This window comes from Haliea atlantica, assembly GCF_054779855.1.
Genome location: NZ_BAAGXL010000003.1, coordinates 227,731 through 284,753 on the forward strand (window position 1 = coordinate 227,731; position 57,023 = coordinate 284,753).

Here is a 57,023-nt window from a genome sequence, read left to right on the forward strand (position 1 = left end):
GCCACAGGGCCAGTTGCAGGTTCGCCACCAGCGTCTCCCGCTCCGCCTTGATGCCATCGAAATCACTCTCCCGCAAGGGCAGCTCACCCGACACCAGGAAGGCCGCCAGCGGCGCAAAATCACTGAGGACCTCCATGCGTTTCTGGGCGTGGGGCAGCACGGCGTTCAACGTATCGGCGTTGTAGGCCCAGGCCACCAGACGCTGGGCCAGCTGCGCCTGGCTCAGATCCTCGCGAATCCACAGGCCGTTCAACCAGCGCAGTTTCTCCACATCGAAGATGGGACCGCCGAGGGAGACCCGCTGGATATCGAAATGTTCCAGCATCTCGGACAGGGAGAACTTCTCGCGCTCATCGGGCATCGACCAGCCCATGCGCCCCAGGTAGTTGAGCAGGGCCTCGGGCAGGAAGCCCATGCGCTGGTAGTAGAGAATGCTGGTGGGGTTCTTGCGCTTGCTCAGCTTGGACTTGTCGGGATTGCGCAGCAGCGGCAGGTGGCAGAGCACCGGCATGTCCCAGCCGAAATACTCGTAGAGCAACTTGTGCTTGGGCGCGGAATTGATCCACTCCTCCCCGCGCAGGACATGGGTGATGCCCATGAGGTGATCGTCGACGACATTGGCCAGGTGGTAGGTCGGCATGCCGTCGGACTTGAGCAGGATCTGGGCATCCACCATGCTCCAGTCCAGCTCGATGGTACCGCGCAGGAGATCGTCGACGGCACAGGCACCGGGCTCATCCGGTACCACCATGCGAATCACATAGGGCATGCCCTCGGCGTCGCGGCGCGCCACCTCGTCCTCAGGCAGCATCAGGTCAGCCGGCTTCAGCGCCGTGCTGTTGCCTGCGGCCCGGCGTTCCTCGCGCAGGGTCTCGAGCTCCTCCGGGGTGCGGTAACAGCGGAAGGCCTTGCCTGCCTTCACCAGCTGCATGGCGTACTCACCGTAGAGCTCCATCCGTTCGCTCTGGCGATAGGGCCCGCAGTCGCCGCCGATATCGGGACCTTCGTCCCATTCCAGACCGAGCCAGCGGAGGGAGTCCAGGATCGCCTGCTCCGAGGCCGGGGTGCTCCGGGCGCGGTCGGTATCCTCGATGCGCAGGATGAACTGACCACCGTGGGCGCGGGCGAAGCAGAGGTTGAACAAGGCGATATAGGCCGTGCCGACGTGGGGGTCCCCGGTCGGCGAGGGTGCGATTCTTGTGCGTACGGTCATGCGACAATCATCCCTGAAGAAAAACCGCGATTATACGGGTCCCGCCCGCGCCTGCACACAGACGGGCGCCCCTCCCCGGCTCCTCCCGCCAGACAGAGCGCTTGCGGGCCGGATGACGAGGCCGCAAACTACACCCTTGCCAAAGGTGGCGTTAATGCGAATAATTAGCGTTACCATCAAACAGGACGGGAGAGCACGTCATGGGATATCGCACACTGCTGCGCGGCCTGCTGGGCGCCACGCTGGGCCTGCAGCTGGCCTTCACGGCACCCTCGCAGGCCCAGAACACGGAAGTGAACATCTATTCCGCCCGCCAGGAAGCCTTGATCAAGCCCCTGCTGGATCGCTTCACCGCCGACACTGGTATCGACGTGAACCTGGTGACCGGCGATGGTGACGCCCTGCTTACCCGGCTGCGCAATGAAGGTCGCAACTCCCCCGCCGACCTCCTGCTGACCACCGATGCCGGCCGCCTCTACCGCGCCCAGGAAGCCGGTGTGCTGCAGCCCCTCGGCGCGCCCGAGCTGGACGCCCTGGTGCCGGCTCACCTGCGCAGCTCTGAAGACTACTGGATCGGGCTCTCCCTGCGCGCCCGGGTGATCGTCTATGCCCCCGACCGCGTGGATCCCGAAGAACTCAGCACCTACCAGGCACTGGCGGAGCCCCGGTGGAAGGGCCGCGTCTGTATCCGCTCCTCCAGCAACATCTACAACCAGTCCCTGGTGGCGAGCTTCCTGGCCAACCACGGTGAAGAGGAAACCATGGCCTGGCTGGAGGGCCTGGTCGGCAATTTCGCGCGCCCGCCCCAGGGGGGTGACCGCGACCAGATCAAGGCCGTCGCCGTGGGCCAGTGCGACGTTGCCGTGGTGAACAGCTACTACCTGGGCGGCATGCTGCGCTCGAGCGAACCCGAAGAGCGGGCCGCGGCGGACGCGGTGGCCCTGTTCTGGCCCAACCAGGCTGAAGGCGAGAGTGGTACCCATATCAATATCAGTGGCGCCGGCCTGACCCGCGCCGCGAAGAATCCCGACGCGGCGCGGGCCCTGATCCGCTTCCTGCTGACCGCCGAGAGCCAGCAGTGGTACGCGGAAACCAACAACGAGTACCCGGTGCGCGATGGCATTCCGGTCAGCGCCGTTCTCTCGGCCTGGGGTGAATTCCGCGGCGACACCCTGGATGTCACCGAACTGGGTCAACGCAATGCCGACGCCGTGATGGCCATGGATCGCGCCGGTTGGAAGTAAGCACCACAGCGACCCCGGCAGCAGCCCTGCCCCTGCGACGCCCCCGCCTCTGGCGGGGGTGTCTGCTTCTGTGTGCCGCCATACTGAGCCTGCCGGTGCTGGTCATCGTGGGCAGCCTGGCTGGTGGCTACAGCCCCGCCTGGGGCCACCTGGTGGACACGGTACTGGCGGACTATGTGGTCAACTCCCTGTTGCTGATGCTCGGCGTGGGCGTCGGCACCTTCGTGCTGGGGGTCAGCGCCGCGTGGCTGACCGCCATGTGTGAGTTCCCCGGGCGACGGCTGTTCAGCTGGGCCCTGCTGCTGCCCATGGCCATGCCCGCCTATATCATCGCCTACACCTACACCGGTATGCTGGACTATGCCGGCCCGGTGCAGAGCCTGCTCCGGGAAAGCTTCGACTGGGGCTACGGGGATTACTGGTTTCCCAGCATCCGTTCCCTCGGCGGCGCCATCTGCATGCTGTCCCTGGTCCTCTACCCCTACGTCTACCTGCTGGTCCGCGTCGCCTTCAGCGAGCAGTCCACCGCGGTACTCGAGGCCAGCCGCAGCCTCGGCAAGACCCCCTGGCAGACCCTTTTCCTGGTGGCTCTGCCGATGGCCCGGCCGGCCATTGCCGCGGGCATCAGCCTGGCCCTGATGGAAACCCTGGCCGACTACGGCACCGTGGCCTATTTCGGCGTCAGCGCCTTCACCACCGGGATTTTCCGTACCTGGTACGGCCTGGGTGAGCTGCAGACAGCGGCGCAGCTGGCCGCCTTCCTGCTGCTGTTTGTGTTCGCGCTGTTTGCCCTGGAGCGCTACTCGCGCCTGCGACTGCGCTTCCATCCCGCGTCGGCGCGCCAGGAGTCCCGGCGCATCCAGCTGCGCGGTGCGCGCGCGGCACTCTGCACATTGCTGGCACTGGCCATTGTCAGCGCCGGCTTTCTCCTGCCCGCCCTCCAGCTGGCCAGCTGGGCCTTCGACGATCCCGCGCGTGCCCTCGAGGCTCCCTTCCTCGACCTGGTAGGCAACAGCTTCATGCTCGCGGCGATGGCGGCGCTGTGCTGCCTGGTCCTGGCCCTGCTGCTGGGCTACGGTCGGCGCCTGCATCCCGGCAGGCTGGAAACCCTCGCCGTGCGGGTGTCCAGCATGGGCTACGCCGTACCCGGCACCGTGATCGCCGTGGGTGTCCTGATCCCCTTCGCCTGGCTGGACAATGGCATCGACAGCCTGGCCCGGGAGTGGCTGGGCGTCTCCACTGGCCTACTGCTCAGCGGCAGCCTCGCCGCGCTGGTATTTGCCTACGTGGTGCGCTTCCTGTCCGTCGCCCTGCAATCGGTGGAGTCCGGCCTCGGGCGGATCCGCCCGGCCCTGGACGAGTCGGCCCGCAGCCTGGGGCACAGCCCCGCCCAAGTACTGCGCCGGGTACACCTACCGATGCTCCGGGGCAGCCTGTTGACCGCGCTGCTGCTGGTTTTCGTGGATGTCCTCAAGGAGCTGCCCACCACCCTGATCCTGCGCCCCTTCAACTTCAGCACACTCGCAGTGCGCGCCCATGAGCTGGCCTCGGACGAGCGCCTGGCGGACGCCGCGCTGCCGGCTCTGGCCATCGTGCTGATCGGTCTGCTGCCTGTTATCCTCATGACCCGCAATCTGTCCCGAGGCGACAACAACGCGTGAACAGTCAACTCGAAGTCCACAAGGTTACCGTGCGCTACGGTGCATTCACGGCGGTAGAGGATGTGTCACTGACCCTGGAAAAGGGACAGATCGGCTGCCTGCTGGGCCCCTCCGGCTGCGGCAAGACCACACTGCTGCGCGCCATCGCCGGCTTTGAACGGGTCGCGGAGGGCTCCATCGCCCTCCACGGCAGCGTGCTGTCGACGCCGCGCGAGCAGGTCGCGGCCGAGCAGCGCAAGGTGGGCATGGTATTCCAGGATTTCGCCCTCTTCCCCCACCTGAATGTGCGCCGCAATATCGCCTTCGGCCTCTCGCACCTGGACCGGCGCACCCGCCGCGCTCGGGTGGAGGAAATGCTGGCACTGGTCTCCCTGGACGACTACGCGAGTGCCTACCCCCACGAACTCTCGGGCGGGCAGCAGCAGCGTGTGGCACTGGCCCGGGCGCTGGCGCCCAATCCGGAGATTCTGCTGCTCGACGAGCCCTTCTCCAGCCTCGACAGCGAACTGCGCGAGCAGCTGGCGGGGGAAGTGCGCGAGCTGCTGAAACAGAACGGTGTCACCGCCATCCTGGTGACCCACGACCAGCACGAGGCTTTTGCCATGGCCGACCGGGTCAGCCTGCTGCACCGGGGCCGGATCGCGCAGTCGGATACGCCCTACAATCTCTACCACAACCCGGCCAACGAGTTCGTGGCGGAGTTCATTGGCCACGGCAGCATGGTCAGCGCCACGGTGGATGCGGCGGGCGAGCTGAACCAGGGCCTGGGCAGCCTGGATCGCAGCCACGGCCACTGGGAGCCCGGGGAACACCTGCGGCTGCTAGTGCGCCCCGACGACGTCGAGTATGAGGAAAACAGCCGCACCCGCTTGCGCGTCGTGGGCAAGGCCTTCCGCGGGGCGAGTTATTTCTACGACCTGCTGCTGCCGGACGGCCAGCGCGTTCCCTGCCTTACCCCGAGCCACATCGACGTCCCTCTGGGCGGCGAGCTGCCGATCCGCTTCAACCTGCAACACGTGGTGGTCTTCGCGCCGCCGCGTGAGCCCACAGCCGACTGAAAGATCACAACTAGGCGTCGGCTTTCAGCGCCGGTGGTATCACCTCCCACTCCGGCGCCTCGAACTCGCCGATCAGGGTAATGTCCACATGGGGCGACTGCTCCGCGATGATGTCGGCAACCTGCTGCGGCAGGTTGCCCTCCATGGCGTCCCGGGCCGCCTTGCTTTCCCAGGTGGCGATGGCGAGCAGGCGCGAGGGGTCGCCGATCTTGCGGTGCAGGCGCGTTCCCCGGGCACCGGGTGCGCGCTGAATGATCTCGCTGGCGCGTATCCAGGCCTCGGCATACTGCTCTGCGCTGTAGCCCGGATGCAGATAAACCTCAAAGATATAATGCATGTCCCGATTATGCCTCCGCCTGCGGCCGAATACCAAACTGCGGCCAGGACCCTGGGCCGCAGCGGTCAACACTGCTAGTGTAGTGCACTACACTGGAACCTGAGGACAGACCTCACTGACGCAGAAGGAACTCGACATGACTCCGGTGACACTCAAAGAATTGCTGACGTGGACACAGAAGGCCCACAGCCACCTGGCCGCCGACCTGGAGCGGGCCCGCCAGGGCACCGGTGACGAACCGGTGAGCTATCTGCTGGACTATCTCGCCGAGCACGAGGAGCACCTGGCGCTGGCACTGGAGCGCTTCGTTGCCGACTGCCACGACGATGTTCTGGCCACGCGCGTGCAGCATTACCTGGAAACCCGCTTGCCCGGCGATGGCGAACTCCGCCTGGGTGCTGTCGAATCGGGCAACGGGGATGCCTTCACCGCGCGCATTCTCGACTGCCACAACCGGCTGATCCAGCTCTATCGCTTCCTGGGCGAACGCGTGGAGCCACCCCATGCAGCGGAAATCCTGCAGGAGGTGCTCGAGCTGGAGGAGAAGGAAACCCAATTGCTCTCCCACCAGGCCAATCGCATGCACGACCTGTAGTCGGTGCCGAATCGCGATAGAATACGGGTTTGGATCATTCCGCAAGCGAAACCGATGTCGTCAACAGCCCACAGCCACCGTTTCTGCACCGCTCCCCTGATGGACTGGTCGGACCGCCACTGTCGCTATTTCTGGCGCCTGCTGACCCGGCGCGCGCGGCTGTACACGGAGATGGTGACCACCGGGGCCCTGATCCATGGCGACCGCGAGCGCTTCCTGCGCTACGCTGCGGCCGAGCAGCCGGTGGCACTGCAGATCGGCGGCAGCGAGCCGGCGGATCTGGCGCGCTGCGCCCGCTGGGCCGAGGACTGGGGCTACCGGGAGATCAACCTCAACTGCGGCTGTCCCTCGGACCGGGTGCAGTCGGGCCAGTTCGGCGCCTGCCTGATGGCAGAGCCGCAGCGGGTCGCCGCGGGCGTGCGCGCCATGCGCGACGCCTGCGACATACCCGTGACCGTGAAGCACCGGCTGGGCATTGACGACATGGAGTCCTACCAGCAGCTGCTGGACTTTGTCGCCCCCTCCGCGGAGGCCGGCTGTGACACCTTCATCGTGCACGCCCGCAAGGCCTGGCTCCAGGGCCTATCCCCGAAGGAGAACCGGGAAATCCCGCCCCTGAACTACGACTGGGTGTACCGGCTCAAGCGCGAGCTGCCGGGGCTGGGGATCGTTCTCAACGGCGGCATCGACAGCCTCGCTGCCTGTGACCAGCACCTGCAGCAGCTGGATGGCGTGATGCTGGGGCGGGCCGCCTATCAGAACCCCTGGCTGCTGGCGACGGTCGACAGCACACTGTTCGGCGAGCCCGACCCGGTCAGCAGCCGCGACCAGGTGATCGACCGGCTGCTGCCCTACCTGGAGGCGGAACTCGCCCGCGGTGTTCCCCTCAAACACATGACCCGCCATGTGCTGGGCCTCTACCAGGGCCAGCCCGGCGCCCGCCAATTCCGCCGTCACATCAGCGAGTACGCGCACCGCCCGGGTGCCGGCATTGACGTGCTGCTGGCGGCCCGAGAATACACCCGCCGTGCCGCCGAGCGGCGCGCCGCCTGACACAGGACCTCAGCAGATGCCCAACAAGTTGTCCCGGCTCAAGGACATGACACAGGTCGTTGCCGACACCGGCGATATCGAAGCCATCCGGCGCTTTCAGCCCACCGACGCGACCACCAACCCCTCCCTGTTGCTGAAGGCCGCGGGGCTACCCCACTACGCGGAACTGTTGCGGGAGGCCCGGCGCGCCGCAGAAAAACAGGGCGGCAGCGATGCCGAACAACTTGCGGACTGCTGCGACCGCTTTGCGGTTGCCGTGGGCCGGGAGATCAACCGCATCATTCCCGGGCGCGTGTCCACGGAAGTGGATGCCCGCCTCTCCTTCGACACCCAGGGCACCATCGCGCGCGCGCGCCGACTGGTGGCACTCTACGAATCGCTGGGGATCGGCCGCGACCGTCTGCTGATCAAGATTGCCTCGACCTGGGAGGGTATCCGCGCCGGTGAAGTCCTGGAGAAAGAGGGCATCCACTGCAACCTCACGCTGCTCTTCAGTTTTACCCAGGCCGCCGCCTGTGCCGATGCCGGCGTCTACCTGATATCCCCCTTCGTGGGCCGCATCCTCGACTGGCACCTGGCCAACACGGACCTGCAGGTGCACAGCCCCACCGACGACCCCGGGGTACAGTCAGTGGATCGCATCTATCGCTATTACAAGGCCCATGGCTACGACACGGTGGTGATGGGTGCCAGTTTCCGCAACACCGGCGAAATCGAAGCCCTGGCCGGCTGTGACCGCCTGACCATCAGTCCCGCTCTCCTGGAAGAGCTGGAACAGGACAGCGGCGAGCTGCCCCGGCGTCTCTCCCCCGCCCTGGAGAGCTCCGATACACCACAGTCGCTGGTGGAAGCGAACTTTCGCCTGCAACTGAATGCGGACGCCATGGCCACGGAGAAGCTGGCCGAGGGAATTCGCAATTTCATCGCCGACCAGGTGCGCCTGGAACAGCAGGTTGCGGCGCTGTGATCCGTTCCCTGGTCAAGCTGTTTGCCGTGGATGAACAGGAGAGTCCGGCGCAGCGCGAGCACCGCCTGAAACTGGCTGCCGCGGCACTGCTGGTGGAAACGGCGCGGTCGGATTTCGAGGAGGACGCAGCGCTGGAAAAGGCCCTGCGGCAAGCCCTGGATCTGCCGGATACGGAAGTCCGGTCCCTGCTGGCCGAAGCCGGAACCCGCGCCGATCACGCCACCTCCCTGTATGAATTCACGCGGGTGATCAATGATCATTTCAGCCCGGAGCGCAAGCGCGAGCTGGTGGCATTGATGTGGCAGGTGGCCTGGGCCGATGGCAGCTTGCACCACTACGAAGAACACCTCATCCGCAAGGTCGCCGAGCTGATCTACGTGCCCCACGAGGACTTCATCCGCGCCAAACTGGAGACCCGTCCCGACTGAGGGCAGAAGCACAGACCCGGGCTGCGTGGCGGCGCCTCAGCCGTGTTCCAGCGCGGCCATCAGATCCTTGAAACGCACGCGGTTTTCCTCGTTGAGCCCCATCAGTACCCGGTGGGCCTCGATCACCTTCTCGCGCACGGCATCCTCACTGCCCTGAACCACCGGGATGCGGTGCACGTTGTCGGGGTTGGCACAGACATCCTCGTGCAGCTCGAACAGGCGCTGGAAGCCCATACTCTTGATCAGGCGGGTAATGCCGGGGTTGCTGGAATAGATGGCGGGCATGAAACCAAAGCGGTGCCGCACTTCCAGCGCCAGCTTGGCGAGCAGGCCGAGGGTCGTGCTGTCCACCCCCTCGGCGTCGCAGAGATCGACCCAGACGCTGGCAAACTCGGGGTTTTCCAGCATGCGATGAAAGTAATCGTCGATGGTGGTGCACAGGGTCAGACGCACGTCCCCTGTCATGCGAATGACATAGGCACCGTCCTTGCTTGCAGCGAGAATGCGGCCTTCGTCCATCTCAATCCCGTCGGCTGATATACAGCGCAGCAATGTCGTCGGGGGCCGTTTCCAGTTGGTCCAGCTGAAGGCGGGCCTCCAGCGCCTTCGGCGACCCCAATGTCTCCTCGACCACCTGCAGCAGGGCCTTTTCCCGCGCGATCAGGTCCCCCGGCGGCAGGATTTCCAGGACGCCATCGGAAAACAGCACCAGGGTAAACCGCTCGGGCAACTCCAGGAACTGTTCCGAGAACTCGGCGTCCTCCAGCATGCCCACGGCACTGCCTTCGCCGTCCAGGTATCGGGCCCTGCCCTCGCTCACCAGTACCGGCAGGGGCAAGTGCCCCGCCACGCTGTAGCGCAGGCTGTTGGCCGTGGTGTCCAGCACACCCACCACAATGGTAGCAAACTTCCCGACCGAGAGCCCGAGCAGCTCCTTGTTCACCCGCTGCAGCATGTCCACGGGGTCGAGAATGGTGGCGTCCGCGCGGCGGAAGAAATCCGAGCGCTTGCGCGCAAAGAGGTTTTTCAGCAGCACCGTGGTGAAGGCCGAAGAGCTGCCGTGTCCGGACACATCCGCCATGAAGAACACCACATGGTGGGCGCCGACGGTGAAGTAATCGGTAAAATCGCCGCTCAGGAACAGCGAAGGGATGACCCGGTGACTGAAGCAGTAATGCCCGACCTCCAGGGGACTCGAGGGCAGCATGCGCAACTGCACCTGGCGCCCCGCCTGCTGGTCCTGCTCCAGCATGTGGACGGTGCCCCTGAGTTCGATATTGGCCTGCTCCAGGCGCTCCCGGGACTCTTTCAGCTCGCGGCGAAGGCGCCGCTGGCGCACGCAGCGGTCGAGGGATTTGGTGAGTGCCTGGAGGTCATCCACCGGCCGCACGAAAAAGTCACTGGCACCCAGGCGCAGCGCCGTCATCATGCGGTCGACCTCCGCCCGGTCGCTGATAATGACCGTCGGCACCTGCATGTCGCGCTCGCGAAGGGCGTGCCGGGTCGGGCGCCAGGCGTCGGCATCGAGGTCCAGCTCACAGAGCATGACGTCGACTTCCTCTTCACCCAGCAGGGTGGCCAGGGCCTCGTCCGGCGTCGTCGCCACCGAGGCGCGGAAGCCCTCCCCCGACAGCGTTTCCGCCAGGGCCTGTGCCCGCGGGGTGTCATCATCTATGACCAGCACGTAGCCGTTATCAGACATCATGGAATACTTGGCTTGATTGCCGCCGACAGTACGCCCCCGGGCACTCGGGAGCAATGCGGGGCAGCGGGTTTGGGCAGGATTTCACAGATTTGCTTCGCCGCCGGGAACCGCACCGCTAGAGATCATCTTCCCAACCGTTCTCGAAGTCGGAGAAGCTGTCCTCCACGACTCCTTCGGTCACCAGCGCCCGACGCTGTTGCAGATAGGCATCGCGGATGAAAATGTAACGATCGCCGGTGATCAACTCTTCGGCCTTCAGCAGGCGCACACGACTGTCGACAATATCGAGCGCGTAGAGCGTATTGCGGGTGCGTACATCGTCTACCTGGGTTTCCAGTGAACCATAGGTATCCACAATGTTGCCAAGACCACTGCGGACCGTGCGCGGCCCGAACAGGGGCACCACCAGGTAGGCACCTTCCGGAGCGCCCCACCGGGCCAGGGTGTGGCCAAAGTCGGTACGGTAGCGATCCACGCCCATCGGCGTAGCCACATCAAACAAACCCAGCACGCCGAAGGAGGTATTCAAGAGAAAGCGGCCGCCATTGCGGGCGGCCTCCGGCAGGCGCCACTGCAGCAGTGCGTTCAGGGTACCGTTGAAGTCCTGGAGGTTATCGAAAAAATTGCTGACACCGCGCTCCGCGGGGTCCGGCAGGACAAAGCGGTAACCCTCCGCCACCGGTTTCAGGAGATAGCGGTCGAGCTGGTCATTGAATACGAAAATGGGACGGTTGATGGACTCCAGAGGGTCCGACTCGGCAGCGGGGGCGAGCCCGGGAACCAGGAGTGAGCAGACCAGCAACAGGGCGCGCAGACTAGACATCATCGATCCGTACACGAAAAAATTCGCGGAATGGTACGCCTGCACTGATCGCCCCGCAACCACGCGCATGCGCCTCACGGCTCGACCAGCAGGATGTCGCGCTGGACGAATTCCGCCAGCTGTCGCGCCCCCGCCTCCGCCAGCGACGCTGCCGGCTGCTGCAGCTCACCGGCCAGCGCGTCGATCAGTTCACCGGCGCGGCACCCGGGCTGGTCGCGACACAGTTCCAGCAGGCGCGCGGTCGCGGCGTTCAGCACCATGAACTCCACCCGCTGCGCGCGGTTCCGCCACACCAGCAGGTAGACCGGCTCCCCCGGCTCCTGCGGCTGAAAATCGGGTCCGATCCGGTGTACCGGAAAACGGTAGGCCAGCAGCCAGGCCAGCGGGGACAGCTGCAAGCTCGTCTCCAGAAGTGGCTGCGGCGGGCTGACCGGGGGCGGCAGGGAGTCCTCGGCAACGTCCAGGGCCAGCTCCACCCACTCGTAATGGGCCAGTTCCCGGAGAAAAGGCGGATCCGCCGGGAGCGGCTGGTAGTGCTGCATCAGGAAAGCCAGAAACTCCTGGCTGATCTCCAGAAAGTACGGACTGCTGCAGGGATGATCCCGAATAAAGGCGCGGACCAGCTCGCGCCAGCTCTCGCGCGCGTACAGGCTGTGGAGCACCGGGAAACCATTGCGCAGAAAACCCTCGATATTGTTGAACACCAGATCGCGATAGACCTGCAATCGGCGCGGCTCGACGTCGGGGGGTGGTGCCGCATGCGTCGGGTTGCGCAGGTAGGCAGCCCAATGCTGCTGGGCGCTGTGCAGGTCAGGCACGCAGAGCCTCCCCCGCGGATTGAGCGGCAACCTGCAGCTGGCGAATCCTGTCCACCTGGGCCAGCAACTGCTCCAGGGGCGGAAAATTGAAATCCCGTTCCAGCAGGGTCGGCAGCGGACCGGTCAAGGCGTAGGTGTCCGCCAGCAGGGACCAGACCGGGTCGATGACATCGGCACCGTGGGTGTCCACCTTGAGATCCGGCGCTTCGTCATAGTGCCCGGCAACGTGGAGGTAGCGAACGCGGTCCAGGGGCAGCGAGGCAATGAAGTCGCGGGGGTCGTAGCCGTGGTTGATGCTGTTGACGTAGACATTGTTGACATCCAGTAACAGCTCGCAGCCGCTTTCCGATGCGACCGCGGCAATGAAGGCCGCTTCACTCATGTCCTGCCAGGGTTGGGCGTAGTAGGAGGCATTCTCCAGCACCAGGGGCGCACCCAGCATGTCCTGCACCTGGCGCACGCGGCCGGCGACCCAGTCCACCGCTTCCTGGGTGAAGGGTATCGGCAGCAGGTCGTAGAGATGACCGCCCGCGCCGCAGAAGCTGAGGTGCTCGCTGTAGACCGGCACCTTCAATTCGCGCATCAGGGCACCGATCCGAGTGATCAGGTCCCGGTCCAGGGGGTCCGGGCCGCCAATATCCAGGGACAGGCCGTGGAACAGGAGTGGCCGGTCGGCCACGACTTGGTGAAACTGCCGCTGCAGGCGACCACCGACACCGATCCAGTTTTCCGGGGCCACCTCAAAAAAATCCACAGCAGCGGGATCCGCGGCCTGCAGCGCCCCCATCAGGGAGCGCCGCAGACCGAGGCCCGCGCCGGCGGGCATGGCCGGCGCATCAGGCATCAGGCGCCGCCACACTTGCCTTCGCCGCACTTGCCTTCGGCGTCCTTCTCACCGCCGGCGTCGCCGCATTTGCCTTCACCGCACTTGCCCTCGGCATCCTTCTCGCCGCTGGCCTCACCGCACTTGCCTTCGCCGCACTTGCCTTCGGCATCCTTCTTCTCGCCACCGGCCTCGCCACATTTGCCTTCACCACACTTGCCTTCGTGGTCGGCATAGTTGGCCTGGTCATAGCCACCGCGCAGCGTCTCGGCGGAAAAAGGGTCGCTGGCGGCGGAGGCCACCGGCGCCACGGAGCTGGCGAGGAACGCGGCACCGAGTGCCATGGCGAGGGGTTTCCTGGAGTGTGTCATGGTTATGTCCTTCCCGTGATCTGAGTTTGCATCCTCCCCCGCCAGCACGCGCGGACGGGGGCGAACAACAGCCTGAGCCATCGTCCTTCATTGAGTATGAACGAAACCGACAGGCTCGGTTCCGTCACAGGGATACAGAAAACGGTAATATGTTACAAGGGCCCCGGGCGGTCCCGCGCCCTCTCCGCGCCGGTCAGCCGCCGCGTCAACCCGGGTTGCGGGTCAGCCACTCGGCGACCGACTGCCACTGCTGGCGCAGGCGTTTCTCGGACACCGGACGGCGAGTGCCCAGCTGCTGGGCAAACAGGGACACCCGGAACTCCTCCAGCATCCAGTGGTACTCGGCGGCCTCGGGACACAGGGCCAGCAGGCCGGGATAGCGCTGCATCGCGCTGTCCAGGGGCTCACGAAGGGCCTCCAGCTGCTCGGTGCGTTCGCGATCGCGCTCCGCCTGCCCGGCCAGCCGCTCGGCGCGCTGCTGCAGGGCCTTCATGTAACGCGGATACTGACCCAGCCACTCAGGGGGGGCATCCCTGAGGGCATGCCCGCCCCACAGGCGCTCGATTTGCGCCTCGATATCGGCCAGTGATTCTGTCCGGCTTTTGTCCCGGTTGCGTTGCAGCCACTGGCGCGCTTCGGCCAGTGCGGCCAGCGCCGATAGCACATTGCGTTCCAGCTCGTTGGCCACCTCGACCACGCCGCCACAGCGCTGCAGCAGCCCCTGGAAGGCGGCGGCATCACGAACCGACCAGGCATCCCCGAGATCCAGTGACTGCAGATAGGCGGCGTCCACCAGGTCCGCTACCAGGGCGTCCCGCTGCAGGCCCGCCCCGGCGACCAGCAACTGACTCTGGTTGCCCCGCAGGAGCTGCTTGCGCAGGAAGCGCTGCTGCTGGCGCTGCTGCAGCTCGACCAGTCGCAACACGCCGAGACGATGCTGCAAACGGGCCTGCCCGGGATAGTCACAGAGAATCACCGCCACGCTCTCCCCGCGGTCTTCGAGGGCCGGCCAGGCGACGATCTCGATGCCGGCCTGGCGGCTGCGCCACTCCGCCGGCAGCGGGCCGCAATCCCAGCGGGTCAGCCCCTCCCGGGCGGGGCTGTCGCCACCGCCACCGGCGACACTCTCCCGGGTGTCCTCGGCGAAGCGGTCAACCAGGGCCTGCAAGTCGCGCCCCTGGGCCAGCAACTTGCCGCGGGCATCCACCACCCGGATATTCATGTGGTAGAAGCTCTCGAGCCGCTCCGGGTTGAAGTGGCCCGCCTCCAGGCGCTGCCCTGCCTGCCGCGACAGTCGCTGGGCCAGGGCCTGGCACAGGGGCACATCGTCGGGCTCCATTCCCGCCAGGGCCCGGTCGACGCTGTCCGGCACCGGCACCAGCGCCTTGCGGCGATCCTTGGGCAGGCCCTTGACCAGCTGGATGCACTTCTCCCGCAGGAGGCCGGGTACCAGCCACTCGAAGCGATAGCGCGGCACCCGGTTGAGCAAGCCCACGGGGATGGTCACCGAGACACCGTCACCCTCCCCGCCCGGCTCGAACGCATAGCTCAGGCGCAGCGACAGGTCGCCCCACGCCAGCCGGTCGGGAAATTGCGCCTCAAGGCCGGCCTCCGGTGCCCGCGCCTGCAGCAGCTCCCGCGAGACACGCAAATTCCGCTCCGCCGCGGGCTCCCGTTTCAGCCAGCTGCGCAGGCTCTCCGCCGTGGTAATATCACCGGGCAGGTGCTCATCGTAGAAGCGAAACAGCACCTCCTCGTCCACCAGCAGATCGCGGCGGCGGACCCGGGTCTCCAGCTCCTCCAGCTCGCGCACCTGGCGCTGGTTGAACTTGAGGAAAGCGGGTGGACGCGGGAAACGGCCGGCGATCAGGCCCTCCCTAATCAGCAGCTCCCGTGCCTCCCCCGGGGCCAGGGGTCCATAGTGCACGGGGCGCCGGTCGGCCAGCACCAGGCCGAACAGGGACACCCGCTCCCAGGCCGTGGCCCGCCCCCGGCGCGGGTCCCAGCGGGGCTCGTAGTAGTGGTGCTTGAGCAGGTCCGTATTGGTCTCCAGGGCCCAGGTCGGATCGATCGCACCGACACTCCGGGCGAAGACCCGGGAGGTTTCCACCACCTCCGCCGCGACGATCCACTTGGGCGTCTTGCGACCCAGGGCCGAGCCGGGGAAGATCTGCAGCTTGCGGTTGCGCGCGCCGAGATACTCGCGCCCTTCCTGGTGCTGGGCAATATTCGACAGCAGCCCGCTCAGCAGCGCCCGGTGAATCGCCTCGAAAGGCTCTTCTTCCGCCGCGGCAATCTCCGCACGGGGCCGCAGTCCGATCTGGCGGCAGGCAATGCGCAGCTGGGCGTGCAGGTCGCGCCACTCGCGCAGGCGCAGATAGGACAAAAACTCCCGCTGGCACAGCTTGCGCAACTGGTTCTGACTCAGGGCCTGGCGCTGCTCCTCGTAGTAGCGCCAGAGATTCAGCCAGCTGATGAAATCCGACTGCGGGTGGCGGAAGCGCGCGTGCAGCTGGTCCGCCTGCTGCCGCTTGTCCGCGGGGCGCTCCCGGGGGTCCTGTACCGCCAGGGCGGCGGCGATCACCAGGACCTCCTCCAGGCAAGCCAGTTGACCGCTGGCCAGCACCATGCGCGCCAGCCGCGGATCCACCGGCAGGCGCGCCATCTGGCGGCCCAGCCCGGTGAGCTTGCCGGAACGCTCCACCGCGCCCAGCTCCTCCAGCAGGCGGTAGCCGTCGCGCACCATGCGCGGGTCCGGCGGGTTGATGAACGGGAAGCGCTGGACCTCGCCGAGTCGCAACTGCAGCATCTGCAGGATGACCGCGGCCAGGTTGGTGCGCAGGATCTCGGGATCGGTAAAGGCCGGCCGGGCGAGGTAGTCGTCCTCGCTGTAGAGACGCAGGCACACGCCGGGCCCAACCCGTCCGCAGCGGCCCCGGCGCTGATCGGCACTGGCCCGGGAGATCGGCTCGATGGGCAGGCGCTGCATCTTGGTGCGGGCACTGTAGCGGCTGATCCGCGCTTCCCCGGGGTCGATGACATAGCGAATGCCAGGTACCGTCAGCGAGGTCTCCGCGACGTTCGTGGCCAGCACCACCCGCAGCCCGCGCCGCCGCGCGGGGTCGAACACACGGTTCTGCTCGGCCTGGGAGAGTCGGGCATACAGCGGCAGCACCTCCAGGCGCTCCCGCCCGCGCAGAGCGTGGGCCAGCTCGCGGATATCCCGCTCGCCGGACAAAAACACCAGCACGTCGCCCCGCGGCCCCAGCTCCCCCGCTTCGACCGACTCCACCAATTGCACAATTTGTTGCTGCAGCCCCAGGTCGCGGTCCTCGGCGGGATCCAGATACAGGGTCTCCACCGGGTAACCGCGCCCGGACACCTCGAGGACTGGCGCATCGTCGAAATGCCGCGAGAAACTCTCCAGGTCAATGGTCGCCGAGGTGATGATCACCTTGAGATCGGGGCGTCGCGGCAGCAGCTGCTTGAGGTAACCGAGCAGGAAATCGATGCTCAGGCTGCGCTCGTGGGCCTCGTCGATGATCAGGGTATCGTACTGGCGCAGCAGGCGGTCCCGCTGAATTTCCGCCAGCAGGATGCCGTCGGTCATCAACTTGACCGCGGTGGCCTCGGTAACGCTCTCATTGAAGCGCACCTGGTAGCCCACCAGGTCGCCGAGCTGAACCTGCAGCTCGGCGGCAATGCGCTGGGCAACAGTGCGCGCGGCCAGCCGCCGCGGCTGGGTGTGGCCGATGCGCGCCTGCTGGCCGCGCCCCAGCTCCAGGCAGATCTTGGGCAACTGGGTGGTCTTGCCGGAACCGGTCTCGCCGGCGATGATCACCACCTGGTGGTCGCGGATCGCGGCGGCGATATCCTCCCGGCGCTGTACGACAGGCAGGTCTTCCGGCCAGCGAATGGGCGGAATCACCCTGGCGACCGGACTTGCTGCAACTTCACTCACGCGTCACCCGGCTCCTTCAGCTCCCGGCGCAGGATCTTGCCCACATTCGACTTGGGCAGCTCATCGCGGAATACCACTTGCTTCGGCACCTTGTAGGCAGTGAGGCTGCGGCGCATGAAGTCACGCACTGCCTCGACCGTGAGCTGGCCCGAGCGGCTGACCACATACATGCGGACCGCCTCCCCGGTCTCCTCGTCGGGCACCCCCACCGCCGCACACTCGACCACGTCGTCGTGCTCGTAGAGCACATCTTCCAGTTCGTTGGGGTAGACGTTGAAACCGGAGACCAGAATCATGTCCTTCTTGCGGTCGACGATTTTCAGGTAGCCGTCCTCGCGGATAAGCGCAATGTCACCGGTGTGAAACCAGCCCCGCTCGTCGAGCACGGCCGCGGTGTCTTCCGGCCGGTTCCAGTAGCCCTGCATCACCTGCGGCCCCTGCACGCAGAGCTCCCCGGGCTCGCCCATCGGCACCGGCTCGCCGGCATCATTGACCAGCTTGACCCGGGTCCCCGGCAGGGGCAGGCCGATGGTACCCAGCACCCGGCGGTTGCCCGGGTTCGCGGCAACCACCGGCGACGTTTCGGTCAGCCCGTAGCCTTCGGAAATACCGCAGCCGGTGATCGACTCCCAGTGCTGGGCCGCCGCGTGGGACAGCGCCATGCCACCGGACATGGTGACCTTGAGTTGCGAAAAATCCAGGCGGCGGAAATCCTCCCGGGCACAGAGGGCCGCAAACAGGGTATTCAGGCCAAAAAAGACCGAGGGGCGGTACTGGCGGAAGCGCTTTATCAGGTCCTTCTGGTTGCGCGGGTCGGGGATAAACACCATGTGAAAGCCGTTTACCATGGAAAACACGCAGGTCATGAAAGCGTAGATATGGTAGGTCGGCAGCGGCTGCATCAGCACCTCGCGCCCCGGCGACTGCGGCTGGCTGACCATGTACTCATCTACCTGCAGCACATTGGCCACCAGGTTGCCGTGGGACAGTCGTGCGCCCTTGGCGACCCCCGTGGTACCGCCGGTATATTGCAGCAGCGCCAGGCTGTCCCGGTGCGTCGGGATCCAGGTAAAGCGACGCTCCCCGCCCAGTGCGAGAGCCGCCCGCAGGTGCACGGCATGCTCCAGGCCGGCGGCCTGGCGGCTGCCTTTCAGGTAGCGCGCCGCGGTATTCAAGAGCCAGCGCCGCAAGGGGGGGTGCAGATCCGCCGGCTGGGTCATGACCACGTGCTCGACGCCAGTGTCCCGCAACACGGCCGCCGCCGTGGCGGACATGCCCTCCAGCACGACCAGGGCGCGGGCACCGGAGTCCTGCAGCTGGTGGCGCAATTCCCGCTCGCTGTACATCGGATTGGTGTTCACCACCACCAGGCCGGCGCGCAGGGCCCCGAGCACGACTACCGGATATTGGACCAGGTTCGGCAGCTGCACCGCAATGCGATCACCCATTTCCAGGCCAGTGTGGTGCTCAAGATAGCTGGCAAATTGCCCCGACAGGTCGTCCAGCTCGGCAAAAGTGATGGTGTGGCCGAGGCTGGTGAAAGCCGCTTCGTCGGCGTGCTCGCGGAAAGCGTGCTCAATCAGTTCGATCAGGTTGTCGAAGCGCTCCAGATCAATCCGGCTATTCACGCCCAGCTCGCGCCAGGTCGCGGCAACCCGCTTTTGCAGCTCGATCACGCTTTCCTCGCTCATGTTTTCCTGCTCCCGGACAGGCCAAATCAACCGGTACAGGGTATCATCACCGCCCTGGTTTTGCCGCGCAGGAATGAGCCCCTATGGACGCCTTGAGCAACGTACCCTACAGCACCCTGAGCATTGGCCAGCAGGCCAGCAGTACCCGTGTCGTCAGCCGGCGGGACATCCAGCTCTTCGCCCTGGCCAGCGGCGACTGGAACCCGCTGCACCTGGACGACGACTACGCCGCCACCACCCACTTCGGCGAGTGCATTGCCCACGGCATGTTCACCGGCGCCCTGATCTCCGCGGTGCTCGCCAACCAGCTGCCCGGCCCGGGCACCGTCTACCTGGAGCAGGCGCTGCGCTTTCGCGCTCCGGTCCACATCGGCGACACCCTGGAAACCCGGGTCAGCGTGAGCGAGAAACGCGACCGCGGCCAGCGAGTCGTGCTCGACTGCGAGGTTGTCAACCAGGATGGCAAGCGGGTCGCCACCGGTACCGCCACCGTCATCGCCCCCACGGAAAGCCTGACCGTGATGCCCCGCAGTCCGGACTTGGACAGCCCCTGAGGCACTGGCACAATAGCCCGCAATCCGCCTTCGAGAGAGTGACCATGCGCCGTCATCAAGCCCCTCACGCAGCCCCTCTGATCGGCCTTCTCGCCCTGCTTTTGCTGGCCCCCCTGGCGGCGCTGGCGAGCAGCCCGGCCGAGGAAAGCCGCCGCCTGCACGCATTCCTCGACGCGCTGTACGAGGAAGAGCTGCGCTTCTCGCCGGAATACCTGACCAAACTCGGCCGGCGCGACCTGCAGGATCAACTGGATGACTACAGCGAGGCCGGTGAGCGGGCCTACCTCGAGTGGTACCGGGACAGCGTCGCCCGCCTGGGCGACCGCTTTGACCGGGGGGCCCTGGATGCCGAGGGGCAGTTGTCCTGGGATTTCTGGCATTTCCGTCTGGAGCGCCTGGAGGACAACTGGCAGTTCCGCAAGCACCCCTACGTGCTGACCCAGGTCAGCGCCAGTCACACCGACCTGCCCCAGCTCCTGATCAACTACCACGAGGTGGCAAGCGAAGCCGACATGCTCGCCTACATCAGCCGCCTGGAAGCCTTTGAGCGGGCACTGGGCCAGATGCGTCAGCGGGCCGAGGACGCGGCCGACAAGGGCATCCGTCCACCCCGCTTTGCCTACGACTACGTGATCGGGCAGTCCCAGGAGCTCCTGCGGGGGGCGCCCTTCGATACCTCCGGGGAGGATTCCGCACTCTGGGCCGACGCCCGGGCGAAAATCGACGGCCTGCGCGAACGCGGCGTCATCGACCTGGAGCGGGCAGAAGTGCTCCAGCAGCGCACCCGGGAAGCCCTCATCAACCGGGTCGGCCCCGCCTACCGCGCCCTGATCGCGTGGTACCGGGAGGATCGCAGCGCGGCCCCGGCGGAGGCGCGGGGAGCACTCTCCCTGCCCGACGGCAAAGCCTGGTACGCCAACCGCATCCGCGAGTACACCACCCTGGACCGGGACGCGAAAGCCATCCACGCCCTGGGTCTGCAGGAGGTGGCGCGGCTTCGCGAGGCTATGGAGGCCATCCGCCGGGAAGTGGATTTCGAGGGCGATCTGGCGGCTTTTTTCACCTTCATCCGCGAGGAAGAGCGCTTCTACTACCCGAATACTCCGGCGGGGCGTCAGGCGATTATCGATGAAACCCGCGATTATCTGGCACGCATAGAGCCGCACCTGCCGGACTATTTCGGCCGGCTGCCGATCACCCCCCTGGAAGTGCGCCGGGTCGAGGCCTTCCGCGAGCGGGATGGCAGCGCGGCCTTCTATGAGCAGGGAACACCCGACGGCAGCCGCCCCGGGGTGTACTACATGCACCTCTCGGACATGCGCGCCAACAACCGCACCGACCTGCAGACGACCGCCTACCACGAGGGCAACCCCGGCCACCACATGCAGGTGGCCCTGAGCCTGGAGAACACCGGGCTCCCCGCCTTCCGCCGCAATGTCTGGTACTCCGCCTATGGCGAGGGCTGGGCCCTCTACAGCGAGCTACTGGCGGCAGAGATGGGCGTCTACGACGACCCCTACATGCAATTCGGCCGCCTGGCCGCCGAGATTTTCCGGGCCATCCGCCTGGTGGTGGATACCGGTATGCACGCCATGGGCTGGAGTCAGGAGCGCGCGGTCCAGTACATGCTGGAAAATTCCGCCATGCCGGAGTCACAGGTGCGCTCGGAAATCGAGCGCTACCTGGTCTGGCCGGGCCAGGCCCTCTCCTACAAGATGGGCATGCAACATATCCTGGAGCTGCGAGAGCAGGCCAGGGCGGAACTGGGGGATGACTTCGATATTCGCGGCTTCCACGATGTGGTGCTCGGCGGGGGCTCCCTGCCGCTGCCACTGCTGAGCCGTCAGGTGGAAGGCTGGATCGAGAGGCGGAGCGCACGGTGAGCGCGCCGCCCCGGCGCGCGGGACGCGGCCGTCGCGGGTCAGGCGGGCGCGGCGTCGGCTTCCCCGTTCTGGAACTGCTCGGGGTCAAGGTACTGCAGACGCAGTTCGACCGTACCCCGTGTGGAGCTGGCATCGGCGCCGAGCACCATGACGCTGGGCTCGCCCTCCTCCCAGGTCACCGCGGTCACCCCGAAGATCATCACATTGGGGTCGTGCTCGGCGGTGAACACGGTAATGTCGCGCTGCTCCCGCAGCGCATCGCTCAGCCGCGCCACCAGCAGCGCCAAGCCGGCGCGAAAGCTGCCGAAATTGAGCTTGCCGCGGTAGAGGTCGTGGTCCAGGGCGACATCGAAGCGCACCAGGGACTTGTCCTCCATCTGCACGTTGGTCAAGGCCACCGACTTGCCCGCCAGCATGTCGCGAAAGACCTGCTTGGCCTCGGTCCGGCGGGATTCCAGAAAGGCCTTGTAGAGCAAATTGACCGACATGGTCAGAAACTTTTCCCGGGAAACGGTCTGTGAACCCTGCGACATGTCACCCCCTCTGATCGACGCCGAGGCAGTCTACTGCCTGACCCTGACAAACGCCAGCCTGCACGACAAGAGACGGGGTGGCCAGCATGCGCCGTGAGGGACAAGCACTGGCGGGCATGCCGGCGCCGGCACTCTCCTGGGAGCCCGACGGCACGCCGCGTTCGTCGCAGTTCGACGATATCTACTACGCCCCGGGCGAAGGCCTGGCCGAAAGCGAGGCGGTGTTCCTGCGCGGCAATCATCTGCCCGAACGCTGGTCGTCACACCCGCGCCCGCATTTCGTGATTGCCGAAACCGGTTTTGGCACCGGTTTGAACTTCCTGCTGACCTGGCTGCATTGGCGCCAGGCCCGGGGCGCGCCGCGACTGCACTATCTCTCGGTGGAACGTTTTCCCCTGGACCGAGGAGCCCTGGAGCAGGCCCTGGCCGCCTGGCCCATGCTGGCCCCCCTGGCGACACAACTGCTGGCCCAGTACCCGCCGGCGCTCCCCGGCCCTCACCGGCTGCTGCTGGAGGCCGGCAGAGTGACCCTGGACCTGTGGTGGGGCGACGCCGACGAGGCCCTTGCCGACTGGGAGCGCAGCCGGCAACCGCAGGTGGATGCCTGGTACCTCGACGGCTTCGCGCCGTCCCGAAACGCCGGCCTGTGGAGCGAAGGCCTCTTTCAGCGCATGGCCCGACTCAGCCAGCCGGGGGCCAGTTTGGCCACTTTCACCGCCGCCGGCGCCGTGCGCCGGGGCCTCCAGGCCGCCGGCTTTCAGGTGGAAAAACAGCCGGGCTTTGGCCGCAAGCGGGAGCGCATTGTCGGGCGCTGCCTGCGGCCAGCTGCCGCCCTGCCCTGGCCGGATACCCCGTGGGAGCAAGCGGGCCCGGTACCCGGGCCGCCGCATCAGGCCGTGGTGATCGGCGCGGGGCTGGCCGGCAGCCACTGCGCGGCGGCACTCGCCCGTCGCGGCATTGACGTTACCGTGCTGGAGGCCGGCACTATCGCCGGCGCCGCCTCGGGAAACCCCCAGGGCGTTCTCTACACGCGCCTGTCGCAGCGCCATTCGACCCTGGTCGACTTCGCCCTCGCCAGCTACACCTTCGCCGCGCGGCGCTACCGGGAAATGTTCCAGGCGCGGCAACTGCGCGAGGGGGTGGAGGGTGCACTCTGCGGGAGCCTGCAGCTTCTCGCGGAGGAGCGCGAGCGCGTCGAGCCCCCGGGGCTGGCGACACTCTACGCCTATCTCGAGCAGGAGGCCGCCAGTCGCACGGCGGGCATTGCCCTGCCGGGGCCCGCACTACATTTTCCCGATTCCGGCTGGCTCAAGCCCGCGGCGGTCTGCCGGGCCCTGTTGTCGGGCCCGGGTATCCGCGTGCGCGAGGGCCTGGGGCCCGTCACCCTGCGTCGCGAGGGCGATCTCTGGTCGCTGCTCGACGACCGGGGCCGCGAGCTTGCGCAGAGCCCCTGCGTGGTGCTCGCTGCAGGCCTGCAGACCCCGACCCTGTCCGGGCTGGACTGGCTGCCCCTGAAAGCCGTGCGGGGACAAACCACCCAACTGCCCCCCCTGTCCGCGCTAGCCGGCCTGAGCAGCGTCGTCTGCCACAGCGGTTATCTCGCACCCGCGGCGCCGGACGGTCACTGCATCGGCGCCACCTTTCAGGTTTCAGACCCGGACCCGCAGCTGCGCCTGGCCGATCAGCAGGCCAACCTGTCGGCACTCGCAGAAGCCCTGCCGACGCTGTGTACGGCGCTGAACCCGCTGGGGCGCGACGCGCTGCCCGGTCGGGTCGGCTGGCGCGCCGCGACCCCCGACTACCTTCCCCTCGCGGGGCCCGTGGCGGACCGGGCCGCCTTTCTCGACCGCTACGCCGGTCTGCGCAGCAATGCCCGGCAGGTGATCCCGCAGGGCGCCCCCTGCCTGCCCGGGCTGTATCTGAGCGCGGGGCACGGGTCCCGGGGCTTGACCTCGACCCCACTGGTCGCCGAGCTCATCGCCAGCCAGGTCTGCGGCGAGCCGCTGCCTCTCGAGCCGGAGTTGCAGCGAGCGCTGTCACCCAACCGATTCCTGGCCCGCAACCTGGCGAGAAACCTATGTTGAAAAAGCCCCTGCTCACACTGGCCCTGTCGCTGACCCTGCTGCCGGCGACGCTGGAAGCCGCCGCCCCGCGCGAATGGTCCTACCGGGTAATGGAAAAGCAGCCACAGCCCCGCGATCACTTCGTCCAGGGGCTGCAAATCGTCGACGGGATGCTCTACGTGAGCACCGGCGGTTACGGCAGCTCCCGGCTACTGCAGTACCGCCTCGCGGACGGTGAATTGCTGCGGGTGCGGCGGCTGCATCCGCGGCTGTTCGGGGAGGGCCTGACCGTCATGGGTGAACATGTCTACCAGCTGACCTGGCGCGCGCGGCGACTGCTGGTTTTCCAGCGCGAGGGCCTGGCACCCAAAACCACGCTCCCGCTGCCCGGCCAGGGTTGGGGCCTCACCGACAACGGCCGCGAGCTGATCTACACCGACAGCGGCCACGAACTGATCTACCTCGACCCCGACAGCGGCCGCGAGCTGCGCCGGGTCCCCGTGCGCGACAATGGCACCCCGCTACCGCGGCTGAACGAGCTGGAATGGATCGACGGCAAGGTCTGGGCAAATATCTGGCAGGAAGACCGCATCGTCGCCATTGAGCCCGACACCGGAGAGGTTACCGACAGCGTCAATCTCGCCGGCCTGCTGCCGGACTCCGAGCGCGGCCCCGGCACCGATGTCCTCAACGGCATCGCCCACAACCCGGTGGACGGCGCCCTCTGGGTGACCGGCAAACGCTGGCCCTGGCGCTACCGGATCGAGCTGGTGCCGGCCGAGGCAGCCGGCAACGAATCGCGTTAGACTGTGCGCCTTTGACTTTTCAGGGAGACAGCATGAGTCAGCAGCAGCCGGCCACGGCAGCGGCCCCCGGGGCCTTTGAACACCTGCGCAGCCACAACATCGACAGCCTGAACATCCGGGTGGAACACTACCGCCACCGGGATACCGGTGCCGAACACTACCACCTGGCCGCCGACAACAGCGAAAACGTGTTCCTGGTGGCCCTTCGCACCGTGCCCATGGACTCCACGGGCGTCGCCCACATCCTCGAGCACACCGCCCTGTGCGGCAGCGAGCGCTACCCCGTGCGCGACCCCTTCTTCATGATGCTGCGTCGCTCGCTGAACACCTTCATGAACGCCTTCACCAGCAGCGACTGGACCGCCTACCCCTTCGCCAGCCAGAACCGCAAGGACTTCGCCAACCTGCTGGATGTTTACCTCGACGCGGTCTTCTTCTCCCGCCTCGACCCCCTGGATTTCGCCCAGGAGGGCCACCGCCTGGACTTTGCCGAGCCGGGCAACCTGGACAGCGCGCTGGTCCACAAGGGGGTGGTCTACAACGAAATGAAGGGCGCCATGAGCAGCATCAACAGCGTGCTCTGGCAGAGCCTGTGCGAGCAGCTCTTTCCCACCAACACCTACCACTACAACAGCGGTGGCGACCCGGCGCATATTCCGGAGCTGAGCTACGAACAGCTGCGGGCCTTCTACCAGACGCACTATCATCCCGGCAACGCGATTTTCATGACCTACGGGGATATACCCGCCGCGGAGCACCAGGCGGTATTCCAGCAGCGGGTCCTGTCGCGCTTTGACGCCTCGGGTGGCCCCCGCATCGAAGTGGCCCTGGAACGACGGCTCCCCGCCCCGCGGCGGGTGGTACTGCCCTATGCCCTGGACGACGGCGAGGACACCGGGCGCAAGACCCACATCGTGACCGGCTGGCTGCTCGGTCAGAGCACCGACCTCGAGGCCCAGCTGGAGGCCGAGCTGCTGACCAGTGTCCTGCTGGACAACAGCGCCTCGCCCCTGCTCCACGCCCTGGAAACCACGCCCCTCGGACAGTCGCCCTCCTCCCTCTGCGGCCTGGAGGACTCCCAGCGGGAGATGGTCTTCAGCTGCGGTATCACCGGCAGTGAGGCCGAGAACGCGGATGCCTTCGAGGCCCTGGTACTGGAGGTCATCCAGCGGGTGGCCGAGGAAGGCGTCGCCCGCGAGCAACTGGAGGCCGTGCTGCACCAGCTGGAACTGCACCAGCGGGAAGTCAGTGGCGACGGTTTCCCCTACGGTCTGCAGTTGATCATGCAGGCACTGGGCCCCGCGACCCACTATGCCGACCCGATCGCCGTGCTGGATCTCGAGCCGGTCCTCGAGACCCTGCGCGAACGCATTGCGCAACCCGGCTATATACAGTCCCTGGCGCGCCGCCTGCTGCTGGACAATCCGCACCGGGTGACCCTGGTGATGACACCGGATACCGGCCTGTCGGCGCGCCGCGAGTCCGAGGAGCGCGAGCGCCTCGAGACACTCAAGGCCGGCATGGACACGTCGGCTCTGCATGCGATTGCGGAGCAGGCGGAGCGCCTGGAAGCCCGCCAACAGCGGGTGGACGACCTCAGCATTCTGCCCAAGGTCACGCTGGCGGATGTCGCTCCCACCCTGCCGCGCCTCGACTACAGTACCCGCGACGTCGCGGGCCTGCCTTTGACCGCCTATGCCCGCGGCACCAACGGCCTGGTCTACCAGCAGCTGATTGCGGAACTGCCGGCGCTGGCCGACGCCGACCTCGAGCTCTTGCCACTGTACACCCGGCTGCTGACAGAAACCGGCCTGGGTGACGCGGACTACCTGTCGGTCCAGCACCGCCAGTCGGCCACGGTGGGCAGCATCAGCGCCTGGACATCCGCCCGCGGCGGCGTGGACGACGAACAGCAGGTCAGTGCGCACCTGGTCCTCTCCAGCAAGGCCCTGGGCCGCCTGTCGCAGGAACAGGTGACACTCATGCGCGACACCCTGCTCGAGGCCCGTTTCGACGAACGCGCCCGGCTGCGCGAACTGGTCAGCCAGCAGCGCGCCCGGCGGGAACAGGCGGTGACCGGGCAGGGTCACGTTCTGGCCATGACCGCCGCCTGCGCCGGCATGAGCCCGCTCGGCCGCCTGCACCACGAGCAGGGAGGGCTGGAGGGCCTGCGTCGCCTCAAGTCACTGGATGACAGCCTCGACGATGATTCCCGCCTGGAGGCCTTTGCCGCCAGCCTGGGTGACCTGCACCGACGCCTCGCGCGGGCACCGCGGCAGGTCCTGACCATCGCCGACGAGCCGCACCTGGACAGCGCAGTCGACAGCGCCCTGGCGCAGTGGCAGACACTGCCCACCGAGGACACCAATGCGTATCACGGCACGCCCCTGCGCGAGGTGCGGCGGGAAATCTGGCTGGCCAACACCCAGGTGAACTTTTGTGCCACTGCCTTCCCGACAGTGCCCGTGGGGCACCCGGACGCCGCCGCTCTCACCGTACTCGGGGGCTTTCTCCGCAACGGTTTCCTGCATCGCAGCATCCGCGAGCAGGGAGGTGCCTACGGCGGCGGCGCCAGCCAGGACTCCGGCGTGGCGGCATTCCGCTTCTTTTCCTACCGCGACCCGCGCCTGCAGGCCACGCTGGAGGATTTCCAGGCCTCCTTGCACTGGCTACAGCATCACCAGCACAGCTCCGAGAGTCTGGAAGAGGCGGTGCTGGGTGTGATCAGCAGCCTGGACAAGCCGGGCTCACCCGCCGGCGAAGCCCGGCAGGATTTCCACCACCGCCTCTACGGCCGGGACCACGCCCAGCGCGAGGCCTTCCGGCGCGCCGTACTGAGTGTCACGCTGGAGGACCTTCTGCGAGTCGCGGACACCTGGTTGAAGCCGGAGCGCGCGAGCACCGCTGTGGTGACCAGTCGCAAGCAACTGGAGTCACTGGGCAGCTGGGTGAGCGAGCAGGGGCTCGAGATCCGCGAGCTCTGAGCCCCGCCGCTCACTGATCGCCGGCGCCCCGGGGTGGAGTATCCGCCCCGTGCCGGCCGTCGTGAGCACGCGGGCCGTGGCCGCGCTGCTCCCGCCCCTGTCGCCGCTCCGCCGCCGCCTCCCAGCGCTCCCGCTGCTCCGGTTCCAGCAGCTGATAGATCGCTGCCTGATGCTCCGCCCGCCGCAGCGCCTGGCGCGCCTGGATGGCACCCAGCTCCTCGGTCAGCGCCCTGGCCCGCGCCTGATCGAAGTCCGTGCGCAAGTCGCGCAGAGACTGGTGGATGGCCTGCAGGCGTTTCCGGTCAGCCGCTGCCGCCTCGCGACCGGAGTCGAAAAGTGCCTGCCAGGCGGCGCGCTGCTCCTCGCTCAGCGACAGCTTCTCGGCCATCTTTTCGAAGCGGGGGCCCACCTCGCCTCGTGCGACGCCCGGGCCGTCCGGATGGCCGGCCAGCGCCCCCGCAGCCAGGATGGCGGTGCACAGCGACAGGGCCAGCGGCAGTTTGCCTATGCGATTTTTGTCCATGGGGTTTTCTCCTGTTGTGGTACCCGCATTCAGAATAGAGCGGAGCCGGGTTAAGCAGTGCGCGCGGCGGGTAAAAAACTGTAAAGAAGCGTGCCGCCACGGTGACAGCCAATCTGTGGCGGGGCACACTTGCCACGGGTTTTCTCGCGGGAAGAAGAATGAGCGACCACATTCTGATCGTCGACGACGATCGAGAGCTGTGCAGCCTGCTGCAGGAGTTTCTGAGCCTGGAAGGCTTCCGCGTGAGCCTCTGCCACGAGGGGCACGAAGCCCTGCGACGCTGCCGGGACACGCCTTTTGACGCCCTGGTACTGGATATCATGTTGCCGGGCCTGCAGGGGCTCGATCTGCTCCGCAGCCTGCGCGAGCACGACAGCACCCCCGTCCTGATGCTGACGGCCCGCGGCGGCGACACCGACCGCATCGTCGGCCTGGAGCTCGGCGCCGACGACTACCTGCCCAAACCCTGCAACCCGCGGGAGCTTTCGGCGCGCTTGCGCGCGATCCTGCGACGCACGCGGGCTTCCCACAGCCCGCCGGGCGACACGGTGCTGAGCGCCGGGAAGGCGCGCCTGGACCCCGCCCGGCGCAGCGCCACCTGGGACGGCCGGGACCTCGGTCTCACCAGTGCCGAGTTCAACATCCTGCAGGTGTTGATGGCCCAGGCGGGAGCGGTGGTGGACAAGGAAACCCTGAGCCGCCAGGCACTGCAGCGCCCACTGACGGCCTACGACCGCAGTGTCGATGTGCATGTCTCGCGTATCCGTCGCAAGTTCGCCGACCTCGGCGCCGGGAACCCCATCACCAGCGTGCGCGGAGCCGGCTATCAGTTCACGCTCCCTGCCGGAGAGAACTGATGCCCCTGTTCCTGCGGATTTTCCTGGGCTTCTGGCTGGTCACCGCCGCCGTGCTCGGGAGCTGGCTGCTGGCGGGGGAATACCTGGACTCGCTGTTTACCGAAGCGGAGGACCGACACGGGCCAGGGGGGCCGCCGCGCTTCGTGGTGCGCCTGTTCTACGACCTGCAGCACCAGCCACTGAGCGCATTGGAAGAGGTAGTGCAGACGGTGGAACAACAGCACGCCGTGCGCATCTACCTGCTGGATAACGCCGGGCGTGAACTGCTCTCGCGACGCCTGCCGCCCGCTGTCGAGGAAATCACCGCCCGGCTCGACCGCGGCGGGCGGCGGGCCTTCCTGCGCACGGAGCGCTATCACCTGGTGGCACATCGCCTGCACCGCGAGGATATCGGCCGGCTGCAGGTGGTACTGCGCTTCACCCCCAGCCGCTCCTGGCTGGCGCGGACCCTGGGCAGCCACCTCTGGTTGCGCCTGCTGGTCGCACTGCTGGTCTCCGGGCTGCTCTGCTTCGCGCTCTCGCGCCTGTTGACCCGGCGCCTGGAGCATCTGCGTCGGGCGGCGGGGGAACTGGCCGCGGGCCACCTGGACACCCGCCTGGCCGTGCGCCAGCGCGGGGGCGACGAGACCGACCAGCTGGCCCGGGATTTCAACAGCATGGCGGAGCAACTGCAGCAGCGCATTGACGCCGAGCGCCAGCTGCTCTCGGACGTCTCCCACGAGCTGCGTTCTCCCCTCGCCCGTCTGCAGGTAGCCCTGGCACTGGCCGAGCGACAGCCGGGTCAGGCGGGTGCGCAGCTGCCGCGCCTGGAGCGGGAGGTGCAACGACTGGAGGCCCTGATTGATGAGTTGCTGCAGAGCCAGCGCCGACAGGTCGCCCTGGAGGAACACCTGGATCTGCGCGCCCTGTTGGGGGACATCTGCGCCGACGCCCGCTTCGAGGGCAGCCAGCGCGACTGCCGGGTAATCTGTGACACCGGGGAGACGGAGGCATTGGTCGTGGGGGACAGCGACCTGCTGCGGCGAGCCTTCGACAACCTGCTACGCAATGCCCTCACCTACTCGCCGCGCGGCTCCACGATCCGGGTGAGCCTGCGCTGCGTGTCACCGTCGCAAGCCCGGATACAGGTCGAGGACCAGGGTCCGGGCGTGCCCGAAGCAGACCTCGAACGCATCTTTGCTCCCTTCTACCGGGTGGACAGCGCGCGCACCCGGGAGACCGGTGGCAACGGCCTGGGACTGGCCATTGCACTGCGCGCCATCGAGGCCCACGGCGGCACCCTGGGGGCGAAAAACACCGACACCGGCCTGTGCCTGATCGTGGATCTGCCCCTTAGCCCGGACTAATGGCCGTGCCGCCGGCGCGTCGCGACCGGCGGCAACTGGCACACCGGAGGCTAGCCGAGGAAGGCCTGACCACCATCGAGGGCAATGCTCTGCCCGTTTACGTAGCCGGCACCCTCGCTGCACAGCAGGGCCACGAACTGGCCGATGTCTTTTTCGCAGTCACCCACGCGACGCTGGGGGATCTGGCTAAAGAACTCCTCGGCCTCCTCGGGGTTGTTGTCGATCCACCAGGCCAGGCCGGGGCTCAGCGCGTGGGGCAAAATGGCGTTGCAGCGGATGCCATCGGGGCCCCACTCGCAGGCCGCGGCACGGGTCAGGGAGCGAATCGCCTCCTTGGTGGCGGCGTAGGCGCCATAGCCCGACATGTCCCAGCGCTTGGCCGCCGAGCTGCCGAGGTTGATGATGACACCGTCCCCCTTGAGGTGCGGGTAGCACAGGCGCATCAGGCGCAGGGTCGCCATGGGGCCCGAATCCCAGCCCGCCTGCACTTTCACGTCACTCAGCTCGAGCAGTTTGCCCAGGGGCACCTCGTGGGCATTGTTGACCAGGATCTGCAGGCCGCCGAAGGTCTCCACGACAGTGTCCACGCAGGCCTGCAGTGACTCCGGTGACTTGACGTCGCAGACCAGCGGCAGGGCCTCGCCGCCGCGCTCGCGGATGCTCGCCGCCGTCGCTTCGAGTTTTTCCAGGGTGCGGCCGGTCACCGCCACCTTCGCACCCTGGGCCGCCAGTGCCAGGGCAATGCCCTGCCCCACACCCTGGCCCGCGCCGGTCACCAGTGCCACTTTGCCTGTCAAGGACATGTCTGTCTCCTCTGTCTGAGCATTGAAGGCGGCAAGCATAGCGTCAGGCCGCCGCCGGTAACAGGCGACGGCCACTCCGGCGGCGACTCGCCTGCGATCGGTTCAAGCAGTTGGCTATTTACCGGGTTTGGCGCTCTGCTGCTCGCGCCAGGCCTGGGGCGTCACCCCGGTCCAGGACTTGAAGGAGCGCACGAAGGAGCCCGGCTCGGCGAAGCCCAGGTACTCACCCAGCTCGGCAACCGTATCCCGGCTCGCCCGCAGGCGCTCCATGGCCACGGTACAGCGCACTTCGTCCTTGATCTCCTGGTAGCTGCTGCCCTCGGCCTGCAGGCGTCGGCGCAGGCTGGACTCCGACAGCCCCAGCTGCCGGGCGATCTCGGCAAAGCCCGGCAGTGGACCGGGCAGCTCGACCACCACCAGCGAGCGAATGGCTGCACTGACACTGGCGGGCTCGCGGTCGATGGCAATCAACTGGTAGACGGCATTGGCGAGAAACTCGCGCAGGCTCTCGCCACTGTGAACGATGCGCCGCTGCAGGTGGTCGGCGGAAAACCAGAGGGCATTGCGTTCAGCGTGAAAGGTCACCGGGCAGCGAAACACCAGCCCCAGCGCCTGGGCATAGCCGGCACTGAAGGGCGGCGCCGCAACCGTTACCGCCTCCGCCCGCAGGGGCTGCCCGGTCAGCCAGCCGCACAGGGCGTGCCAGACCTGCAGGCCCGAGGCGCGGATCACCGCCGACTGCTGCCCGATCAGCCCCCAGTCAGGGGGGATGAAACCGGAGGACTGCTCATCGAACTCCACCTGATAGACCAGCCCCGCGCGGTCGCCACCCTCCGCCAAGGTGAGGCTGACGCGATAGCCCAGTTGCGGCATCAGCAGGCGGCCGAAGCGCTCAGCCAGCGCCAGGGCCTCGCCCAGCGTGCGGGCACTGATCAGGCAGTGGCACATCAGGGCAAAGGCCTCGCTGCCCACGCCGGCACCCCAGGGCACCGGCTGGCCCAGTCGCTGCATCTGGTCCACCGCGGTCTTGTAGAGCCGGGCGTACTGGCGGGCAGACAGGGTGCTGTCGGGGGCGGCCGCACGCAGCTGGGCAACCGACAGCCCGGCCTCCCTGGCGGCGGCGTGCTGGTCCAGCTCCAGTGCCGCGAGATAATCCAGCAGGCGGACAAACTTGGCGACCCTGACGGTGATTTCCGACATGCAGACTCCTGACAGAAGATGTCAATAAGGACGAACCCGGAGGTCCTACACCCCGCGCCGCAACAGGCTACCATAGCGGGTTCCGCCCGGCGCTGGACAGGCAGTGCGCCGGCGACACCTCACGCATTCACAGGGAGTACAGGACATGGGCATACTGCAGGACAAGGTCGGGATCGTCACCGGTGCGGGCCAGGGTATCGGCCGCGCCATCGCCCAGGCCTTTGCCCGGGAAGGGGCGCGGGTCATGGTGGCCGACTTCAACGCCGAGTCCGGGGCCGAAAGCGTCGAGCTGATTCGCCAGAGCGGTGGCGAAGCGGAATTCGTGCACGGCGACGTCAGCCAGGAGGAATCGGTCAAGGCCATGGTCGAGAAGACTGTCGCGACCTGGGGGCGACTGGATATCGCCTGCAACAGTGCCGCCCTCTCCCGTGGCTCCGGTCCTATCCACCAGTTCACTCGCGATGTTTTCGACCAGACCGTGGAAATGTGCCTGACCAATACCTGGCTGTGCATGAAGTACGAAATTGCCGCGATGCTGGAAAACGGTGGCGGCGCCATCGTCAACATCTCGTCGAATTCCTCGCTCAAGGGCCAGGCCTTCAACACCGCCTACGCGGCGGCCAAGGGTGGCGTCAACATCCTCACCAAGAGCTCCGCCGCGGAGTACGGCAGCAAGGGGATTCGCATCAATGCGGTCTCCCCCGGCGTCATCCGTACCCCGGGACTGGAAAAGTACTTCACCGAACAGCCCCAGGTAGCGGAGCAGCTGAAAAAAGCCGCCGTCCTCAACCGCCTGGGTGAACCCGAGGAAATCGCCGAGGCCGTGGTCTTCCTGCTCAGCGATCGCGCCTCCTTCATCACCGGACAGCTGCTGTCGGTGGATGGCGGCGGCGCGGTCCGCTAAGCTGCCCCGCGACCCAGCCCCCCACCCGGCTACTGCCTTACCGGGTGGGCGCTATCGAGCGAGCCTGACTCAGGCCGCGTTCGGGTAGCTGGTATAGCCGTTCGGACCGGGTGTGTAGATGGTGGAGAAATCCACCTCCGCGAGTGGCAGCTTCTGCTCCCAGCGGCTGACCAGGTCCGGGTTGGCGATGAACGCGCGACCGAAGGACACCGCCTCCAGCTCACCCGCCGCGACCGCCGCATCGGCCTCCTCGAGACTGAAGCTCTCGTTGCCCATCAGGCGCCCGGCAAAATGCTTGCGCCCCAGGGCCAGGTTGTCCACCGGACCTTTTGGCGTGCGGATCACGTGCAGATAGGCCATCGGCAGGGCCGAGGCCTTGCCCAGCAGGTAGTCGAAAGTCTCACCGGGATCGTCGTCGTGCAGGTCATTGAAGGGATTGCCGGGGCAGATGCGCATACCCACGCGGCCGGCACCGGCCTCTGCGATCATCGCCTCCAGAGTCTCGAGCACGAAGCGGGCGCGGTTCTCCAGGCTACCACCGTAGGCGTCCTCGCGCTGGTTGGTACCCGTGGACAGGAACTGCGCCGGCAGGTAGCCGCTGGTGCAGTGCAGTTCGACGCCGTCGAAACCGGCGGCAAGGGCATTCGCCGTGGCCTGGCGGTACTCCTCGATGACCTGGGGAATCTCCTCCAGGGTTAGCGCCCGCGGCATGTCCATGTCCTGCATGCCGGCCTGGTCGGTGTAGATCTGCGCCTTGGCCTGGATCGCCGAGGGAGCGACCGTTTCACTGCCCTCGGGCTTGTTGTAGTGGCTGGCGACGCGGCCCACGTGCATGATCTGGGCGACAATCGCGCCACCCTCGGCGTGTACCGCATCGGTGATCTCGCGCCAGCCGGCCACCTGGGCCTCGGTGTAGATACCCGGGGTACGGCAGTAGCCCAGACCGTTGGCACTGGGTGCCACACCCTCGGTGATGATCAGACCGGCACCGGCGCGCTGGCGGTAGTATTCGCGCATCAGCTCGTTGGGCATCGCCGCCTCGTCGGAGCGGCTGCGGGTCATGGGCGCCATGACGATGCGGTTGCGCAGGCGCAGGGCGCCCAGTTCCAGTGGAGAAAGCAGATCCATGGCAAATCCTTTTAGCGTACGCGAATGCGCGGTTCCGGAGCCCCGCGCCGCATGGTGGTTAGAAATTCGTCGAGGGGTGCCGGGGCGGCTACCTCCGGCTCGTCCGCGGACGGCGGGTTGGACCAGAAATCCGCCCAGGAGGGCCACAGGTCGTGGTAGGCCCCATGGTAGGGCTCGCGGCCGGGCCAGCGCATTTTCATGTCGCCGATCGGCGGCTTGTTGAGGTCGGTCGCATACCAGTAGCAGGGCAGGCGGCGACGGAAATACCAGCGCCCATCGACGCGCTCGTAATTGTCCCAGTAAAGCATTTGCATGATCACCCACTCGGGGCCGGTCTCGTGCTCGTTCTTGGAGTACACCACCCCGCGGGCGTGATCCGGGTCGTCGAACTCGATGATGTGGTTGCCGATGTGGTGGGAGGTCCCGGTGAACTGCAGGCGCAGGGTATCGTCCAGCCAGCGCTTGAGATGGGCCCGGCCAACCTTGTCCCGACTGACCCGGATATCCGGGGCAAACAGGTTCACATGGGCATCCAGGTCGCGCATGTCCAGGGACAAGGCATATTTGGCTACCAGCTGGCGGATTTCATCCAGGGATTCCAGGCGGTCAATGCGCCGCAACAGGTCCTGATCACTCATATCGCTCACTCCCAGCTCGCGGTGCCGGCGTTCAGTTCAGCCACCCGGCCGCCGTCCACCACCAGCTCGGCACCGGTAATGTAGGAGGCTTCGTCGCTGGCCAGGAAGAGAATCGCGTTGGCGCATTCCCGCGGATCGCCGATACGGCCGACGGGGATGGATTTGGCGGTGGCTTCCCGCGAGGCATCATCCGGCAGCACGGATTCGGTGGGCGGCGTCAGGAAGGCCCCCGGAATAACCGTATTCACCCGGATGCCCTTCTTGCCCCACTCGATCGCGGCATTGCGCGACAGGCCCAGCATCGCAGCCTTGGCGCTGCTGTAACCGGCCGTGGCCGGGGAGCCGCGCAGACCGCAGACCGAGGAAACGTTGACCACGGCACCGCCGTTGGCCTTGAGCTGGGTGTAGGCTTCGCGCATCAGGAACATGGCACCGTCGAGGGAGACGATGAAATTCTGCCGCCAGGCCTTGGTATCGTGGCTGGCGAGCATGCCCGGCACCATCAGCACCGCGTTGTTGACCACGATGTCCAGGCGGCCAAAGGCTTCCACCGTGTCTGCCACCAGCCCCTTCACCGCGCTTTCATCGCTGATGTCGGTGGCCCGGGCCAGGGCGCGACCCCCGGCCGCCTCGATCTCGGCAGCTACGGCGGCCAGCTTGTCCTCGCTGCGAGCCGCCAGCACCACCGCGGCCCCCTCCTCGGCAAAGCGCCTGGCGGTAGCGGCACCAATACCCTGACCCGCGCCGGTAATGATCGCGACCTTGCCCTGCAGTCTCATGCTGACTCCTCGTCATGCTCTGTTCAAAAAAGATGCCGCAGCTTAGGCAGCGCCCGACCCTCGGTCAACCGACCGGGGGGCATCGCGCTCACGCTGAACGAACTGCTATACCATATTTTATGATCAAGGTATAATTATTTACTCGAGTAACGGATTGACAGCTTTTTACAAGCCCTCCCAATCGCCCATTTCCTGACTTACAGTAGGGGCATCACATCCACAGTTTCCCCAAGGAGACGAACCATGAGCACGCGTATCCCCATGCCAATCCCCCTGGGATGGTTTCAGGTTGCCTACTCCCACGAGGTCGAGACCGCCCAGTCCATGCCCCTGCGCTATTTCGGCCAGGACCTGGTGCTGTTCCGCACCGAGAGCGGCGAGGCCAAGGTGCTCGATGCCTACTGCCCGCACATGGGGGCACACCTCGGCTACGGCATTCGCGACCAGTCCGGCGGCGGCTCGGAAGTGCGCGGCGACTCCATTGTCTGCCCCTTCCACGGCTGGGCATACAACGGCGAAGGCCAGTGCACCGATGTCCCCTACGCCAACAACCTGCCGCCGAAGGTCGCCCGCGGCGAACAGGTGATTCGTCCCTGGCATGTGCGGGAAATCAACCAGGTGATCTGGGTCTGGTACCACCCCGAGGGCGAAGCGCCCAGCTTCGAGCCGGAAGTGATCGAGGAGGCCGCGCCGGACAACACCGAGTGGGGCAGCCTGAAGATCAAGACCTGGGACATCGGCACCCACATGCAGGAAATCGGCGAGAATGCCGTGGACCCGGCGCACTTCCTCTATGTGCACGGCACCCAGAACATCCCCGAGCCCGAGGAGATGAACTTCGACGGCATCTACCGCTGGGGCAAGCTGGTGAGCAAGATGGCCACCCCCCGGGGTGAAGTCACCGGCATCATCGCCAACCGCAGTGTCGGACCCGGCCAGGCCACGGTGCGCTTCAGCGGTATCTGTGACACCGTGCTGATGGCCAACCTGACCCCCATCGACCAGGAAAACACCCGCGCCTTCTACGCCTTCATCCAGAAGAAGGTGGACGGCAAGGAGCCGGTGGGTGGCGTGGCCGATGCCATCGTCAAGGACATCCACCGCCAGATGGAGGAGGACCGTATCATCTGGGCCCACAAGCAGTATTTCGAGAAGCCCATGCTGTGCGACAACGACGGTCCCTTCGCCAAGTTCCGCAAGTGGTACGCCCAATTCTACACCAGCGACAGCTGGCGCCCGGCGGCCTGAGGGCTCAGAAGGGAAAGACCCGCGGCAGCAGCACCAGCACTGTCGCGGCGTAAACCAGGGACAGGGGCAGCCCGGTGCGGGCGTAATCCCGCAGGCTGTACCCGCCCAGGTTCTGCACCATCAGGTTGGTGGTATAGCCGTAGGGGGTCAGGAAACTGGCGCTGGCGGCATAGGCCACCGCCATCACGAAGGGCATGACGCTCACCCCGAGACTCTCTGCCAGGCCAAAGGCCACCGGGAAACTCAGTGCCGCGGCCGCGTTGTTGGTCATCAACTCGGTCAGTGCCAGGGTCACCAGGTAGACTCCCACCAGCGCCGCCATGGGGCCCATGGCCTGCAGGTGCACCTGCAACATGTCCGCCAGGCTGTTCACCAGGCCGGTATTGCTCAGGGCCTGGGACAGGGTCAGTGCCGAGGCGATAATCAGCCACAGCTCGAAGGGAAAGCGCCGGCGCAGCTCCGAGGCGCGGACCATCCCCAGCACCAGCATCCAGACCAGCAGCAGGGCCAGGCCCTTGATCAGGGGCATGAGTTCCAGCGAGGCCAGGGTCACCACCAGGGCCAGACCGCCGCTCACCGACCAGTTCTGCAGGGGCGTCGTGCCGTTGCCCGCCACCGCGTCGTCGACCACGACGAAGTTCTTGTCCAGGTTCTTGCGCTCGTTGAAGTCGGGCCCCACCGCCAGCATCAGGTTGTCGCCGGCCTGGATGGTGATGTTCCCCAGCTTGCCCGACAGTCGCTTGCCCCCGCGGCGCATACCCACCACCGCGGCATCGAACAGGGAGCGGAAACCGGACTCCTTGATGGTCTTGCCCTCGATGGCCGCATTGGGCATCACGATGACTTCCATCATGTTCTCCCGTAACAGCCCCTCCTCCACCGCGAACAGCGTCAGACCGTCGAACTGCTCCAGGGAATTGACCTGGGTGATGTCACCGGAAAAGATCAGCTTGTCCCCCGCTTCGATAAACTCGTTGGGCGCCACCGGTGAGATGAGGTGCTCGTCGCGGACGATCTCCACCAGGAACAGGGATTCCAGCTCACGCAGGCCATTTTCCGCGATGCTGCGCCCCACCAGGCTGGAACCGGCATTGACCTCGGCCTCGACCACGTATTCCGCCACCTGGATCTGTTCGGCACTGTCCCGGGGCAGCAGGTGACCGGCGAACAGCAGGACCAGCAAGCCCAGGGCGGTGGCCACGGCACCGATCAACAGGAAGTCAAAAAACTGCAGGGAAACCCCCGTGGCGTCCTCCAGAAAGCTGCTCACGATCAGGTTGGTCGAGGTGCCGATCAGAGTCATGGTGCCGCCCAGAATCGCGGCGTAGGACAGGGGGATCAGCAGGCGCGACGCCGGGTGATGGCGGTTGGCGCGCACCGTGGTGGCCAGGGTCGCCACCACCGCCGTATTGTTGACGAAGGCCGAAAACAGCGCAGTCACGCCGCCGAGACGCAGCAGGCTGAGGCTGTAACTGGGCCCGATCAGCTTCCCCGAGAGCCGGTTGAGCCAGGAGAGCTTCTCCAGGCCGATGGAGACCAGCAGCAACAGCATCAGGGTAACCAGCCCCGGGTTGGAGGCCTTGTCGAGCACGTCGCGGGTATCCACCAGCCCGAGAAAATAAGCGGCCAGCATGGTACCCACGAAAATCTTCGAGGCGGGCCAGTCGGTAAACAGCAGGCAGGCCAGCAGCCAGAGAAACAGGCCGGAAATCAACAGCTGGTCGAGCATCGAGAGGGCGACATCCAGGTACAGGGGCCGCCAGCATACGGTGAAGGGATTGCCGCGGACAAGGGCACAGGCGTTACACTGCCCACTGGTTCAGCATAGTGGAGGCCGAGGATGGGACGCTGGGCGGTGTTTACCGCGGCCATGGTGGCGGGGGCCGTGCTGTTCCTGCTCTGGGGCCGCGAACCCCTGCAGCGGCAGCTGGACACCGCGCGGGTGGCCAACATGTTCGTGCCCGCCGACCGCGACAGTTTCGACCCCGGCCCGGCCCTCGGCTCGCATTTTCCCGGCCTGCGCGCCCAGTGGCAGGGCCGTGAAATCACCCTGCTGGAACCCCTCGCCGGACCCCGGGGCACGGTCCTGGTGGTGTTGCGCTCGGTGGTCTGGAGCCCCTGGTGCCGCGAGGAGCTGCGCCGCCTGCAGGCCCTGCTGCCCGCCTACCGCGAGGCGGGCATTGGCCTGGCTGCGATCAGCCGCGACCCGCCGCAGGCACTTGCGGCGACGGCGCGGGAGCTGGGCATCACCCTGCCCCTCCTCTCCGACCGCGATCACCTGAGTTTCGCCACCCTGGGACTGCTCGACCCCGCCCATCCCCGTGGCAGTCGGCATTTCGGGCTGCCACTGCCGGGCAGCCTGGTGGTGGACCGGGACCAGCGGGTGGTGGCCAAGACCTTCCTGGCGGAGCATCGCCAGCGGGTGGCCCCCGAGGCGGTGCTGGCACTGGCAGCGCGTACACTGCCTCCAGCCCGCGCCCCCGGTGCGCGTGCCACCGCTCTCAAACCGGGTCCGGCGGTTCCCTGAGCGCGGCGGACGCCGGTCGATACCAGATGGGTGAGGTCCAGGCGCGCTCGCGAATCACCGGTCGGTGCTCGGGGGCACAGCAAGCCTCAAAGCCTTCGCCAACGGTTGCGGGGTCGCCGCAGTCCACCGCGGCGGCGACGCACTGGCGCTGACTCCAGCGACAACTGGGATTTTCCACCACGCGGCTGTAGTAGAACGCGGCCTGCTCCGGGTCAAAATCCGGGTCCTCCCAGACGGCACACAGGCTGGCGTGACCCGCCCCCTCGGGCTCACAGGTGGCCAGGTTCACACTGGCGTCACTGCGCGCCTCGCCGGCGACATCGTAAACCCGCTCCCGGGTCTGCCCATCCGCCCCCAGCCAGCCCTTGATCACCTGGATCTTCTGCAGCGGCAGGCCCGGGGCATCCGCCGTGCCGGGGTCCTGCTGCGCACTCAGCAGCAAGCGCATCCGCCCGCTGTCGGCCCAGTTCAGCTCGCCCCCCATGGGCACTCCGAGGTCGTAGGCGGTTTCCAGCATGTCCGGGGCCCCACAGAGGGTCGGCGGCAGATCCGGGCCGGCAAACAGGCGCGTCAGGATACGCGGCCCGCTGGTGGCATAGGCCTCCCGGCGGCGCATGGCCTGGAACAGCGCTTCCCGGGAGTTCTCTTCGGCCCACAGTACCGCCAGCCCGCCGGGGTTGTACTCCAGCTTGTCCGGCAAGCCCGGCGGCACCGCCCCGCGCGCCGGCACGCCGGCACCCCCGTGCCCCAGGAAGCGGTCTTCCTCCACCGCGCCCGGGGCACCCAGATGGGTATCGGAACTGCCAATCACCCCCGTCTGGAAGGGGTTGATACCCAGCTCCGCCTGCAGACCCAGCCCCTGCTGCCAGACCTGACGCAGGAAGCCGGTGTGCGGCCCCGGGGGATTGTCGAAACCGGAGATATTGTCCTCGGGGAGCTGCTCGAAGGCACACAGCTCGTCGCGGGTTACCCCCGGGTCGAAAAAGCACTCCGAGGCGCCCTTGTGCTGCATGATCTCCACCAGCGGCTCCATGCGCCGGCGCTGGGCGGCAGCCGCGGCATCCAGGGGCTCGCGCTCTCCGCTCGGGTCGCCGAACATGAAGCCGGCACTGAGGTTGGAATTGTGCGGGATCACCAGGCTGTCGCAGCCCTCGCCGCCGCGATTGCAGTCCGCCTCCAGGCGCGACCACAGCAGGCTGGCGGCGGGCGCGTCGATAAAGCTGATCGGCAGCGGCGGCACGCTAGCGTTGCGAAAAACCACATTGCGGTGCAGGTTGCCCCCGCTGCGCGGCTCCGAGGCGGTCCATTCGTAACCGATAAACGTGGTGAAAGCACAGTCGGTACTGCGGTCGTTGTGGGCCTGGGCCGCTTCCCGCATCTCGCGCCAGGGCTCCAGGGCCGCGGCCAGACAGCGCTCGCCGTTTTCGCCGCACATGCCCAGGTGTTTGGCCCGCAGAGACGCGGTGGCATTGAACAGGTAGAAGGCCCCGCGCGGCCAGTAGCGGTAGATGAGGCACTGCCAGCTGTTGTAGCCGTCGATGTCGGGGGTGGTGCACATTTCCACCTCGCCCAACAACTCGGCGTGGTCCGAAACCATGGCGAAATCCAGCGGGCGCCGCAGCTGCAGGGAGCGCTGCGGTCGGCCCGCCTCGTCCCAGGGCTGGATCCCCAGGGGCTCACCGCGGGCAAAGCGGTAGGCCTGGTCCGGCGTGGTGCGGGTGCCCTGGGTGCTGGCATCCAGGGAGTAGCGGGTGTGCACGTGCAGGTCGCCGAAGAAAGCCTGGCGCAGGGGCTGGTGATGGCTGCAGGGCGGGGCCGATGCTGGACCGGTTGCCGCTGATGCCGCAGAGCCGGCCAGGGCCCACAGCACAGCGGCCAGAAACGACCTGATACGACACATGGTAAATTCCCGGGTCTGTTATTGTACCCGGCAGCTTACCAGATGCGCGGGATCAGTCGGCATCCTGCCGCGGGGCAAACCAGCCCAGATCGCCGTGCAGCCGGACCACGTCGCCGACGATGATCAGCGTCGGTGCCTGCGGCATGGCGGCTGCCACCCGCTCGGGCATGTCCGCCAGGGTCCCGGTAATGGTGCGCTGGTCGGGCAAGGTGGCCCGCTCCACCAGCGCGACCGGCGTCTCCGCGGCCAGGCCATGCCGCTGCAACTGGCGGCAGATCTCCGGCAGCCCCAGCAAGCCCATGTAGAACACCAGGGTTTCCCCAGCCCGGCAGAGGGATGCCCAGTCGTGATCGACCCGGTCCCCCTTGAGGTAACCGGCGACAAAGCGCACGCTCTGGGCGTGGTCGCGATGGGTCAGGGGAATACCTGCATAGCAGGCGGCGCCGCTGGCGGCGGTAATCCCCGGCACCACCTGGAAGGGAACGCCGTGCCGCGCCAGGAGCTCGATTTCCTCGCCGCCGCGACCAAAGATGAAGGGATCGCCGCCCTTGAGCCTGGCCACCCGCCGGCCCTCCAGCGCCAGGTCCAGCAATTGCTGGTTGATGTCCGCCTGGGGCACGCTGTGGTCACCGCGGCGCTTGCCGACATAACGGCGCTCGGCATCGCGGCGGGCGAGATCGACAATCGCCGGATTGACCAGACGATCGTAGAGCACGATGTCCGCCTGCTGCAGCAGGCGCAGGGCCTTGAAGGTCAGCAGGTCGGGATCCCCGGGGCCCGCACCGATCAGGTAGACCTCGCCCCGATCCAGACCCTCGCCCCGGGCGGCACTCTCCAGTGCCTGCTCGAGGTCGGCCGCGGCCTGGCTTTCCCGGCCGGCCAGTACCTGGCTTGCCAGCGGGCCATCCAGCAGCCACTCCCAGAAGCGCCGCCGCTGTTCCAGGTCGGGCAGCGCCCGGGCCACCGCCTCCCGCCAGCGGCCGGCGAAGGCCGCGACCCGCCCCAGGGAGGCCGGCAGCATGGCCTCGATCCGGCTGCGCAGCTGCCTGGCCAGCACCGGGCTGGCGCCGCCACTGCCGATGGCCACTGTCAGCGGCGAACGGTCCACCAATGCGGGAAAATACACCGAGCATAGCGCGGGGGTATCAACCACATTGACCGCGGTACCCCGGGCCTCCGCATCCGCCGCGACCCGTGCATTGACAGCCGCATCGGGGGTCGCCACCACCACCAGCATGGCCTCGCTCAGATCCCCGGCACCTTCGTAGGCGCGCTCGATCAATTCGTGCTCCACATCCGCGGCGGCGGCCAGCTGCTGGCGCAACTCGGCGCCGATGGCCGGGGCGACTACCCGCAGACGCATGCCTGCGGCCAGCAACAGGCGCGCCTTGCGCGCCGCCACTTGGCCACCGCCGACCAGCACGGCCAGCCGCCCGCGGGCGCGGTGAAACAGCGGCAGGCTCTCCATGTCAGAGGGTCTCGGCGCCGCCCATCCAGGGGCGCAGGGCGTCGGGAATCCGCACGCTGCCATCCGCCTGCTGGTAATTTTCCAGGATCGCCACCAGGGTGCGCCCGACCGCCAGACCAGAGCCGTTCAGCGTGTGCAGCAGTTCGGGCTTGCCGGTTGCCGGGTTGCGCCAGCGCGCCTGCAGGCGCCGCGCCTGGAAATCCCCGAAACTGGAGCAGGAGGAGATTTCCCGGTAGGTCTGCTGGGCCGGCAGCCAGACCTCCAGGTCGTAGGTCTTACGCGCGGAGAAGCCGATGTCGCCGGCACACAGCAGGACCTTGCGGTAGGGCAGCTCCAGGCGCTGCAGCACCGCCTCGGCGTGGCCGGTGAGCGATTCGAGCGCCTGTTCCGACTGCTCGGGACGCACCAGCTGCACCAGCTCCACCTTCTCGAACTGGTGCTGGCGGATCATGCCCCGGGTATCGCGCCCGTAGCTGCCCGCCTCGCTGCGAAAACAGGGCGTGTGGGAGACCATGCACAGGCCCGCGTCCCCGAGCTCATCCGCCTCGAAGATACGCTCGCGACCGATATTGGTCACCGGTACCTCCGCGGTGGGAATCAGGAAGTAGTCCTGCTCCCCCTGAAGCCGGAACAGGTCCTCCTCGAACTTGGGCAGCTGTCCGGTACCGTAGAGCGCATTGGCATTGACGATATAGGGTACGTAGACCTCGCGGTAGCCGTGCTCGCGGGTGTGCAGGTCGAGCATGAATTGCGCCAGGGCACGGTGCAGACGGGCGAGCCCGGCATAGAGGACGGTGAAGCGACTGCCGGTCATGCGCGCGGCGGTATCGCCGTCGAGCAGGCCCAGCGCCTCGCCGATATCCACGTGATCGCGCACCGGAAAGTCGAAGTCCGCGGGCTTGCCCCAGCGACTCTGCTCGAGATTGTCGTCTTCGCTGGCGCCATCGGGCACTTCCGGGGCCAGCAGGTTGGGCACACCGGCCAGGAAGTCGTCCAGCTCCGCCTGCACCGCGCGCGCCTCCTCGGTCAGGCGATCGAGATCACTGGCGATCCGCGCCAGGGTCTCGTTCACCTGGGCCTTGGCGTCCTCCACGCTCATCCCCTGCCCCACCAGCTGCCCGATCTGTTTGGAGGCGGACTTGCGCTCGGCGAGCAGCTGCTGGCTGCCCATGTCGGCCTCCTTGCGACGCGCGTCCAGGCTCAGGAAGCGCTCGGTGTCGAAGTCGAAACCCCGGCGCGCCAGTTGTTCGGCGACCACGTGCGGATCCTTGCGCACGAGTTTGATGTCCAGCATGAGGAAATCCCGTCAGTCATTACTCGAAACCCCGGCCAGCGGGGCGGTGATTCACAGCAACAGGGTGCGCCCGAGGGCCAGGGCCAGCACCACGCCGAGCACGCAGCTCACCAGGCTGGCCAGCATGTAGGCCAGTGCCGTGGCGAGTGAACCCGCTTCCCACAGGGAAGCCGACTCCAGGGCGAAGGTGGAAAAGGTGGTGAACCCGCCCAGCAAACCGGTCATCAGCAGGGCACGCCAGGCCGGCGAGCCGCCGTGGCGCTCCACCAGCAGCACGTAGAGCAGGCCGATGGCAATGGAGCCGAGCAGATTGACCAGCAGCGTACCCCAGGGCAGCTGGGCCTGCGGCCAGCAGCGCGCGGCGGCGTAAACCACCAGATAGCGCAGGGCCGAGCCCATCGCGCCCCCCAGGGCCACCAGCGAGAGCGTATTCAGTAACATGGGTCCTGCCCCCTGTTTTGCCGCCCGCATTGTACAGGTTTTGCCGCGGACACGGCAGGCGGTCGACGCGGGCACCGGGCGCGCGGTCGGTACACCCGGGTCAGCGGGGGTAGCGCTGGCGGGGGCTGGCGCGGTCCCGCTCGCGCAGATACTCCAGCTTCTCGCGGATCTTCTGTTCCAGCCCGCGGTTCACCGGGTGGTAGTAGCGGCGATCCCTGAGGGCCTCGGGAAAGTAGTTCTCCCCCGCTGCGTAGCCGCCCTCCTCGTCGTGGGCGTAGCGATATTCCTCGCCGTAGCCCTCCGCCTTCATCAGCTGAGTGGGGGCATTGCGCAGGTGCAGGGGGACCTCCTCGCTGCCCTGGGCGGCAACCTCGGCCCGGGCCGCGTTGTACGCCTGGTACACGGCATTGCTTTTCGCCGCGCAGGCCAGGTAGACCACCGCCTGGGCCAGTGCCAGCTCCCCCTCGGGACTGCCGAGGCGCTCCTGGACCTGCCAGGCGTCCAGGCACAGCCCGAGGGCGCGCGGGTCGGCGTTGCCGATGTCCTCGCTGGCCATGCGCACCACCCGGCGCGCCAGGTAGAGGGGATCGCAGCCCCCATCCAGCATGCGACAGAGCCAGTAGAGGGCGGCATCCGGCGAGGAGCCGCGCACGGCCTTGTGCAGGGCGCTGATCTGGTCGTAGAACAGGTCGCCACCCTTGTCGAAGCGGCGCAGCGAGGCCTGCAGCACCTCCGACAGGGTGGTTTCGGTGATCTCCCGCCCCTTCGCGGAGGTCTCGGCGAGATCGGCCGCCAGCTCCAGCAGGTTGAGGGCCCGGCGGGCATCGCCGTCGGCGGCGACACCGATGCGCTGCAGCAGTGCGTCGGTCACCCGCAGGTCGCCCCCCAGCTCTGCGGCCCCCCGGCGCAGCACCGCCAGCAATTCCTCGTCGGACAGCGCCCGCAGGCGATAGACCCGGGAGCGCGAGAGCAGCGCATTGTTCAGCTCAAAGGAGGGATTTTCCGTGGTGGCGCCAATGAAGATGACCGTGCCGTCCTCGACGTGGGGCAGGAAGGCGTCCTGCTGGGACTTGTTGAAGCGGTGCACCTCATCGACAAAGAGCACCGTGTCCCGCCCCTGGGCACGCTGCTGGCGCGCCTCGGCAATCGCCTCGCGGATCTCCCTGACCCCCGACAGCACCGCCGAGAGTTGCAGGAAGTGCGCGTCGGCACGGCCGGCAACGATACGCGCCAGGGTGGTCTTGCCCACGCCCGGCGGGCCCCAGAAAATCATCGAATGCAGCTGGCCGCGCTCGATCGCCTCGCGCAGGGGCTTGCCCGGCGCCAACAGGTGGGCCTGGCCGGCAAACGCCCCCAGATCCTCGGGGCGCAGGCGCGCTGCCAGGGGCCGGTAGCCGGCATCGGCACCGGCGAACAGGTCATTCGCCGTCATGGTAGAAGAGGTCGGCCTCCGGCGGCGGCGCAAAGTCGAAGTCCGCGGGGCTCAACTCGCCGCCGAAGCGCACATCGGCAAACTCGATGACCACCCGCTGACCCAGGTTATCGAGCACTTCCATGCCGCGGAACAGCTCGCCCGAGATATCCAGCGCCAGGGACTGGAAGCCCGCCTCCGCCGCGCGGGGTAGCAGCAGGAAACGCCCCCGCTCATCCCGTGCCACCGCATAATGTTGTGACAAGGCGTCGGCGTCCCCGCCCAGGACCTGCAGGGGCGAGAGGGCCTGGCTGTCATCCACCGGCCGGCGGGTAACCGTCTCCAGATCGCGGTCGTACTGCCAGAGGTAGTCGGGATCGGCAATGATCAGCTGGCTGTCCGGGCTAGTGATTTCCCAGGCGAAGTAACCCGGGCGCAACAGGCGAAAGCGCCCCGACGATTCCCCGGCCAGGCTGCCATCGGCGGCGTATTGTCGCTGGCTGAAGGCCCCCTGCATCTGCTCGATCGGGCGCAGGGTAGCCTGCAGGGCCTCCAGGGCAGAGGCCTCGGCCTGTGCCAAAACGCTGCCCAGCAAGCCGGCGAGGGAAAGAAAAAACGCTGCAAGCAATTTCACCAGGTGCCTCCCAGGGCATCAGCGGGACGGTTCATCCTTCCGGGGGGGGCGGCGCCAGCACTTCGCGCTGGCCGTTGCTGCCCATCTCGGAAACCACGCCGGCCATTTCCATTGCCTCGATCAGGCGGGCCGCGCGATTGTAGCCAATACGCAGCTTGCGCTGCACGGAAGAAATCGACGCCCGCCGGCTCTTGCACACGTAGTGCACCGCCTCATCGTACAGGGCATCTTCCTCACTGCCTTCGTCACCGCTGCTGGCCTGGAGTTCCCCGGCGGTGACCGGTGTGTTGCTGCCCTCGTCCAGCAGGTCGTCGATGTACTCCGGCTCGCCGCGCCGCTGCCAGTCGGCGACGACCCGGTGCACCTCCTCGTCGGAGCAGAAGGCCCCGTGGACCCGAGTCGGCAGGCCGGAGCCCGGCGGCAGGTAGAGCATGTCGCCATGGCCCAGCAGCTGCTCGGCACCACCCTGGTCGAGGATGGTGCGGGAGTCGATCTTCGAGGACACCTGGAAGGCGATCCGGGTGGGCACGTTGGCCTTGATCAGCCCGGTAATCACATCCACCGAGGGGCGCTGGGTGGCGAGGATCAGGTGGATACCCGCCGCCCGCGCCTTCTGGGCGATACGGGCAATCAGTTCCTCGACCTTCTTGCCGACGATCATCATCATGTCGGCGAATTCGTCGATCACCACGACAATGGCCGGCAGATGCTCCAGCGGCGGCGCTTCCTGCTCCTCGTCGGTCATCGCCAGCATCGGGTCGGGCTGCCAGAAGGGGTCGATAATCGGCGTGCCCGCCTTCTTGGCGTCGTCCACCTTGCGGTTGTAGCCGGCCAGGTTGCGCACCCCCAGGTGGGCCATCAGCTTGTAGCGACGTTCCATTTCCGCCACACACCAGCGCAGGCCGTTGGCGGCGTCCTTCATGTCGGTAATCACCGGCGTCAGCAGGTGGGGAATGCCGTCGTAGACCGACAGCTCCAACATTTTCGGGTCCACCAGCATCAGGCGGACTTCCTCCGGGGAGGACTTGTAGAGCAGGCTGATGAGCATGCAGTTGACGCCGACCGACTTGCCGGAGCCGGTCGTCCCCGCCACCAGCAGGTGGGGCATCTTGGCCAGGTCCGCAACCACCGGCTCGCCGGAGATATCGTGCCCCAGGGCCAGGGTCAGGGGCGAACGACTCTGGTCGAAGGCCCGGGAGGAGAGCACCTCGCGGAAATTGACGATCTCCCGGTCCTCGTTGGGAATCTCGATACCGACCACGGACTTGCCGGGTATCACTTCCACCACCCGCACGCTGATCACCGCGAGGGAGCGGGCCAGGTCCTTGGCCAGGTTGGAGATACGCGACACCTTGACCCCCGGCGCCGGCTGGATCTCGAAGCGGGTGATCACCGGCCCCGGGTACACGGCCACCACTTCCGCGCTGATATTGAAGTCGGCCAGCTTGAGTTCCAGCAGGCGCGACATGCCCTGCAGGGCCTCCTCGGAAAACCCCTTGTCGGGGTCGTGTACCGGGGCGTCCAGCAGCCCCAGGGGTGGCAGCTCGCCGGTCACCGGGGCGTCGAACAGCGGCTGCTGTTTTTCCTTCTCCGCGCGGACGCTTTTCTCCGGCTTCGGGTTGAAGGGCTTGATCTTGGGCGGGGTGCGCTGGCGGGTCTTTTCCACGTGCTCTTCGATCACCGCCTTGCGCGCCTCCAGGGCCTTTTCCCGTGCCCGCCGATCGCGCACCCGGTCTATCAGGGCGAGCACACGCAAGCGCAGCCACTGCCCGGCCACCAGGCTCCAGCGCCCGAGGCGTTCGCTCAGACGCAGCCAGCTCAAATCGGTAAAGACGGTTACCCCAAACAGGAACACCGCCAGCAGGATCAGCCGACTGCCGACCGGGTTGAAGGCGGCGAGGAAGGCGTCGCCAATGGCCTGACCGAGGATGCCCCCCGTGCCCTGGGGCAGGGCCAGACCGCCGCGGTCATTGAGGGCCGCCAGGGCGGTGCCCGAGAGCACCACCAAGACCAGGCCAAGCGCCCGGATACCCGCGGTCACCCAGTCGAAGGCCGGGGCGCGATGCCGCTCGCGCAGGATCACCCAGGCGCGCCAGCCCAGCAGGGGCGGCAGCAGGTAGCCGGCGATGCCGATCAGGGAAAACACCACGTCCGCCAGCCAGGCCCCGGTGGGGCCGCCGGCATTGCGAATGCCCCCGCCGACCCCAGTAGCCGACCAGCCGGGATCGGCCGGACTGTAGGTCAGCAGTGCCAGCAGGAGGTACAGGCACAGCGCGGTCACCCCGATAAAGGCGCCCTCGCGCAGACGCGGCCCCAGCGTGCTCTGTGAAACGGCCTTCTCCGGCACCCGACTCACCCCTCTTCGATACGTGGCCCAGTAGCCACGCAAACATGCATGATTTTGACCTAATTTCCGATTATTTTCAAAAAGTTATGCGGATTATTTAGAAACAGTGTTGGCTTTGCCGCGCGACGGGCTTTGCATTACCATGAGCGCTTTCCCCGCCGGGTCGCGCTGCGCCCTCTGGATCGCACCGGAGTGGCCCCGCACTACCCAGCCCGCCATTTAACACCAGCAACCAGGAATTGACTACCATGAGCGATGCGCAGCACCACCCCCTGATCATTCTGGGCTCGGGCCCCGCCGGCTACACCGCAGCGGTCTATGCCGCCCGCGCCAACCTGCGGCCAGTCCTGATCACCGGCATGCAGCAGGGCGGGCAGCTGACCACCACCACCGAGGTCGAAAACTGGCCGGGTGGGCACGCCGAGCTGCAGGGACCGGAGCTGATGCAGCAAATGCTGGAGCACGTCGAGCGCTTCGAGACCCAGGTGGTGTTCGATCATATCGAGCGCGTCGACCTCAGCCAGAAACCCTTCCGGCTCGGCGGCAGCGGTGAATACAGCTGCGATGCGCTGATCATCGCCACCGGTGCCTCGGCCCAGTACCTGGGCCTGGCCAGCGAAGAAGCCTTCATGGGCAAGGGTGTCAGTGCCTGCGCCACCTGTGACGGCTTTTTTTACCGCAACCAGAAAGTTGCCGTCATCGGCGGCGGCAACACCGCTGTCGAGGAAGCCCTCTACCTGGCCAATATTGCCTCGGAGGTGACCCTGGTGCACCGCCGCGACAGCCTGCGCGCGGAAAAGGTCTTGCAGGACCGGCTGTTTGCCCGCGAGCGCGAGGGCAAGGTGCGCATCCTGTGGAACCATGTACTGGACGAGGTGCTCGGCGACGACAGTGGCGTCACCGGCATGCGGGTCAAGGCAGTGGGCGATGGGGCCACCCAGGAGATCGACCTGGCCGGCGTCTTCATCGCCATCGGCCACAAGCCGAATACCGACATGTTTGCCGGCCAGCTGGAGATGCACAACGGCTACATCCGCATCACCAGCGGGACCGAGGGCAATGCCACCGCCACCAGTGTGCCCGGCGTGTTCGCGGCCGGCGACGTCGCCGACCACGTCTACCGCCAGGCCATCACCTCGGCGGGCTTTGGCTGCATGGCCGCCCTCGACGCGGAAAAATTCCTCGACGCCCAGGGCTGACCCTTGGCCAGCATTCCCCGGCTGCGCCCCGGCGCCCCCTTTCCGCCCACCAGCCGGGCCCTGGACTACCCCAGCGGCCTGCTCGCGGTGGGCGGCGAGCTGACCCCGGAGCGACTGGTGGAGGCCTACCGCCAGGGCATCTTCCCCTGGTACGAGCCCCCGCAACCGGTGCTCTGGTGGACCCCCGAGCCGCGGGCGGTCCTGTTCCCCGAGCAACTGCATGTCGCGCGCTCCCTGCGCAGGACACTGCGCAGGGGCAGCTATCGGGTCTGCTGCGACCGCGACTTTAGCGGCGTCATGACCGCCTGCGCGGCACCCCGCCAGGGGGTCGAGGGCACCTGGATCACCGGCGACATGCTGCGCGCCTACACGGCACTGCACCGACGGGGGCTGGCCCACTCGGTGGAATTGCGGGATGCCGACGACCAGCTGGTAGGCGGCCTCTACGGCGTCGCCCTGGGCCAGGCTTTCTTCGGCGAATCGATGTTCTCGCGGGTACCCAGCGCCTCGCGCATCGCCCTGGTGGCCCTGACGCGAATTCTTTCACTTGGCGGCTACCGGCTACTCGACTGCCAGGTGGAAAGCGCCCACCTCTCCGGGATGGGGGCGACCACCCTCTCCCGTCTGGACTTTGAGGCCCTGCTTGCGCAAACTGTGGAAGCGCCCGCGGATTCCTCCGTGTGGGCGTTCGAGGCCAATTGCGGAGAGCTGCTGACGTGACCTCTTCCCTGCGCGACCTGAAGGTGTATACCACCTACCCGCACACCTGCAGCTACCTGCCGGATCGCGAGGCCACCACCCTGTTTATCGACCCGCGGCAGGACATCGACCAGGCCCTGTACAGCCGCCTGTCCCAGCTCGGCTTCCGGCGCAGCGGCAGCCATATCTACCGGCCCCACTGCGCCGACTGCCGGGCCTGCATACCGGCGCGCATCCCGGTCGAGCGCTTCCAGCCGGACCGCTCCCAGCGCCGCATCTGGCGTCGCAACCAGGACCTGCTGGTGATGCACAGCCAGGACATTCGCGACGAGGAAGCCTACGACCTCTACTACCGCTACATCGAGCAGCGTCACGCCGACGGCGACATGTTCCCCCCCGACCGCGAGCAGTACCTCTCCTTCCTCAACGACCCCTGGCAGGTCACCCGCTATCTGCGTTTCTACGACGGCGAGCAGCTGGTGGCGGTGGCCGTGGTGGACGAACTGGAGGATGGACTGTCGGCCATCTACACCTTTTTCGAGCCGGAACAGGAACGCCGCGGCCTGGGTGTGTTCGCGATTCTCTGGCAGATTCAGCGCGCCCGGGACCTGGGTCTGGCCCACGTCTATCTCGGCTACTGGATCGAGAATTGCCAGAAGATGCGCTACAAGGACCGCTACCAGCCCCTGGAGCTGCTGCTCGACGGCCGCTGGACCGCGTCGCGCTGATTCCCACGGGGGTCTGGCACACGCCGCGCCTTTGGTGCAAAATGCGCCCCTGTTTTTTCAAGGGACCACTTGCGCATGGCGAAAGAAGACCAGATCGAGATGGAGGGTGAAATCATCGACACCCTTCCCAACACCATGTTCCGGGTCAAACTGGAAAATGGCCACGTCGTGACCGCTCACATTTCCGGAAAGATGCGCAAGCACTACATCCGGATCCTGACCGGTGACAAGGTACGCGTGGAACTGACCCCCTACGACCTGACCAAGGGTCGCATCACCTACCGGGAGCGCTGATCGCGGCGCGCCAGCCCCGACGCACGGCAGGGATGGCGCGGCGACGCAAGCGGACTCAGGCGGGCTCCGCCTCTTCCTCCCGCAGGGCCTCCACCACCAGGCGATCAGCGTCGGCATCCAGCCCGACATGGGCGACGCCGCCCTTTTCGCTCAGGGCGCCAAACAACACCAGCTCCGCCAGGGGCTTCTTGATGTGTTCCTGGATTACCCGGGCCATTGGGCGCGCGCCCATGTTGCGATCGTAGCCCTTCTCGACCAGCCACAGGCGGGCATCCTCGTCCACCTCCAGCGTCACCCGCTTCTCGTCCAGCTGACCCTGCAGCTCGGTGAGGAACTTGTCCACCACGGTGAGTATCACGTCCTCGCCCAGGGGCTCGAACTGCACAATGCTGTCCAGGCGGTTGCGGAACTCCGGGGTAAACATCCGGTTGATCGCCTCCAGGGCATCGGTGCTGTGGTCCTGGGTGGTGAAACCGATGCTGCGGCGACTGACACTTTCGGCGCCGGCGTTGGTGGTCATCACCAGGATCACGTTGCGGAAGTCCGCCTTGCGCCCGTTGTTGTCGGTCAGGGTGCCGTGGTCCATCACCTGCAGCAGCAGGTTGAAGACTTCCGGGTGGGCCTTCTCGATCTCGTCCAGCAGCACCACGGAATGCGGGTGCTTGGTGACTGCGTCGGTGAGCAGGCCACCCTGGTCAAAGCCGACGTAGCCGGGCGGGGCCCCGATCAGGCGCGACACCGTGTGCCGCTCCATGTACTCGGACATGTCGAAACGGATCAGCTCCAGACCCAGCTGGCGCGCCAGCTGGCGGGTCACCTCGGTCTTGCCCACCCCGGTCGGGCCGGCCAGCAGGAAGGAACCGATCGGCTTGTCGCCGGAGCGCAGGCCGGCCCGGGCCAGCTTGATCGAGGTCGCCAGGCTGCCGATCGCGGCGTCCTGACCGAAGACCACCATGCGCAGATTCTGCTCCAGCTTCTGCAGGGTCTCCTTGTCATCCGAACTGACCGATTTCGGGGGGATGCGGGCGATCTTGGCGACCACTGCCTCGATGTCCGCCACACCGATCACCTTCTTGCGCTTGGAGGGGGGCTGCAGCTGCTGGTAGGCCCCGGCCTCGTCGATCACGTCGATGGCCTTGTCCGGCAGGAAACGGTCGGTGATGTAGCGGGCCGACAGGTCCGTGGCCACCCGCAGGGCGCGATTGGTATAGCGCAGGCCGTGGTGCGATTCGAAGCGGCTCTTGAGCCCCTTCAGAATCTTGTAGGCGTCCTCCACGCTGGGCTCGAGCACATCGATCTTCTGGAAGCGACGGCTCAGGGCCTTGTCCTTGTCGAAAATACCGCGGTACTCGTGGAAGGTGGTGGAGCCGACACAACGCAGCTTGCCCGAAGTCAGCAGGGGCTTGAGCAGGTTGCTGGCATCCATGACCCCACCGGAGGCCGCCCCGGCGCCAATAATGGTGTGGATCTCATCGATGAACAGGATCGCGCCCTCGCGCTGCTTGAGTGCCGCGAGCAAGCCCTTGAAGCGCTTCTCGAAATCGCCGCGGTACTTGGTACCCGCCAGCAGCGCGCCCAGGTCGAGGGAGTAGACCACGCTGTCGCGCAGCATCTCCGGGACCTCGCCGTCGACGATCTTCTTGGCCAGGCCCTCGACAATGGCGGTCTTGCCGACGCCGCTCTCCCCCACCAGCAAGGGGTTGTTCTTGCGCCGCCGGGCCAGCACCTGAGCCACCCGCTCCACCTCGGGGCTGCGGCCGATCAAGGGGTCGATGCGCCCGGCGCGGGCTTCCTCGTTGAGATTGGTGGCGAAGTTGTCCAGGGGATTGCCCTCACCCTCCTCGGCCGCCGCCGGCTCGCCGGCCACCTGGCCGGGCTCGGCACCCTCGCCCTCGTTGGAGACCTTGGAGATGCCGTGGGTGATGAAATTGACCACGTCGAGACGGCTGACCCCCTGGGTCTTGAGGAAGTAGACCGCCTGGCTCTCCTGCTCGCTGAAGATCGCCACCAGCACATTGGCTCCGGTCACCTCGCTGCGGCCGGAGGACTGCACGTGGAATACCGCGCGCTGCAGCACGCGCTGGAAGCCCAGGGTGGGCTGGGTTTCCTGCTCCTCGCTGTCGTCCGGAATCAATGGCGTGGTGGCGTCGACAAATTCCACCAGGTCACCGCGCAGGGCCGACAGATCCACCCCGCAGGCCTTGAGAACCCGCACTGCCTCGTTGTTGTCCAGCAGTGCCAGCAGCAGGTGCTCCACCGTCATGAACTCGTGACGGCGGCTGCGCGCTTCGCGAAAGGCCTCGTTGAGCGTCAGTTCAAGGTCCCTGTTCAGCATAGTGCTCACTCCCGGGCGTTCAGCCCTCCGATGCCTCGATTTCACACAGCAGGGGATGCTGGTTCTCCCGCGCGTACTGATTGACCTGGGTGGCCTTGGTCTCGGCGATATCCCGCGTGTAGACCCCGCACACACCCTTGCCCTGGGTATGTACGGTGAGCATGACCCGGGTGGCCTGCTCGCGATTCATGCGAAAGAAGACTTCCAGCACCTCGACGACAAATTCCATGGGGGTGTAATCGTCGTTGATCAATACCACTTTGAACAGCGGCGGCCGCTTGAGTTCAGGGCGCGACTCCTGGAGTGCCAGATCGCCGTCTCCGTCGCGGTGTTCCTGGTCGTCAGCGGCCAGCTGCCAGCCCCGGAAAACCTGTTGTTCCATCACGCTAGCCAGACCTCGCTCGTGCGCAGTTACCGTGTGTCACCCCGATTATAAGCGAAATGGGGGCGGCTTGTGGGGACAGGCGAACCCGCGGCGCCGAAAGCCGGTGCCGGGACTTCGCGAAAAAACGGGGGGAAACAGCGCGGAGCCCGGACGGGCCCCGCGCGGAGGGGGCTTAGCCGATGCTGGCGAGAATCGCGTTGAGCGTCTGGCTGGGGCGCATGGCGGCCTCGGTCTTCTGGCCATCGGGGCGGTAGTAGCCGCCGATGTCCACCGGTGCGCCCTGCACGCCGTTGAGCTCCTCGAGGATCACCGACTCCTGCTCGACCAGCTGCCGGGCGACCGGCTCGAAGCGCGCCCGCAGGTCGGCATCCTCGTCCTGGGCCGCCAGGGCCTCGGCCCAGTACATAGCCAGGTAGTAGTGGCTGCCGCGGTTGTCCAGCTCGCCGGCCTTGCGCGAGGGCGACTTGTTGCTGTCCAGGAACTTGGCGTTGGCCTGGTCCAGGGTCTTGCCCAACAGGCGCGCCCGGGCGTTGTCGTGCACCTCGCCGTAGTGGTCCAGGGAGGCCGCCAGGGCCAGGAACTCACCCAGGGAATCCCAGCGCAGGTGGTTCTCCTCGACAAACTGCTGCACGTGCTTGGGCGCGGAGCCACCGGCTCCGGTCTCGAACAGGCCGCCGCCGTTCATCAGCGGCACGACGGACAGCATCTTGGCGCTGGTACCCAGCTCCAGAATCGGGAACAGGTCGGTCAGGTAATCCCGCAGCACGTTGCCGGTCACGGAGATGGTGTCCTGGCCGGCACGGATGCGCTCCAGCGAGAAACGACAGGCATCCACCGGCGCCATGATGTGGATTTCCAGGCCGCTGGTATCGTGCTCCTTGAGGTAGGTATTGACCTTGGCGATCAGCTGGGCGTCGTGGGCGCGCTTTTCATCCAGCCAGAATACCGCCGGGGCACCGGAGGCGCGGGCACGAGTGACCGCCAGCTTGACCCAGTCGCGAATCGGCGCATCCTTGACCTGGCACATGCGGAAGATGTCGCCGGCTTCCACACGCTGCTCCATCAGCACCTTGCCGGCGCTGTCGACCACGCGCACCACGCCGTTGCCGGGCACTTCAAAGGTCTTGTCGTGGGAGCCGTACTCCTCGGCCTTCTGCGCCATCAGGCCGACGTTGGGCACACTGCCCATGGTGGTCGGGTCGAAGGCGCCGTTGGCCTTGCAGTCCTCGATGACCGCCTGGTAGACCTCAGCGTAGCAGCGGTCGGGAATCACCGCCTTGGTGTCCTGCAGCTCGCCGTCCGGACCCCACATGCGGCCGGACTCGCGAATCATTGCCGGCATGGAGGCGTCGATGATGATGTCGCTGGGCACATGCAGGTTGGTGATACCCTTGTCGGAGTTGACCATGGCCAGCGCCGGGCGCTCGGCATAGGCGGCCTGGATGTCCGCCTCGATGACGGCGCGCTTGTCTTCGGGCAGCTCCTGCAGGCGGGCCAGCAGGTCGCCGAAGCCATAGCTGACATCGACACCCAGCTCGCGAATGCTGTCGGCGTGCTTCTCGAACACATTCTTGAAGAAGACTTCCACCGCGTGGCCGAACATGATCGGGTCGGAGACCTTCATCATAGTGGCTTTCAGGTGCAGGGAGAACAGCACACCCTGGGCCTTGGCGTCCTCGATCTGGGCGGCGTAGAACTCGCGCAGGGCGCGGACATTCATCACCGCGGAGTCAATCACCTCGCCGGCCAGCAGCGGCGTGCGCTCCTTGAGGACCCGCGTGTCGCCGTCGGCACCGACAAACTCGATCTTCACCTCGCCGGCATCGGCGACGGTGACAGACTGCTCGCTGCCGTAGAAATCGCCCTGCTCCATGTGCGACACGTGGCTTTTCGAGTCGCCGCTCCAGGCGCCCATCTTGTGCGGGTTCTTGCGCGCATAGGCCTTGACGGATTCCGGCGCGCGGCGGTCGGAGTTGCCCTCGCGCAGCACGGGGTTCACCGCGCTGCCCTTGACCCGGTCGTAGCGCGTCTTGATGTCGCGCTCTTCGTCGTTCTTCGGTTCGTCGGGGTACTCGGGCAGGTCGTAACCCTGGCTCTGCAGCTCCTTGATCGCCGCCTTCATCTGCGGCACCGAGGCACTGATGTTCGGCAGCTTGATGATGTTGGCCTCGGGGGTCTTGGCCAGCTCACCCAGCTCGGCCAGGTCGTCGCCGATGCGCTGCTCATCGCTCAGGCGCTCGGGGAACTGGGCAATGATGCGACCGGAAAGAGAGATGTCGCGGGTTTCCAGGCCGATGCCGGCGGCCGGGCCGGCAAATGCCTGAACGATGGGCAGCAGCGAGTAGGTAGCCAGCGCTGGCGCTT

49 protein-coding genes (2 of these 49 only partly in view) are annotated in these 57,023 nt (G+C 66.8%); 21 read left to right on the plus strand and 28 right to left on the minus strand.

What is annotated here, in order from left to right; translation table 11 throughout:
- Nucleotides 1-1,213: the 5' portion of a glutamate--tRNA ligase gene (gene gltX / locus ACYVGS_RS01110; RefSeq protein WP_460586781.1), read on the minus strand. It extends 281 nt beyond the left edge of the window; only the first 1,213 of its 1,494 coding nucleotides appear in the window; it begins with the start codon at nt 1,211-1,213; its stop codon lies beyond the left edge, outside the window.
- Between the two features lie 200 nt (nt 1,214-1,413).
- On the opposite strand from gltX, the gene ACYVGS_RS01115 reads away from it, so the two are divergent.
- From ACYVGS_RS01115 to ACYVGS_RS01125, 3 genes are read left to right on the plus strand one after another with little or no spacing between them, the layout of a single operon-like run.
- Nucleotides 1,414-2,457, plus strand: coding sequence for a Fe(3+) ABC transporter substrate-binding protein (locus ACYVGS_RS01115; protein ID WP_460586782.1), 1,044 nt, complete (start codon nt 1,414-1,416; stop codon nt 2,455-2,457).
- Nucleotides 2,448-4,118 carry an ABC transporter permease gene (locus ACYVGS_RS01120; RefSeq protein WP_460586783.1) on the plus strand — a complete coding sequence of 557 codons (1,671 nt, stop codon included), beginning with the start codon at nt 2,448-2,450 and terminating at the stop codon, nt 4,116-4,118. The genes ACYVGS_RS01115 and ACYVGS_RS01120 overlap by 10 nt, the downstream gene beginning before the upstream one ends.
- Nucleotides 4,115-5,176: an ABC transporter ATP-binding protein gene (locus ACYVGS_RS01125; protein ID WP_460586784.1), complete on the plus strand. Its 1,062-nt coding sequence runs from the start codon at nt 4,115-4,117 to the stop codon at nt 5,174-5,176. The genes ACYVGS_RS01120 and ACYVGS_RS01125 overlap by 4 nt, the downstream gene beginning before the upstream one ends.
- Before the next feature lie 10 nt (nt 5,177-5,186).
- On the opposite strand, the gene ACYVGS_RS01130 is transcribed toward ACYVGS_RS01125, so the two are convergent.
- On the minus strand, nt 5,187-5,513 hold the full coding sequence (locus ACYVGS_RS01130) for an antibiotic biosynthesis monooxygenase family protein (RefSeq protein WP_460586785.1): 327 nt from the start codon (nt 5,511-5,513) through the stop codon (nt 5,187-5,189).
- A 136-nt stretch (nt 5,514-5,649) separates the two neighbouring features.
- Here ACYVGS_RS01130 and ACYVGS_RS01135 point away from each other — a divergent pair, with 136 nt between their 5' ends.
- The 4 genes from ACYVGS_RS01135 to ACYVGS_RS01150 are packed head-to-tail and all read left to right on the plus strand — an operon-like array spanning nt 5,650 to nt 8,556.
- Nucleotides 5,650-6,108, plus strand: coding sequence for a hypothetical protein (locus ACYVGS_RS01135; protein ID WP_460586786.1), 459 nt, complete (start codon nt 5,650-5,652; stop codon nt 6,106-6,108).
- Nucleotides 6,109-6,162: 54 nt separating this feature from the next.
- The gene (gene dusA, locus ACYVGS_RS01140; protein ID WP_460586787.1) at nt 6,163-7,161 is read left to right on the plus strand and encodes a tRNA-dihydrouridine(20/20a) synthase DusA; all 999 of its coding nucleotides are present in this window, start codon (nt 6,163-6,165) and stop codon (nt 7,159-7,161) included.
- Nucleotides 7,162-7,177: 16 nt separating this feature from the next.
- On the plus strand, nt 7,178-8,128 hold the full coding sequence (gene tal, locus ACYVGS_RS01145) for a transaldolase (RefSeq protein WP_460586788.1): 951 nt from the start codon (nt 7,178-7,180) through the stop codon (nt 8,126-8,128).
- Nucleotides 8,125-8,556 carry a tellurite resistance TerB family protein gene (locus ACYVGS_RS01150; protein ID WP_460586789.1) on the plus strand — a complete coding sequence of 144 codons (432 nt, stop codon included), beginning with the start codon at nt 8,125-8,127 and terminating at the stop codon, nt 8,554-8,556. Before tal ends, ACYVGS_RS01150 begins: the two co-directional genes overlap by 4 nt.
- A gap of 36 nt (nt 8,557-8,592) precedes the next feature.
- Here ACYVGS_RS01150 and ACYVGS_RS01155 read toward each other — a convergent pair whose 3' ends face one another.
- From ACYVGS_RS01155 to ACYVGS_RS01190, 8 genes are all read right to left on the minus strand, one after another.
- A complete protein-coding gene (locus ACYVGS_RS01155; protein WP_460586790.1) occupies nt 8,593-9,075 on the minus strand; it encodes an STAS domain-containing protein in 483 nt (160 codons plus the stop codon).
- 1 nt (nt 9,076) lies between these two features.
- Complete coding sequence (locus tag ACYVGS_RS01160; RefSeq protein ID WP_460586791.1) at nt 9,077-10,261, minus strand: PP2C family protein-serine/threonine phosphatase; 1,185 nt, start codon at nt 10,259-10,261, stop codon at nt 9,077-9,079.
- Nucleotides 10,262-10,376: 115 nt separating this feature from the next.
- A complete protein-coding gene (locus tag ACYVGS_RS01165) occupies nt 10,377-11,084 on the minus strand; it encodes an MlaA family lipoprotein (protein ID WP_460586792.1) in 708 nt (235 codons plus the stop codon).
- A gap of 74 nt (nt 11,085-11,158) precedes the next feature.
- Nucleotides 11,159-11,902, minus strand: coding sequence for an HvfC/BufC N-terminal domain-containing protein (locus ACYVGS_RS01170; RefSeq protein ID WP_460586793.1), 744 nt, complete (start codon nt 11,900-11,902; stop codon nt 11,159-11,161).
- A complete protein-coding gene (locus tag ACYVGS_RS01175) occupies nt 11,895-12,746 on the minus strand; it encodes an MbnB/TglH/ChrH family RiPP precursor modification enzyme (protein WP_460586794.1) in 852 nt (283 codons plus the stop codon). The genes ACYVGS_RS01170 and ACYVGS_RS01175 overlap by 8 nt, the downstream gene beginning before the upstream one ends.
- Nucleotides 12,746-13,096 (minus strand): HvfA family oxazolone/thioamide-modified RiPP metallophore, encoded by a 351-nt coding sequence (locus tag ACYVGS_RS01180; protein ID WP_460586795.1) that lies wholly within the window; start codon nt 13,094-13,096, stop codon nt 12,746-12,748. The genes ACYVGS_RS01175 and ACYVGS_RS01180 overlap by 1 nt, the downstream gene beginning before the upstream one ends.
- A gap of 205 nt (nt 13,097-13,301) precedes the next feature.
- Nucleotides 13,302-17,057 (minus strand): ATP-dependent RNA helicase HrpA family protein, encoded by a 3,756-nt coding sequence (hrpA, locus tag ACYVGS_RS01185; RefSeq protein ID WP_460586796.1) that lies wholly within the window; start codon nt 17,055-17,057, stop codon nt 13,302-13,304.
- Nucleotides 17,054-18,748, minus strand: coding sequence for an acyl-CoA synthetase family protein (locus tag ACYVGS_RS01190; RefSeq protein ID WP_460586797.1), 1,695 nt, complete (start codon nt 18,746-18,748; stop codon nt 17,054-17,056). The genes hrpA and ACYVGS_RS01190 overlap by 4 nt, the downstream gene beginning before the upstream one ends.
- Nucleotides 18,749-18,831: 83 nt before the next feature.
- Here ACYVGS_RS01190 and ACYVGS_RS01195 point away from each other — a divergent pair, with 83 nt between their 5' ends.
- Both ACYVGS_RS01195 and ACYVGS_RS01200 read left to right on the plus strand, forming a co-directional pair.
- Entirely contained in the window at nt 18,832-19,302 is a 471-nt protein-coding gene (locus ACYVGS_RS01195; protein ID WP_460586798.1) for a MaoC/PaaZ C-terminal domain-containing protein, read from the plus strand.
- 44 nt (nt 19,303-19,346) lie between these two features.
- Nucleotides 19,347-21,185 carry a DUF885 domain-containing protein gene (locus ACYVGS_RS01200; RefSeq protein ID WP_460586799.1) on the plus strand — a complete coding sequence of 613 codons (1,839 nt, stop codon included), beginning with the start codon at nt 19,347-19,349 and terminating at the stop codon, nt 21,183-21,185.
- Between the two features lie 38 nt (nt 21,186-21,223).
- Here the strand turns inward: ACYVGS_RS01200 and ACYVGS_RS01205 are convergent, their stop codons facing one another.
- Nucleotides 21,224-21,718, minus strand: coding sequence for a hypothetical protein (locus tag ACYVGS_RS01205; protein ID WP_460586800.1), 495 nt, complete (start codon nt 21,716-21,718; stop codon nt 21,224-21,226).
- Between the two features lie 86 nt (nt 21,719-21,804).
- On the opposite strand from ACYVGS_RS01205, the gene mnmC reads away from it, so the two are divergent.
- Genes mnmC through ACYVGS_RS01220 form a run of 3 tightly spaced genes read left to right on the plus strand, consistent with a single transcriptional unit; the run spans nt 21,805 to nt 27,571 of the window.
- Nucleotides 21,805-23,802 carry a bifunctional tRNA (5-methylaminomethyl-2-thiouridine)(34)-methyltransferase MnmC2/FAD-dependent 5-carboxymethylaminomethyl-2-thiouridine(34) oxidoreductase MnmC1 gene (gene mnmC / locus ACYVGS_RS01210; RefSeq protein WP_460586802.1) on the plus strand — a complete coding sequence of 666 codons (1,998 nt, stop codon included), beginning with the start codon at nt 21,805-21,807 and terminating at the stop codon, nt 23,800-23,802.
- On the plus strand, nt 23,796-24,587 hold the full coding sequence (locus ACYVGS_RS01215; RefSeq protein ID WP_460586803.1) for a glutaminyl-peptide cyclotransferase: 792 nt from the start codon (nt 23,796-23,798) through the stop codon (nt 24,585-24,587). The genes mnmC and ACYVGS_RS01215 overlap by 7 nt, the downstream gene beginning before the upstream one ends.
- A gap of 32 nt (nt 24,588-24,619) precedes the next feature.
- Nucleotides 24,620-27,571, plus strand: a complete 2,952-nt coding sequence (locus ACYVGS_RS01220) for an insulinase family protein (protein WP_460586804.1) — start codon at nt 24,620-24,622, stop codon at nt 27,569-27,571.
- Between the two features lie 10 nt (nt 27,572-27,581).
- On the opposite strand, the gene ACYVGS_RS01225 is transcribed toward ACYVGS_RS01220, so the two are convergent.
- Nucleotides 27,582-28,094 carry a Spy/CpxP family protein refolding chaperone gene (locus tag ACYVGS_RS01225; protein WP_460586805.1) on the minus strand — a complete coding sequence of 171 codons (513 nt, stop codon included), beginning with the start codon at nt 28,092-28,094 and terminating at the stop codon, nt 27,582-27,584.
- A 158-nt stretch (nt 28,095-28,252) separates the two neighbouring features.
- Between ACYVGS_RS01225 and ACYVGS_RS01230 the strand changes: the two genes are divergently transcribed.
- Both ACYVGS_RS01230 and ACYVGS_RS01235 read left to right on the plus strand, forming a co-directional pair.
- Nucleotides 28,253-28,951, plus strand: coding sequence for a response regulator (locus ACYVGS_RS01230; protein ID WP_460586806.1), 699 nt, complete (start codon nt 28,253-28,255; stop codon nt 28,949-28,951).
- A complete protein-coding gene (locus ACYVGS_RS01235) occupies nt 28,951-30,297 on the plus strand; it encodes an ATP-binding protein (protein ID WP_460586807.1) in 1,347 nt (448 codons plus the stop codon). Before ACYVGS_RS01230 ends, ACYVGS_RS01235 begins: the two co-directional genes overlap by 1 nt.
- A 50-nt stretch (nt 30,298-30,347) precedes the next feature.
- Here the strand turns inward: ACYVGS_RS01235 and ACYVGS_RS01240 are convergent, their stop codons facing one another.
- Both ACYVGS_RS01240 and ACYVGS_RS01245 read right to left on the minus strand, forming a co-directional pair.
- On the minus strand, nt 30,348-31,100 hold the full coding sequence (locus tag ACYVGS_RS01240) for an SDR family NAD(P)-dependent oxidoreductase (RefSeq protein ID WP_460586808.1): 753 nt from the start codon (nt 31,098-31,100) through the stop codon (nt 30,348-30,350).
- A 114-nt stretch (nt 31,101-31,214) separates the two neighbouring features.
- Nucleotides 31,215-32,300, minus strand: coding sequence for an AraC family transcriptional regulator (locus ACYVGS_RS01245; protein WP_460586809.1), 1,086 nt, complete (start codon nt 32,298-32,300; stop codon nt 31,215-31,217).
- Nucleotides 32,301-32,445: 145 nt separating this feature from the next.
- Between ACYVGS_RS01245 and ACYVGS_RS01250 the strand changes: the two genes are divergently transcribed.
- On the plus strand, nt 32,446-33,204 hold the full coding sequence (locus tag ACYVGS_RS01250) for an SDR family NAD(P)-dependent oxidoreductase (protein WP_460586810.1): 759 nt from the start codon (nt 32,446-32,448) through the stop codon (nt 33,202-33,204).
- A 69-nt stretch (nt 33,205-33,273) separates the two neighbouring features.
- On the opposite strand, the gene ACYVGS_RS01255 is transcribed toward ACYVGS_RS01250, so the two are convergent.
- From ACYVGS_RS01255 to ACYVGS_RS01265, 3 genes are read right to left on the minus strand one after another with little or no spacing between them, the layout of a single operon-like run.
- Complete coding sequence (locus ACYVGS_RS01255; protein WP_460586811.1) at nt 33,274-34,332, minus strand: alkene reductase; 1,059 nt, start codon at nt 34,330-34,332, stop codon at nt 33,274-33,276.
- A gap of 11 nt (nt 34,333-34,343) precedes the next feature.
- Entirely contained in the window at nt 34,344-34,970 is a 627-nt protein-coding gene (locus ACYVGS_RS01260; protein ID WP_460586813.1) for a nuclear transport factor 2 family protein, read from the minus strand.
- Between the two features lie 5 nt (nt 34,971-34,975).
- The gene (locus ACYVGS_RS01265) at nt 34,976-35,749 is read right to left on the minus strand and encodes an SDR family NAD(P)-dependent oxidoreductase (RefSeq protein WP_460586814.1); all 774 of its coding nucleotides are present in this window, start codon (nt 35,747-35,749) and stop codon (nt 34,976-34,978) included.
- A gap of 243 nt (nt 35,750-35,992) precedes the next feature.
- Between ACYVGS_RS01265 and ACYVGS_RS01270 the strand changes: the two genes are divergently transcribed.
- Entirely contained in the window at nt 35,993-36,997 is a 1,005-nt protein-coding gene (locus ACYVGS_RS01270; RefSeq protein WP_460586815.1) for a Rieske 2Fe-2S domain-containing protein, read from the plus strand.
- Nucleotides 36,998-37,001: 4 nt separating this feature from the next.
- Here ACYVGS_RS01270 and ACYVGS_RS01275 read toward each other — a convergent pair whose 3' ends face one another.
- Entirely contained in the window at nt 37,002-38,726 is a 1,725-nt protein-coding gene (locus ACYVGS_RS01275) for an SLC13 family permease (protein ID WP_460586816.1), read from the minus strand.
- 111 nt (nt 38,727-38,837) lie between these two features.
- Here ACYVGS_RS01275 and ACYVGS_RS01280 point away from each other — a divergent pair, with 111 nt between their 5' ends.
- Nucleotides 38,838-39,524 (plus strand): peroxiredoxin family protein, encoded by a 687-nt coding sequence (locus ACYVGS_RS01280; protein WP_460586817.1) that lies wholly within the window; start codon nt 38,838-38,840, stop codon nt 39,522-39,524.
- Here ACYVGS_RS01280 and ACYVGS_RS01285 read toward each other — a convergent pair.
- The 7 genes from ACYVGS_RS01285 to ACYVGS_RS01315 all read right to left on the minus strand — a co-directional run bounded on the left by ACYVGS_RS01285 (nt 39,499) and on the right by ACYVGS_RS01315 (nt 49,019).
- Complete coding sequence (locus ACYVGS_RS01285; RefSeq protein ID WP_460586818.1) at nt 39,499-41,424, minus strand: PHP domain-containing protein; 1,926 nt, start codon at nt 41,422-41,424, stop codon at nt 39,499-39,501. The genes ACYVGS_RS01280 and ACYVGS_RS01285 overlap by 26 nt on opposite strands.
- 52 nt (nt 41,425-41,476) lie before the next feature.
- The gene (cysG, locus tag ACYVGS_RS01290) at nt 41,477-42,892 is read right to left on the minus strand and encodes a siroheme synthase family protein (RefSeq protein ID WP_460586819.1); all 1,416 of its coding nucleotides are present in this window, start codon (nt 42,890-42,892) and stop codon (nt 41,477-41,479) included.
- Between the two features lies 1 nt (nt 42,893).
- The gene (gene serS, locus ACYVGS_RS01295; RefSeq protein WP_460586820.1) at nt 42,894-44,186 is read right to left on the minus strand and encodes a serine--tRNA ligase; all 1,293 of its coding nucleotides are present in this window, start codon (nt 44,184-44,186) and stop codon (nt 42,894-42,896) included.
- Between the two features lie 51 nt (nt 44,187-44,237).
- Complete coding sequence (crcB, locus tag ACYVGS_RS01300; protein WP_460586821.1) at nt 44,238-44,627, minus strand: fluoride efflux transporter FluC; 390 nt, start codon at nt 44,625-44,627, stop codon at nt 44,238-44,240.
- A gap of 100 nt (nt 44,628-44,727) precedes the next feature.
- On the minus strand, nt 44,728-46,059 hold the full coding sequence (locus tag ACYVGS_RS01305; protein WP_460586822.1) for a replication-associated recombination protein A: 1,332 nt from the start codon (nt 46,057-46,059) through the stop codon (nt 44,728-44,730).
- Complete coding sequence (gene lolA, locus ACYVGS_RS01310) at nt 46,046-46,672, minus strand: LolA family protein (protein ID WP_460586823.1); 627 nt, start codon at nt 46,670-46,672, stop codon at nt 46,046-46,048. Before lolA ends, ACYVGS_RS01305 begins: the two co-directional genes overlap by 14 nt.
- 31 nt (nt 46,673-46,703) lie before the next feature.
- Nucleotides 46,704-49,019: a DNA translocase FtsK gene (locus ACYVGS_RS01315; RefSeq protein WP_460586824.1), complete on the minus strand. Its 2,316-nt coding sequence runs from the start codon at nt 49,017-49,019 to the stop codon at nt 46,704-46,706.
- Between the two features lie 248 nt (nt 49,020-49,267).
- Here ACYVGS_RS01315 and trxB point away from each other — a divergent pair, with 248 nt between their 5' ends.
- The 4 genes from trxB to infA all read left to right on the plus strand — a co-directional run bounded on the left by trxB (nt 49,268) and on the right by infA (nt 51,939).
- Entirely contained in the window at nt 49,268-50,218 is a 951-nt protein-coding gene (gene trxB / locus ACYVGS_RS01320; RefSeq protein ID WP_460586825.1) for a thioredoxin-disulfide reductase, read from the plus strand.
- 3 nt (nt 50,219-50,221) lie between these two features.
- Entirely contained in the window at nt 50,222-50,938 is a 717-nt protein-coding gene (gene aat, locus ACYVGS_RS01325) for a leucyl/phenylalanyl-tRNA--protein transferase (protein ID WP_460586826.1), read from the plus strand.
- Nucleotides 50,935-51,645: an aspartate/glutamate leucyltransferase gene (locus ACYVGS_RS01330; RefSeq protein ID WP_460586827.1), complete on the plus strand. Its 711-nt coding sequence runs from the start codon at nt 50,935-50,937 to the stop codon at nt 51,643-51,645. The genes aat and ACYVGS_RS01330 overlap by 4 nt, the downstream gene beginning before the upstream one ends.
- A gap of 75 nt (nt 51,646-51,720) precedes the next feature.
- Nucleotides 51,721-51,939, plus strand: coding sequence for a translation initiation factor IF-1 (gene infA, locus ACYVGS_RS01335; protein ID WP_460586828.1), 219 nt, complete (start codon nt 51,721-51,723; stop codon nt 51,937-51,939).
- A 55-nt stretch (nt 51,940-51,994) separates the two neighbouring features.
- On the opposite strand, the gene clpA is transcribed toward infA, so the two are convergent.
- From clpA to ACYVGS_RS01350, 3 genes are all read right to left on the minus strand, one after another.
- Nucleotides 51,995-54,274, minus strand: coding sequence for an ATP-dependent Clp protease ATP-binding subunit (clpA, locus tag ACYVGS_RS01340; protein ID WP_460586829.1), 2,280 nt, complete (start codon nt 54,272-54,274; stop codon nt 51,995-51,997).
- A gap of 19 nt (nt 54,275-54,293) precedes the next feature.
- Nucleotides 54,294-54,656, minus strand: a complete 363-nt coding sequence (gene clpS, locus ACYVGS_RS01345) for an ATP-dependent Clp protease adapter ClpS (protein ID WP_460586830.1) — start codon at nt 54,654-54,656, stop codon at nt 54,294-54,296.
- Between the two features lie 175 nt (nt 54,657-54,831).
- Nucleotides 54,832-57,023: the 3' portion of an NADP-dependent isocitrate dehydrogenase gene (locus ACYVGS_RS01350; protein WP_460586831.1), read on the minus strand. It continues 34 nt past the right edge of the window; 2,192 of the gene's 2,226 nt are visible here — the last part of the coding sequence; the start codon falls outside the window, past its right edge; it ends in the stop codon at nt 54,832-54,834.

Coding starts and splice junctions, on each gene's coding strand:
- ACYVGS_RS01115 (WP_460586782.1), top strand. CDS start 1,414: ATGGGATATCGCACACTGCTGCGCGGCCTGCTGGGCGCCACGCTGGGC.
- ACYVGS_RS01130 (WP_460586785.1), bottom strand. CDS start 5,513: ATGCATTATATCTTTGAGGTTTATCTGCATCCGGGCTACAGCGCAGAG.
- ACYVGS_RS01135 (WP_460586786.1), top strand. CDS start 5,650: ATGACTCCGGTGACACTCAAAGAATTGCTGACGTGGACACAGAAGGCC.
- dusA (WP_460586787.1), top strand. CDS start 6,163: ATGTCGTCAACAGCCCACAGCCACCGTTTCTGCACCGCTCCCCTGATG.
- tal (WP_460586788.1), top strand. CDS start 7,178: ATGCCCAACAAGTTGTCCCGGCTCAAGGACATGACACAGGTCGTTGCC.
- ACYVGS_RS01155 (WP_460586790.1), bottom strand. CDS start 9,075: ATGGACGAAGGCCGCATTCTCGCTGCAAGCAAGGACGGTGCCTATGTC.
- ACYVGS_RS01160 (WP_460586791.1), bottom strand. CDS start 10,261: ATGATGTCTGATAACGGCTACGTGCTGGTCATAGATGATGACACCCCG.
- ACYVGS_RS01165 (WP_460586792.1), bottom strand. CDS start 11,084: ATGTCTAGTCTGCGCGCCCTGTTGCTGGTCTGCTCACTCCTGGTTCCC.
- ACYVGS_RS01175 (WP_460586794.1), bottom strand. CDS start 12,746: ATGCCTGATGCGCCGGCCATGCCCGCCGGCGCGGGCCTCGGTCTGCGG.
- ACYVGS_RS01180 (WP_460586795.1), bottom strand. CDS start 13,096: ATGACACACTCCAGGAAACCCCTCGCCATGGCACTCGGTGCCGCGTTC.
- ACYVGS_RS01190 (WP_460586797.1), bottom strand. CDS start 18,748: ATGAGCGAGGAAAGCGTGATCGAGCTGCAAAAGCGGGTTGCCGCGACC.
- ACYVGS_RS01195 (WP_460586798.1), top strand. CDS start 18,832: ATGGACGCCTTGAGCAACGTACCCTACAGCACCCTGAGCATTGGCCAG.
- ACYVGS_RS01200 (WP_460586799.1), top strand. CDS start 19,347: ATGCGCCGTCATCAAGCCCCTCACGCAGCCCCTCTGATCGGCCTTCTC.
- ACYVGS_RS01205 (WP_460586800.1), bottom strand. CDS start 21,718: ATGTCGCAGGGTTCACAGACCGTTTCCCGGGAAAAGTTTCTGACCATG.
- mnmC (WP_460586802.1), top strand. CDS start 21,805: ATGCGCCGTGAGGGACAAGCACTGGCGGGCATGCCGGCGCCGGCACTC.
- ACYVGS_RS01215 (WP_460586803.1), top strand. CDS start 23,796: ATGTTGAAAAAGCCCCTGCTCACACTGGCCCTGTCGCTGACCCTGCTG.
- ACYVGS_RS01220 (WP_460586804.1), top strand. CDS start 24,620: ATGAGTCAGCAGCAGCCGGCCACGGCAGCGGCCCCCGGGGCCTTTGAA.
- ACYVGS_RS01225 (WP_460586805.1), bottom strand. CDS start 28,094: ATGGACAAAAATCGCATAGGCAAACTGCCGCTGGCCCTGTCGCTGTGC.
- ACYVGS_RS01230 (WP_460586806.1), top strand. CDS start 28,253: ATGAGCGACCACATTCTGATCGTCGACGACGATCGAGAGCTGTGCAGC.
- ACYVGS_RS01235 (WP_460586807.1), top strand. CDS start 28,951: ATGCCCCTGTTCCTGCGGATTTTCCTGGGCTTCTGGCTGGTCACCGCC.
- ACYVGS_RS01240 (WP_460586808.1), bottom strand. CDS start 31,100: ATGTCCTTGACAGGCAAAGTGGCACTGGTGACCGGCGCGGGCCAGGGT.
- ACYVGS_RS01245 (WP_460586809.1), bottom strand. CDS start 32,300: ATGTCGGAAATCACCGTCAGGGTCGCCAAGTTTGTCCGCCTGCTGGAT.
- ACYVGS_RS01250 (WP_460586810.1), top strand. CDS start 32,446: ATGGGCATACTGCAGGACAAGGTCGGGATCGTCACCGGTGCGGGCCAG.
- ACYVGS_RS01255 (WP_460586811.1), bottom strand. CDS start 34,332: ATGGATCTGCTTTCTCCACTGGAACTGGGCGCCCTGCGCCTGCGCAAC.
- ACYVGS_RS01260 (WP_460586813.1), bottom strand. CDS start 34,970: ATGAGTGATCAGGACCTGTTGCGGCGCATTGACCGCCTGGAATCCCTG.
- ACYVGS_RS01265 (WP_460586814.1), bottom strand. CDS start 35,749: ATGAGACTGCAGGGCAAGGTCGCGATCATTACCGGCGCGGGTCAGGGT.
- ACYVGS_RS01270 (WP_460586815.1), top strand. CDS start 35,993: ATGAGCACGCGTATCCCCATGCCAATCCCCCTGGGATGGTTTCAGGTT.
- ACYVGS_RS01275 (WP_460586816.1), bottom strand. CDS start 38,726: ATGCTCGACCAGCTGTTGATTTCCGGCCTGTTTCTCTGGCTGCTGGCC.
- ACYVGS_RS01280 (WP_460586817.1), top strand. CDS start 38,838: ATGGGACGCTGGGCGGTGTTTACCGCGGCCATGGTGGCGGGGGCCGTG.
- ACYVGS_RS01285 (WP_460586818.1), bottom strand. CDS start 41,424: ATGTGTCGTATCAGGTCGTTTCTGGCCGCTGTGCTGTGGGCCCTGGCC.
- cysG (WP_460586819.1), bottom strand. CDS start 42,892: ATGGAGAGCCTGCCGCTGTTTCACCGCGCCCGCGGGCGGCTGGCCGTG.
- serS (WP_460586820.1), bottom strand. CDS start 44,186: ATGCTGGACATCAAACTCGTGCGCAAGGATCCGCACGTGGTCGCCGAA.
- crcB (WP_460586821.1), bottom strand. CDS start 44,627: ATGTTACTGAATACGCTCTCGCTGGTGGCCCTGGGGGGCGCGATGGGC.
- ACYVGS_RS01305 (WP_460586822.1), bottom strand. CDS start 46,059: ATGACGGCGAATGACCTGTTCGCCGGTGCCGATGCCGGCTACCGGCCC.
- trxB (WP_460586825.1), top strand. CDS start 49,268: ATGAGCGATGCGCAGCACCACCCCCTGATCATTCTGGGCTCGGGCCCC.
- infA (WP_460586828.1), top strand. CDS start 51,721: ATGGCGAAAGAAGACCAGATCGAGATGGAGGGTGAAATCATCGACACC.
- clpA (WP_460586829.1), bottom strand. CDS start 54,274: ATGCTGAACAGGGACCTTGAACTGACGCTCAACGAGGCCTTTCGCGAA.
- clpS (WP_460586830.1), bottom strand. CDS start 54,656: ATGGAACAACAGGTTTTCCGGGGCTGGCAGCTGGCCGCTGACGACCAG.